This is a genomic window from Bacillus sp. FSL K6-1006 (genome assembly GCF_038593175.1).
Lineage (GTDB): Bacteria > Bacillota > Bacilli > Bacillales > Bacillaceae > Bacillus > Bacillus safensis.
Genome location: NZ_CP151970.1, coordinates 3163787 through 3221457 on the forward strand (window position 1 = coordinate 3163787; position 57671 = coordinate 3221457).

Genomic DNA, 57671 nt, shown 5'->3' on the forward strand with positions numbered 1-57671 from the left:
GAATGAGCGTTTTCGGTTTTGTTTGGACATGATCCAATATCGAATTTTCTAATGAATCTGTTGTTCCGAAAAAGAGCGGCCCTTCAATGGAATACATACTGATCCCTTTCTCCTCTGTCTGTTTTTCTAAAGCAGCTGCTGTTTCCATTTGAGGAACAGCGACATTGGTATGAATATTGGTCGTCTGGCTCATTTTTTTGATAAAGGCGATAAACGCTAAAATGAGACCAGCAGTGACGCCAATAATCAAATCACCGATGACTGTGAGCAGGAAGGTCACGACCAGTACAAGCGAATCAGCATTTTTCACTTTCAAAATATTGATAAACTCTTTTCTCTCACTCATATTCCAAGCAACAAACATTAAAATCGGTGCCATTGCAGCAAGTGGAATCATCGACGCATACGGCGCAAATACCATTAAGATCAGCAAGACGACAACGCCATGCACCACACCAGAAATCGGACTTGCCCCGCCATTTTTTATGTTCGTGGCCGTTCGGGCAATAGCTCCCGTCGCTGGAATTCCTCCGAAAAGCGGTGCCGCCATATTGGCAATTCCTTGCCCCACAAGCTCTTTATTGCTGTCATGCTTAGAGCCTTTCATATTATCAGCGACCATTGCGGATAAAATCGATTCCACGCCGCCTAAAAGCGCAATGACAATTGCTGGAGGCAGGAGGTATATCATTTTTTCAATCGTCAATTCAGGAAAAGCGAAGGTTGGCAGCTGACGAGGGATTTCACCATATGCAGAGCCAATCGTTTCAACTTGTCCTTGAAAAAAGAGAACGGCTAGAAACGTAGAAGCCAATAGACCTAATAGAGCACCAGGTATTTTGGGAATGTATTTTTGTGCCGCCAAAATCACGATGAGCCCGATGACGGCTGTGATGATGGCGAGACTGTTTGAGGTCCCAAGATGGACCACGATTTCTCTCATATTGAGGAAAAAGCTTTCATGTTTTTCAACACCCTTTAATCCGAGGAAGTTGGCAATCTGTCCTGAAAAAATAATGACAGCAATGCCAGCAGTAAAACCGATGATAACCGGACGAGGAATAAATTTCATGAGCTTTCCTAGTTTGAATATTCCGAATAATACAAGCATACAGCCTGCCATAAAACCGGCAATGAGCAAGTTTTCAATACCGTACTGGCTGACGATCCCGAATAAAATGGGAACAAACGCCCCGGTCGGCCCGCCGATCTGATACTTTGAACCACCAAACAATGAAATCAAAATGCCGGCAACGATGACTGTATATAATCCATATTCTGGTCCGACACCAGATGCTATGGCAAATGCCATGCCTAAAGGAATTGCCACAACCCCCACGACAAGCCCAGCGATTAAATCGCGTCTAAACTTTGATGAATTGTACCCTTCAAATCTTCCATAAAAACGCATGGTATGTGTTGGCCTCCTTCAAGTATGTGTAGATGATTTAGGTATACTGCGGGTCAATCAGTTTATCTTTCACAACGACATCCAGCTTTCCTGTTGCTGGGTGAATCACCAGTCCATGAACAGCCACATCACTTGGCATCAGTGGATGCTCTTTCACTAATTTCACACTTTGGGCCACGCTCTCTTCAACTGAATCAAAGCCTGTCAGCCAGCCCTTTAAATCAACTCCTGAGTTTTTCACAATGCTTAAGCATTTCTCTTCGATTCCGCGTGCTTTCGCCTTTTCAAGTAAAGGGTCCGCCGCAAGACCTGCCATTCCGCATTCATGATGCCCTACAATGCATACTTCCTCTGCCTTTAGTTCATAGATGGCTAGCAGGATACTCCGCATCACACTGCCGAACGGATGTGTCACGATGGCGCCTGCATTCTTAATGATTTTTGCATCCCCGTTGCGCAGTCCCATAGATTGCGGCAATAATTCCAAAAGACGGGTATCCATGCACGTTAAAATAACCAGTTTTTTCTCAGGAAATTTCCCCGCTTTGTAAGGCTCATAATGTCTCTTATTCACAAACTCTGAATTGTGCCGAAGAATCTGTTCTAATTTTGACTCCATTTTGCCATCTCCCATCTTTTTTTAAGTAACGTAAGCTCGTGCCTGTCCTCCTTTTCTTTCTTGTGTTCTCAAGAATAGAGAAGAAAAATGATAGAAAAAAAAGAAAAAAATGAGAAAACGATGAGAAGAAATATCATCATTTTCTCTATTTTACGCTGCATCCCAACGGCTTCGCGGGTTTGTTTTCAATCTATTGTTCTCATCACACCAAAAGACAATAAAATGGTTTAGTAGAAAATGACCATCCCGTTTAATACATTTCAAATATAATAAATTTTCTACCAAAAAGTCTCGATCTATTTTCCAGTTTGTCAGATAATCTCTCGTAAAATTTTGCAATTTCACATGTCTCATCTACTATCAGCTTATTTTTATATAGATAAAAAATGCATCAGATGGCATAAGAATCTACTTTTTCACTAAGAAAATGTCTTTCTTTACCGTTATTTCAGTATATTAAATATTGAGCTGCTAACATTCAAACGTGTTCTGCCGAAATCGTTGCTATATAATAAAAGGAGTAAGATGACCATGTGAAAGGAGCGAATTGACTGTGACACCACACATTTTTGTCGCCAAACCCTTACCTGCCTCTTTTGAAGAAATGCTAAAGGAACATTGTACATACGAAGTTTGGCAATCCAAAGACCCTATTCCAAGAGACATTTTGTTTGAGAAGCTGCAGCATGCTGATGGTCTTTTAACGTCTGGAACAAAAATCGATCAAGAGCTGTTAGATCACGCACCAAAACTCAAGGTGGTGAGTAATAACTCTGTCGGCTATGACAATTTCGATATAGAAGCGATGAGGCAAAGAGGCGTGATTGGTACGCACACTCCTTATACCCTCGATCATACCGTGGCTGACCTTGCCTTTTCGCTCATTCTCTCTTCTGCGCGAAGAATCGCCGAGCTTGATCGTTTTATCCGTGAAGGAAAATGGACGAAATTCGTACAGGAGGAAGAGATCTTTGGCATCGACGTACATCACCAAACGCTCGGTATTATTGGCATGGGACGTATAGGAGAACAAGTGGCCAAACGGGCAGCACATGGTTTTGATATGAACGTTCTTTATCATAACCGAAGCCGGAATGAAAAGGCTGAAACGGCGTATGGCGCTGTCTATTGTGCACTTGATGATCTTTTAAAACAAGCTGATATCATCGTGTTGATTACACCGCTGACCGAGGAAACATATCATATGATAGGGAAACGAGAATTGAAGTTAATGAAGCAAACGGCTTTATTTGTAAACATTTCCCGCGGGAAAACAGTGGATGAAAAAAGCCTCATTCAAGCACTTCAGGAGGGATGGATCAAAGGCGCTGGTCTTGATGTGTATGAGCAGGAACCGCTTCAAGAGGATCATCCTTTCAAAGAGATGAATAATGTCACCTTAGCCCCTCACATCGGTTCCGCTACTGAAACAACAAGGGATCTCATGCTGAAACGAGCCATTCATAATGTGATTCATGGAATAGATGGGAAGGCGCCTGTTGATGTTGTGAAGGAGCTTGCTTCATCTTGAACAGATAAGACGCAGAAACTGCGTCTTTTTATTTATTTCTTTTAGGAGACATCAGGAGAAAAGACTCATTTTAGCAAATATCCTGATTCTTTACATTTCCTTTATGTTCGGGTGCTATAATATGAGCTAGACAAGCATCAAGAGGACGGCATCCGATTTCCTTAATAGGAGGATGAAGATGAAAAGATTAAGTTCGATTTTTACTATGTTCGCTCTGATCGCTGCTATTCTGTTTTCTGGATTTGTCCCGCAGCAAGCTCATGCAGAAACACCTCTTACACCAACAGCCACAACTGAAACTGCTTCTATTCAGCTCACGCCGGATGTGCGTACCCTTGCCGTCATTAATACGTTTGATGGTGTAGCAGATTATTTAATTCGCTACAAACGACTGCCTGATAACTACATTACAAAATCACAAGCAAGTGCTCTCGGATGGGTGGCATCTAAGGGAAATCTAGCCGAGGTGGCGCCAGGTAAAAGCATTGGTGGAGATATTTTCTCAAACCGGGAGGGACGTCTTCCTTCAGCAAGCGGCCGAACATGGCGTGAGGCAGACATCAACTACGTTTCAGGCTTCCGCAATGCAGACCGTCTTGTGTATTCAAGCGACTGGCTCATTTACAAAACAACAGACCATTATGCGACTTTCACCCGTATTCGATAATCAAAAAAGACAGCCCTATTTGATCTGGGGCTGTCTTTTCGTATGGTGGTTTACGGTATCAGGTTTTTCACGTAATCCTCAAAAGGAATCGGCAGCGGCTTTTTCGACACTTCTTCGTGTTCATGTGTGGTGACATGATCCTCAGTAACGATCACACGTCCTGTTGGCGTGAGCTTTGACGCAAGCGGTCTTTTGTTAAATGGAGAGGATTCATTTTCATAAATCTCGTGTCTCATTTGGACCAATACAGCCTCGTCCACCTCGTTCAATGTGAAAGCATAGCCTGTTTCAGCGCCATCTCCCTTATCTAATTGGAGCAGATGTGTCCCTTTTTCGGTTTCCTCAGCTTTGACGCGAAACCGCATTGACGCTCCTTCCACCCAATCTCCTGTAAAAGGCACAGGCTGAAGAGGTAAATTCACACCAAATCCCGCATCAATGAGAAAGCGTTCGTTGTGATGCTTCAACATGATGGCTACGTGCGTGCCATCAATTGCCCACGTACCCGCTTCTTTGTTATACACTGTGCCTTGAAGAAGCTGTACAGAAAGCCCTGCCTCTTTTAACACATAGTATAAGAGAGGATTGAGATCGTAACAAAGACCTCCTCTGTTATCTTCAAGAAGATGCTGCTTCAACCCTTCTTGATTCAAAGCGTAGGATTGTTTGTTCAGAACAGCTCTATTTTCAAACGGAAAGGTAAAGGCCATTTTTTTTAATACTACAGGCAAGTCATCAAAGGTGATGGACTGGCCTTCATATTCGATCTTCTGTAAAAAAGCTGATTGAATCATGACATTCCCTCCTAAAAAAACTGAGCCTTTGAAGAGACTCAGTTTTCTTGATTGATAAAATCCGTTAACGCCTCAATGGCTTCTTGTTCATCTGCACCATCTGCAATCAGTGTGACAGTAACCCCAGAGCTGATCGCAAGACTCATGAGACCCATAATGCTTTTCGCATTGACTTTTTTCCCATCTTTCTCTAGAAAAATATCAGCACCAAAGCGATTGGCTTCTTGTACGAACAAAGCAGCTGGACGTGCCTGCAGGCCTGTTTTCAGCTGGATGGTGACCGTTTTTTCCACCATATGATCTGCCTCCCTTTTTCATTCTCCTATTTGAGTGTAACAGCTTGTCCGTTTCGTAATTGTTCTGCGATTTGATCTAGCTTTCTTAAACGGTGGTTAATCCCTGACTTGCTGATCTTGCCGCTTTCTACCATTTCTCCAAGTTCCTTCAGCGTGACCTCTTGATAGTCGACTCGCAGTTTGGCAATTTCACGAAGCTTTTCCGGCAGGGCATCAAGTCCAATTTTTTCATCAATGAATTGAATGTTCTCGACCTGACGCAGTGATGCACCAATCGTTTTATTCAAGTTTGCTGTTTCACAATTGACGAGCCGGTTGACGGAGTTCCTCATATCTCGGACGATCCGCACATCTTCAAAGCGAAGCAGTGAGTTATGAGCGCCCACGACACTTAAGAATTCCGTGATTTTTTCTGCTTCCTTCATGTACGTAATGTACCCTTTTTTGCGCTCAAGTGTTTTACTATTAAGATGAAATTGATTCATCAGTTCACAAAGGGCATCATTATGTTCTTTATATAGTGAAAAAATTTCAAGGTGATAGGAGGACGTTTCTGGGTTATTCACAGAACCGCCTGCTAAAAAAGCACCTCTCATATAGGAGCGCTTGCAGCATCTTTTCTTCACAAGCTCTTCTGAAATATTGCGCTCAAATACAAATTGCTCACCTAATATTTTTAAATCCTCTAAAATGGTTCTCGCTCGTTCTACCAGTCTGACAATATACACGTTATTCTTTTTCAATCTCATTTTTTTACGGACGAGCAGTTCGACTGTCACATCGTATTTCTTCTTGAGCAGCGTATAAATCCGTCTTGCAATGGCTGCGTTCTCTGTCTGTATATCTAAAATCAATTTTCGATTAGAGAAAGATAATGAACCGTTCATACGGATGAGGGCAGAAAGCTCTGCTTTTGTGCAGCAGTCCTTCACGTCCAGATTAGTCAGCTCTTTTTTTGTTTCGGATGCAAATGACATCCTTGCCACCCCCATTCCTATTTTTTCTGATGCAGCAGGTCGACAAGCAGCGAGGCTACTTTCAGCGTGTCATGACGAATGACATGCTGGTCATATGTAATGATTTCTCCAGGAATCACTTCTAGTCCCATTGCTTTCAGTGCATCTGTGTCGAATTGGACAGGCTGTGCCTGTTCTTCTGCATATTTTGCTTTGATTTCTTCCGGAATTTCTTTATTGTTCACAAAAATCGTATCGATAAATGGACGATCCATATGATCATTTAATGCCTGAACATGATCAGCTGCACTGTAGGAAAGCGTTTCCCCCGGCTGCGTCATGACATTGCAAATATATACTTTTTTCGCCTTAGAGCGAATCACTTCTTCTCCAATATGCGGGACAAGCAAGTTAGGCAAAATACTCGTATACAGGCTGCCGGGCCCAATGACGATCAAATCCGCCTCACGAATGACTTGGATGGATTCTGGCAGCGGTTCAATCGTATCGGGAGTGAGGAACACGCGTTTGATTCGCTCACCATAGGTGGGAATTTTCGATTCTCCTGTCACCATTTGCCCATTTTCTAATTCAGCATGAAGAACAACACTTGAATTTGCTGCTGGCAATACTTTTCCTCTCACATTTAAAACCTTACTCATTTCAGTGACGGCATGAAAAAAATCACCGGTTATATTTGTCATGGCCGCAAGAATGAGGTTGCCGAGTGAGTGGCCTGTTAAGTCATTCCCTTTGTTAAAACGGTGCTGAAATAGATCTTCTACTAGCGGTTCCACATCAGAGAGAGCCGCAAGGACGTTTCGAATATCTCCTGGAGGGGGAATATTCAAATCATGCCGCAGTCTGCCTGAGCTGCCTCCGTCGTCAGCAACCGTTACAATAGCGGTAATGTCCACTGGCTTCGTTTTAAGCCCTCTGAGCAAAACAGATAAGCCAGTGCCGCCGCCAAGAATGACCACCTTTGGTAGTGTCGTCATCTATTTTCTGCTTCTCTTTTCAATGTCCCGGTGAGTGACATGTGTATAGTAGTCGTTTTTAAAATACTCCGATAAATAGTTGGCCAGCGTCACAGATCGATGCTGTCCGCCTGTACAGCCGATGGCGATCACAAGCTGGCTTTTTCCTTCCCGTTTATAGGACGGAAGCATAAAGCTGAGGAGATCGATTAATTTCTCTGTGAATTTTTGCGTTTCACTCCATTTCATCACATAGGAGCGCACTTCTTCATCGTTTCCAGTCTGTGGACGCATGCTCTCAATATAGTAAGGATTCGGCAGGAATCTCACGTCAAAGACAAGATCAGCATCTATCGGCAGGCCGTATTTAAAACCAAAGGACATCACATTTACTGTAAACACCTGTCCTTGATTGGTGGCAAAATGCGTGACAATTTTTTCTCGCAGCTGTTTCGGTTTTAAATCCGATGTATCAAAAATCATTTGAGACCGGCCTTTTAACTCCTCTAACAGCTCGCGCTCCATTTCAATTCCTTCGAGCGGCAAACCTGTTGTCGCAAGGGGATGCGAACGTCTCGTTTCTTTGTATCTTGAGACAAGCACCTTATCATTTGCATCTAAAAATAGAATTCTTGGCGTGATCCAGTCAAGATCACTCATTTCATCTAAGGCGGCAATTAAGCTGTCAAAAAATTCGCGTCCGCGCAAATCCATCACAAGAGCGACCTTGCTCATCTTGGAATTCGATTCCTTCATGAGCTCTAAGAACTTCGGTAAAAGTGATGGCGGCAGGTTATCAACACAAAAGTAGCCTAAATCTTCAAAGCTTTGAATGGCGACGGTTTTCCCCGCACCTGACATTCCTGTAATAATCACAAGCTGAATATCTTCTTGTTTGTGTGTATTCATGCCTGCTTCCTCTCCTTCTTTATGAAAACGGTTCATGTATTATTCTCCCTGAGGATCTAACCGATAAGCAATCAGCTCAAAGTCGGGTGTATACGTAAAAGTGCCGTGCAGTAGTCCTTTTCCTTTAAGCATGAAATCAAGAATATGGGAATCTCCTGGGGCCATCGGCAAATCAGGCACATCCTTTACGTCATGCCATTTTAAAACGCCTTCCTCTGACTCTGTTACGTTTTTTCCGGTAAATGAATCTGCCATGAAGGTGAACATCATCCACTCTTGAACGATTTGATCGCCTTCTTTTATGATAAAGGTAAAAACACCTTTCAGCTGCGGATTTAAAATATAAATACCTGTTTCTTCTCTATATTCTCGAACGACCGAATCCTTGACCGATTCTCCGCTTTCCATTTTGCCGCCCGGTGCTACCCACCAGCCCCGTCTTGGCTTTTGCAGCAAGAGAACTTGATCTTCGTGATGCAGCACACAATTGGTTACTCGTTGCATCAGCTGTCACCTACTCTTTTATGTCTTTAACTTATTATACAGGTTCAACCTGACTCCCACAATGAACATGCCCGTTCTTCCCCGAAAACAGACCGGTTTTCGTTTGAATCGTGTAACGGGCAATTTCTCTACTCTTTATTTTACAGCATCTAATGGTTCTCCATGCGTCATTTGTGAACATCTCGTGAATTTCTGATTTCAGGCAAAAAAAAGGACACGGATTCACATCCGTGCCAAACATGTATTCCTTATAAAAGGGGGTCAATTACTAGTTTCATCATAACGGAAAATTATTTCACCCGTGTTACATTCCAGTTAAAAGCCCATGACGCTATATTAAGGATTTACGACAGCCTTTTATTTCGTTGCTTTGAGTTTTTCAGCAAGCTCTTCTACATAATGCTGTGCGCTTTGTGCTGCAATACTTCCGTCACCTGTTGCTGTCACAATTTGACGAAGTGTTTTTTCACGAATGTCACCAGCTGCGAAAATACCTTCCACTCTTGTTTCCATTCTTTCGTTTGTCTCGATGTAGCCTTCTTTATTTGTAATGCCGAGATTTTCAAATGGTTTAGACAGCGGCAGCATTCCGATATAGATGAAGGCACCGTCTGTTTTAAACTCTTCCTCTTCACCAGTCACCGTATCAACCAATGTCACACTGCCGACTTTCCCGTTTTCTTCATTGATCTGTTTGACGGTTTTGTTCCACTTGAAGTCAATTTTTTCATTATCAAAGGCACGCGCTTGTAAAATGCTTTGTGCACGAAGTTTATCGCGTCTATGGATAATCGTTACTTTAGAAGCGAAGCGTGTGAGATACACACCCTCTTCTACCGCAGAATCACCGCCGCCAATGACGACAAGCTCTTTGTTTTTAAAGAAAGCCCCGTCACATACTGCACAATATGATACGCCGCGGCCGCCAAGTTCTTTTTCACCTGGTGCCCCGATTTTTTTGTATTCAGCCCCTGCCGCGATAATGACAGAGCGTCCTTTGTATTCTTTTGAGCCGGCTTTGACGATTTTGTATTCTTCACCGTTCACGATTTCTTTAATATCGCCATATGCATACTCTGCACCGAATTTCTTCGCATGCTCAAACATTTTATTTGAAAGTTCCGGCCCCAAAATGCTTTCAAAGCCAGGATAGTTCTCGACATCTTCCGTATTCGCCATTTGTCCGCCTGGAATTCCTCTTTCAATCATTAATGTTGAAAGATTTCCCCGTGATGTATAAACAGCGGCTGTCATTCCGGCAGGACCCGCTCCAATGATGATCGTATCGTAGATTTTTTCTTCTGACACAACTGTCACTCCCTCTTCAATTGCTGCTCGCATTTCTTATTAGAATGCCCTTGGGTGATGCTTCCATTCATGACAGAGAGCATCATTTCCACTCTTAGCTTTTATTCCTTACCCATATCCTATTAAATCTGCGGGGAATAAGCGAATCATTTGCTCATATCTTCAAAAAAAGAAAAAGCTTCCTTAAACTGCTGTTTAAGGAAGCCTGTTTACGGTTATATAAAAAGTAATGATTTATTCAACGACTCTTCTTACAACGCCATTGAAAGCTTTTTTCCAGTATACGTTGTTCATTGAGTCAACTGAAACACCGCGAGAGCTGTTATCGTTCAAGAATGAACCGTTTCCTAAGTAAATACCAACGTGTCCATTTACTTTATACGTATCAAAGAACACAAGGTCTCCGCGTTTCATGTCAGATGCACTTACAGCTCTTCCTTTACCTACAAGCGTATCTGTTGTTGTACCGCCAACTGGTCCAAGGTTGATGCCTGCTGATGCAAATGCCCAGCGAACGAATGAAGAACAGTCAAATCGACGTGCGTCAATATCGGCTTGTGATCTGCCGCCGCCCCATTTATATGGAGATTGTCCAACAATCGTAGAACCTGTGCTGATCGCACCTTCAATTCCGCCTACGTTACTGCTGACAGGTGATCCACCGCCAGAAGATGGCTTCTTGCTTGGTGAACTGCTGTTGTTATTATTGTTGTTGTCATTAGATGATCCACTGTTACTTGAAGACGGGCTGCTATCGTTATTTGAGCTGTTGTCTTCCGCTTGGACACTAGCTTGACGCTGCTGCTGTTGTCTTTGCGCTTTTTCTTCTTTTGCTTTTTGAGCTGCTTCTCTTGCTTCTTTTTCAGCTTGTTTTTGTGCAGCTACTGTTGCGTCTTTTTCAGATGCGATGCTGTTAGCCTCACTGTTTAACTCACTGATTTCAGAAAAAGCACTTCCTTTTTGCTTTTTCACTTGCTTGAATAGCTTGTCTTTTTCATCAAGCTGTTTATTCAAGTCTGATTGAAGCGTTTCAAGCTTGGCAAGTGTGTTTTGCACATTTTCAAGCTTTGTGTTTAATTCGTTTTCAGACTTTTGAAGTTCTGCTTTGTCTTTTTCCTGCTCTTTAATGATTTCACTGTCTGCGTTGATCAATGTAGATACTGCACCTGCACGACTGATGAAATCGCTAAAGCTTTTTGCTCCTAGTAATACATCTATGTATTTCGTAGAACCGCCGCTCTCTTGAAGGGCACGTACACGCTTTTTCAAGAACTCGTTTCTTTCTTCAATACGTTTTTCTGTATCAGCAATTTCTTTTTTCAGTGCTTTGATTTCTTTTTTTGTTTTTTCATTTTCTTTTTGTTTTTCTTCGATTTGATCACTTGTTTTTAAAGCTTTCTCATCAATATCTTTAAGCTTTTGAGCAAGTGCCTCTTGTTTTGCTTCAAGCTTTGAAAGCTCTTCTTTTTTCTTTTGAAGATTCTTGTTTACCTCAGATTGCTTGCTGTCTAGTTCTTGTTTCTTTTGTTCAAAGTTCTGTGCGTTTGCTTCATGCGTAAATGGAATAAATAAACCGCTCGCTCCGATCACCGAAGCTAAACCGAAAGTAATAAACTTTTTCACGAATAGTTCCTCCTTTGACAATTTCCCAAGCGACATTAGAAAGCAGCAAATTCTCTGCGATCAATCTGTGCTCTCTATGTCTTTCTTCCTGATTGTTCAGTCAGTTGTTGACCAGATTGTTTCTATCACTAGGTGTTTCATTATGTATAGTAAAATATTTAAATATCTATCTTTATTTTAATCCACGAGTTTCATTATACATGAGACATCGACAAAATGAGCTAATATTTTTATTACATTTATGTTTCAAAAACATGTCGTGATTGTCATACTTCGCCAATTCCTTGCAAATCCCACCTTTTTATCCAAGAAAAAAGCATGACCTTTTCGGCCATGCTCGGATGTTCTGAATCTATTTACCTATTTAATCGATTAACGTACAGATCTCTCGTTCGTATTTAGACAGTGTTTGAACACTGATCTGAAAAGCGGACGCAACATCTTTTTTGCTGACAGCTGCTTCTTGTTCATTCATCCATAGATAATAAGATGCTGCTGCCCAGGCAGGTGCATTTTTCTTATCAATACCAGAAGCACGTGCCTGCTGAATAATATGGAATAACCAAAAATAAGGCATATGGCTGTCAGGCTGAACCGCTTCCTCCAGACTAGATGCCGCCTGTTTTGCAAAAACTGCATCTTCTGAAAAAGACTTTTCTTTCATTTCATCTTCATATAAAAGCAGTTCTATGAATTGCTGTTCAAAGGCCGTTTTCGCTGCGCGTGCATCAAGGACAGACTGCAGAACGTCACGTTCCCCTTTTTGTTTACTGACATAGTACGCAGTCAGCCGTTCCTCAATCGAGACCATTGGCTCAGTCACCTCAGGTTTATCCTGCCACGGCTTGATTTCATCTGCATCGATATCTTCTTCGACCATCTTATCCCAAACCGTTTGGGCGAGCGTCTTGTGGCCTGTATGATAGGCTGCGCTTGCAAGCCAGTATAAAAATGTACTATCTCCTTGAAAACCTGTTTTGTACAAAGAATAAAGCCATTTAAAGGCCCATTCAAATTCTCCCACAAGGGCAAATGTTGCACCAAGCTTATAACGCTGTTCACTTAGTATTGGATACACGTGCGTTAATTGCTTTGCTAACACATTGACCTTTTCTTCTTCTTTTTCATAATGGTAGAAGACTAGCTGATTGCAAAGGGCATGCAGATTACCGGGATTTTCAAGAAGGACCCGGTTCAACATTTCTTTCGCCTGATGGATTCGGCCAGAATAAAAATAGGCCAAAGCAAGATTATTATACGCTGACCAAAATTCTGGATACTCAACAATCATCTGTTCCAGCATCTCAATGGCTTCATCGAGTCTGCCGCTTTCTAGCAAATGGTTTGCTTGATCCTGCTTCACAATCAGGTCATCCTGATCATAAGGAAAATCTTCGTCCTCTTCGTCGCTCATATCGAGCAGGTCAAGAAGGTCTTCATTTTCATCCGCAAATTCCCCGTTCTCTTCCAGCGCGGCATAAGCAGTAGCTGATTTATATGCCTCTTGAAACAGTCCGAGATTCGCATAATTATTGGCTTTAAAATAGTGGCACTCAGACATGTTTTCATCGATGTGTTCAAGGATAAAATCAAGCAGTTCGTTTGATTGCTGGTAATGACCCATTTCAGTATAAATAATGGCAAGCTGTGACAGCATTTCTACATTTTCAGGCTCAAGTACGATGGCCCGCTGTATCAGCTTACTTGCTCTGGACAGATTTCTTTCTCTATATGCTTTAAGACCTTTATGAAAAAAGTAATGCCCATCTTGAAATAGCTGGACGACTTGTGTGTGATTATTTTGAGAAGTGTATTTACTCACCGATACCCTCCATTTCGAACAGTGTACCGTGTGTAGTATAACATACTTCACCAGTCGTCACATAGAACAAAAAGAAAGGAAGGATTTGTTTTTCATTTAAAATAAAAAAGCCAGGGATATCCCCCGGCTTTTCATTCACCTTGATGACGTTTTTTTAATACCTTTAATACATCATCAAGCGGCAATTGCTGTTCGCGTAATAATACAAGAAGATGATAGAGGAGGTCAGCAGTTTCCCATTTCAATTCTTCTTGATCCCGGTTTTTCGCTGCAATGATCACCTCAGACGCCTCTTCCCCTACCTTTTTCAGGATTTTATCGACCCCTTTTTCAAATAGATAGGTTGTATAAGCCCCTTCTGGCATTTCCGCCTGACGCTTTGCAATGACCTGTTCAAGTTCATTTAATATCGCAAAACGATCCTGCTCTTCGCTTTGGCGCTTCACGCCTTCTTCCGAAAAACAGCTATAGCTGCCAGTATGGCAGGCTGGGCCGCTTGGCGCGACAAGGACAAGCAGAGCGTCCTTGTCACAGTCATATCGAATAGAAATCACTTGCTGGGTATGTCCAGAGGTGGCGCCTTTGTGCCAAAGCTCGTTTCTCGACCGGCTATAAAACCATGTTTCACCTGTCTCCAGCGTTTTTTCATAGGATTCTTGATTCATATACGCAAGCGTCAATACTTCCTTACTTTGAGCATCCTGTACAATCGCAGGAATCAGGCCTGCCTCATTAAAGGTTAATTCATTTGCCTGTTTCATCTGACCTTCACCCCGTGTTCTCTCAAATATGTCTTCACCTCATGAATGGAGGTTTCTTTATAATGGAAAATAGATGCTGCTAATGCTGCATCAGCTTCTCCTTTTGTAAAGGCCTCGAGCATATGCTGGGCATTGCCAGCGCCGCCAGAAGCAATAACTGGCACATTGACTGCCTCTGATACAAGCTTTGTCAATCGATGGTCAAAGCCTGTCTTTTCACCATCGGCATCCATACTTGTCAGCAAAATCTCTCCTGCCCCTCTCTGCACAGCTTCCTTCGCCCAGTCGCTGACCTCTAAATCTGTTTGACGGCGTCCTCCGTGTGTATAGACCATGTATGCTTTTTTCTCTTCATCGTATTTTGCATCAATTGCAACAACGATACACTGGGAGCCAAAAAAGTCAGCACCTTCTGAAATCAGTTCCGGCCTTAACACAGCTGCTGTGTTGACAGATACTTTGTCTGCACCCGCTCTTAATATACGCTTCATGTCATCAAGGTGGTTAATCCCGCCTCCCACCGTAAATGGTATCGCAAGAGTGGACGCGACTTGTTTGACCACATCCACCATCGTTTTCCGGCCTTCATGAGAAGCGGAAATATCAAGGAAGACAAGTTCATCCGCCCCTTCCTCATCATAGATCTGCGCTAATTCGACCGGATCACCAGCATCCTTTAAGCCTAGGAATTGCACCCCTTTGACAACACGCCCTTCCTTCACATCAAGACATGGGATGATTCGTTTTGTCATCATATGCGGTCAAGCCCTTCAAATGCTTCTGCTAAAGTAAACTGCTTTGTGTAAAGTGCTTTTCCAACGATCGCACCAGACACACCAGACTGTTTTTGCGCTGACAGCTTTTGAAGATCAGCTACTGCGCTGACACCACCTGAAGCAATCACTTGTTTGCCGGTTGCTTCTGCTAAGCGAACCGTGCTTTCTACATTGGGACCAGACAGCATGCCATCCATTTGAATATCGGTAAAAATAAAGACCTCTGCGCCTTCCTTTGCCAATTCCCTGCCGAGTTCCTCTGCCTTCACTTTAGACGTTTCAAGCCATCCTTCAGTTGATACAAAACCATTTCGCGCATCAATCCCAATTGCGATTTTCTCTCCATATTGCGCCAGCATTTTTTTCACAAAGACTGGGTTCGAAACAGCTGAGCTGCCGAGAATCACTCTATCTACGCCGCTCTTTAAATAAAAGGCAACGTCTTCTTCCGTCCGAATACCGCCGCCGATTTGTACCTTCACATCTAAGGAGGAAGCAATCGCCAGCACATGCTCATGATTGACACGTTTCCCTGCTTTTGCACCATCTAGATCCACAAGATGAATCCATGCTGCTCCATCCTTCGCAAATTGCGCGGCCATGTCGAGCGGTGAATCTCCATAAATGGTTTCTTGATCATAATCTCCTTGCACAAGACGTACACATTTGCCATTTCTCATATCAATCGCTGGATATAATATAAACTCGCTCATTTGCTCACCCTCTGTTCGTTTGCTAATTGAATAAATTGTTTGAGCAGCGCCATTCCCGTTGTACTGCTTTTTTCAGGGTGAAACTGTGCACCAAGCACATTTCCCTTGCCAACAACAGCTGGTACTTGAACACCATAGTCCGCGCTTGCTAATTGCTCATCTGGATTCATATCGCTCACATAATACGAGTGAACAAAGTACGCAAATCCTTCTGGTACACCGTCAAACAATGGGGAGGGCTGATGAAATGTGAGCTCATTCCACCCCATATGAGGTACCTTCAATCTTTGCCCGTCCTGATCATGATCCTTTAAAAGAACGACACGCCCTTTTAACAGCCCCAATCCTTTTGTGAGGCCTGCCTCTTCACTTTCTTCAAATAACAGCTGCATGCCAAGGCAAATGCCGAATAACAGCTTTCCTTCCTGCACGACTTGGTGAATAAACGCCTCAAGTCCAGTCTCTTTTAACAGCTGCATTGCATCACGAAACGAACCTACTCCGGGCAATATATAAGCATCTGCTTTTTTCAGCTCCTCCACATCAGAGGAGACGATATAGCGGGCACCTGCTCGTTCCAGTGCTTTTGATACGCTGAACAAATTTCCCATTCCGTAATCAATAACTCCGATCATTAGAGCATCCCCTTTGTTGAAGGAATTCCTTTCACACGTGGATCAATGGTTGTTGCTTCATCTAAGGCACGTGCCATCGCTTTAAAAATGGCTTCAATCATATGGTGTGTATTGGTTCCGTAGTGAACAATGACATGAAGGTTGATCCGGGCTTCAAGTGCAAATTTCCACAGAAACTCATGTACTAGCTCTGTATCAAAGGTACCAACCTTTTGACTCGGAAAGGCCGCTCTCATTTCCAAATGAGGACGGTTGCTTAAGTCGACCACGACCTGGGCAAGTGTTTCATCCATCGGAACAAAGCTGGAGCCATACCGCTTAATCCCTTTTTTATCGCCTAACGCTTCCTTAAACATTTGCCCAAGTACAATGCCGATATCTTCTGTTGTGTGGTGATCATCAACATCCGTATCTCCTTTCGCATCGACGGTCAAATTAAAGTGTCCATGCTTCGTAAATAAATCAAGCATGTGCGTCATGAAAGGGACATCTGTTTGAATATCCGCTTTTCCTTCTCCATCAATTTCTAGCGCTAATGAAATGTTCGTTTCATTTGTTTTTCTCGCTGTTTTCGCCTGTCTCATTACGATTCCTCCCGCTTTCTCGCTTCAATCGACCTTGCATGTGCTTCAAGCCCTTCTAATCTGGCAAAAGCTGCAATGCTTTCCCGGTGTGTTTCAAAGGCTTCTTGACTATATGAAATAATGCTCGTTTTCTTTTGAAAATCAGTCACACCAAGCGGGCTGGAGAATCGAGCTGTTCCGTTTGTTGGCAGCACATGATTCGGCCCTGCAAAATAATCGCCCACCGGCTCTGGACTATAGCGTCCCAAGAAAATTGCGCCAGCATGCTTGATTTGACCAAGAAGTGATTCTGGGTATGCTGTCAGCACCTCTAAGTGCTCTGGTGCTAATTGATTGATGACGTCTACTGCACGATCGATTGATTCTGTCACGTAAATACGGCCATGATCTTGTATAGATTTTGCTGCGATTGATTTTCTCGGCAAAGTATCCAGCTGCTTTCGAACTTCAGCCTGCACACTTTCAGCAAGTGTCTTAGACGGTGTTACCAAAATACTAGATGCCAGCGCATCATGCTCTGCCTGTGAAAGTAAATCCGCCGCTACCTCATGCGCGACTGCTGTTTCGTCTGCTAGAACTGCAATTTCACTTGGACCTGCGATCATATCAATGTCTACCTGACCAAATACCTCCCGCTTTGCCAGCGCGACATAAATGTTGCCTGGACCTGTGATTTTATCAACAGGCTTGATGCTTTCCGTTCCATAGGCAAGTGCAGCAACCGCCTGTGCTCCGCCCATTTTATACATTTCTGAAATACCAAGCTCCTTCGCCGCAGCCAGTACAGCGTCTGAGAGACGGCCATCTTTCCCAGGGGGTGTCACAAGAACGATTCGTTCAACGCCAGCGACTAGCGCAGGAATCACATTCATTAATACAGATGATGGATAGGCAGCTGTTCCACCGGGGACATACACACCTACCGCATCAAGCGGTGTCACCTTTTGACCAAGCATTGAACCGTCCTTTTGGTGATAAAACCAAGAGGACGTGAGCTGCCGCTCGTGGTATGTGCGAATATGCTTGATAGCCGTTTGGATAATCTGAACCATCTCTTTGTCCAAGCGGTCACAGGCTTTTGCCATTTCATCCTCTGTGACAAGCGGATCCTCAATCAACACACCGTCAAATTGCTTTGTAAAAGACCGTACAGCTTCATCACCATTTGTTCTCACTTCTTGTATAATGCGCTGAACAGCCTGACGCTGCTCTTCTGTTCCTGTATCTAAGGACCGTTTGAGTGAGAGAATATCTGTCTCACCTTCTTGTATGCAGGTGATGTTCATGATGTTTCCTCCCCTTCTCCTTCAATGATTCTTGCAAGACGCTGCGCCATTTCATCGATCACGTTATCCTTCATCCTATAGCTCACAGGATTGACAATAAAACGTGACGTGATATCACAAATATGCTCCGTTTCCACAAGGCCATTTTCCTTTAGTGTTTGACCTGTGGAGACAATGTCCACAATGCGATCGGCAAGCCCAATGAGCGGTGCTAATTCAATGGAACCATTCAGCTTAATGATCTCCACCTGCTCCCCTTGCTCTCTAAAATAGGACGATGCAACATTTGGGTACTTTGTCGCCACACGCGGTGCGACACCCCCCCAGCTCGCTCCTGGCAAGCCAGCAACAGCTAAATGACATTTACTGATGTTTAAATCGAGCACTTCGTACACATCACGAGCTTCTTCAAGCATGACATCCTTCCCTGCAATGCCAACATCCGCCACGCCGTGCTCTACGTAGGTGGTCACATCCATTGGCTTGGCTAAAATAAAGCGGAGGTTTTCTTCTGGTACATCAATGATTAATTTTCTTGAATCCTCGAATTCCTCTGGCAGCTGGTACCCCGCCTGTCTTAACAGCCCTGCTGCTTCTTCAAATATCCGGCCCTTTGGCATCGCCATCGTCAACACTTTACCCATTTTGCTCTTCCTTTCTAGCGCCGATAAAATAAGTCACCTGCTCAAATACCTTGGTCATCGCGTCAATATTTTCAATCCCCGCTAAGTCTTGCAGGACGATCTTTTTCCCTTTTGACCGCTCCTTTTCTGCAAAAGCAAAAGCTTCCAGTCTTTGTTCTTTGCTAAAAATCACAGCCTCCTGCGGCTCAACAATTTCTTTTGCATCGAGCGCTTCAAGAAGACGGTCTAGTCGAAGTCCGAACCCTGTAGCTGGTGCAGGTGCATCAAAATGAGCAAGCAATTGATCATATCTCCCGCCGCTTCCGATGACCGACCCAACATGATCTGCAAATACTTCAAACAAAATACCCGTATAATAGCTCATATGACTCACCATGCTTAAATCTAAACGGATATATTCTGTACAGCCGTAATCTTCAAGTGTCTCCCAAAGCGACTTTAACTGTGCGAGCACTTCTTTTCCTTCTTGTGAAACGACGATTTCCTCTGCCCGCCCTATAACCTCTTGGCCGCCTCTTAACTCTAAAAGCTGTAACAGCCTCGTTTTATCGATGGAGGAGAGCGGTAATTGTTTCACATGCTGACGGTATCCCACATAATTCTTTTCATATAAGAAGCGGCGAAGGACATTTGCACGCTCTGTATTTCCGAGTACATCGACAAATAACGTCTCTGCTAAAGCGACATGCCCGATCGCGATTTTGAAGGACCTTAGCCCGGCATTTTTTAAGGCAAATACGCCAAGCGCGATGACTTCAGCATCTGCACTAATCGAACCATCACCAATCAATTCAATTCCGACCTGCTCAAATTCTGACGGCCTTCCGCCTTCTCTTTCCTGCGCCCGGAACACGTTGGCTGCATACCCAACACGAAGCGGATACGCCTGCTGGTGAAGCTTGGAAGCCGCCACTCTTGCAATCGGACCCGTCATATCAGGTCTCAGTACAAGGGTTTGCCCGTTTTGATCAAGCAGCTTAAAGAGCTGTGTATCTGTAATCGCCGATTGAACACCGACTGTATCGTAAAATTCAAGCGTTGGTGTCTCCATCAAACGGAAACCCCAACCAGTCATGACCTCTGTTAAAGAATGTCTCACTTTTTTCTTCGTCTCATACAATCCAGGTAATGAATCTCGCATACCATATGGTTTCTCAAACATAAACATGTTCTTCCGCACCTCCAACACATTAAAACAAAAAATTCCGAATCCTTTAGTTCGCTAATATGATAATATGCTAACAAAATAAAGCGATTAAATCAATCATTTTTATTTCCCCTATTTTCATCAACTTATTCTGGAATTATTACATTCAAGTGACACCTGTGCCTTTTCTGTATGTTCGAAGAAAGAACGTGCTATAATACTTAAAAATATTGAATAACACAGGAGATTAACAGTGAAGTTCATCCAGACATTCATCTTAACTTTGTTGTGCGCATGTCTTGTTTATTTCGGCTTTATATACGTTTCGCAAATCGATCAAGTCAAGAAAACAGCTTCGCCGCAAAAAGCAGCAAAAGAAAACGATACGGCACTTGCAGCTGAAGAAACTCGTTCAACGAAAAAAGCAGAAACCACACATCATTCATTAAAAGGAAGCAAAAAAGCCATGGACGTCACCCTCTACAATCAAATGGATGCGCCAAGACTTTATAACGGATGCGAAGTCACGAGCTTAGCGATGCTGCTTCATTACAGCGGCTATGAGCATGTAACGAAAAACAAGTTGGCAAATGAAGTAAAACGTGTTCCGCTCAATTATGAAAATGGCTTAAAAGGAGACCCTCATGACGGGTTTGTAGGCGATATGGAGAATGGGCCGGGTCTTGGTGTTTACCACGAACCGATTTATCAGCTTGCGAAAAAATACGCGGGCGATCAAGTAGTCGACTTAACCGGAAAGCCTGTTAAAAAGGCCATCTATCAATCACTTGAAAAGGGCTATCCTGTCTGGGTGATTACGACATCCACCTTTGACAAAACAGATAACATCGAAACTTGGAATACACCGAATGGCAAAATAAATGTAAGCTTTAATATGCATAGCGTGGTCATCACAGGCTATGACAAGGAGCATGTCTACTTGAATAACCCCTATGGAGAAAAGAATCAAAAAGTCGACCGTGATCAGTTTGAAGATTCTTGGGAACAGATGGGCAGTCAGGCGATTATCATTAAAGCGTAAAAAAACAACCTCTATCCGCATAGAGGTTGTTTTTGAATGATTTATTTTTCTAATAATTCCTTCAGGCGGTCTTCAAGCTTTTCAGCTGTCATCGCACCTCCACCCAGGCTAAAGTATTCATCCCCTCTTTTTAATAAAAGTGTAGGATAGCCGTTCACATGAAGTTGATGAACCTTCGCAAAGTCGGCATACGCATCATTCATCGCTTCTTTTGTTTTCATGCGTTCAATGACTGCGTCAGGATCAAGATGATGCGCCAAAGCGATCTCCCGATACGTTTCTTCATCACTCAGGCTTTTTCCGTCTTGATAAAAAGCCTTTTGCATCGATGAAGCCAAGTGCAATGCGCGCTCAGGTGCGATGGATCTTAATGCAGAAAAACCAATGGCCGCAGCCTCAGAGTCTAAAAGAAACGTTCCGTTTGCTAGCAGCTCCTGATAACGTTCACCAAACTCGACACCAGTCAGCTGACTAATACGCTGATTTGCTTCTGAAATGTGTGGATAATCCTTTATTGGAAGACTTCTTTCCCCTACAAATAAACCACCCGACACAAGTGTTAATGATATCTCCGGATGATTTTCATGCAAAGTGCGGATACTGTTTGAAAATCCATAACACCAGCCACAATATGCATCCCATACATAGATGAAAGACAATTCTTGCTCATTCATACGTTAGACTCCCCATTTATCATTTTTAGGCGGTCATGAAACTGCTTATTCAGCTTCAGATACAACGGTAAAACGTTCTCCAACATGGGCTGCCTGCTCCACCTCATCAACCAGCGCAATGGCGTAGTCAGCATAGCTCACATAGCTGTCACCTTTAGAATTGACAATCAGATGGTCTTTCCCTTTCACGTAAGAACCTGTACGTTTGCCAGCTGGATTAAAGAATGCAGCTGGACTGAGGAAGGTCCATTTTAATCCCTCTGTCTGTTGAAGATCTTTTAGGTTTTCTCCTTGCTGTGAAGCCGTAGCAGCATATTCTTTAGGAAACTCTGGTGTGTCCACTAGTCTTGTTGTTTTCGCCTCATCTACAAATAGACTTCCTGCTCCGCCCACAACGATCAAACGAGTCTCAGGTGCCTCTTTTAAAATATCGATCAGCTTTTTCCCAGCTTCTACGTGAAGGTGCTCTTTTCCAGCAGGTGCGCCAAATGCATTTACAATCACGTCAAAGCCTTTGATGTCTTCTGCTTGCAAGTGAAACACATCCTTCTCAAGAACAGCTAGTGATGAATCTGTCACCTTTTGTGCATCTCGGACGATCGCCGTTACTTCATGTCCTCTTGATTGAGCCTCTTTCACAATTTCTTGTCCTGCTTTACCTGTTGCGCCAATAATTCCAATTTTCATGTTAACTCCTCCTGCAATATGGTTTTATGTTGATAAAGAAAGGTGTAACTAATATGGTTACAACAGAGGTAAAAAAAATTGAATAGATCATCCAATTTTTTTGATTAGCACATGCGTTAGTTCACTTAATTTGATCTCAGCAAGTACTTGCTCCATCGCACTTTGAGCGCGGCATAAAATTAATTCAAGCACCGCTTGAATATTTGCACCGATCGGACAGTCAGGATTTGGGCTTTCATGAATTTGAAATAATTCTCCCTCATCCACGACTTCAACCGCTTTATACACATCGAGCAGTGTGATGTCGTCTTCACTGCGGTTCAGCTGAGAACCACCTTTGCCAAGACTCGTTGAGATTAGGCCTGCTTTTTTTAATTTACTCATAATGCGGCGGATGACCACTGGGTTTGTATTCACACTTCCTGCGATATCCTCCGATGTCTGTAATGATCCTTTTTCAAGTGATAGCAAGGCCAGAATATGGACAGCGACAGTAAATCTGCTGCTGATTTTCATGTTTTCTCACCTCTGTTGTAATCATTATAGTTACACCATGTCACATTGTCAACAAAAAAGTCTGCCGAGCTACTCAGCAGACGTAGATTGACGTGCTTCCATTTCTTCTTTCGTATAAATCATGCGCATTGGATTTCCTCCAACAAATGAGCCTGCTGGCACATCCTTATGAACAAGTGTACCAGCCGATACGATCGCACCATCCCCAATGGTCACACCAGGTAAAATAGTTGAATTAGCTCCAATTAAAACTTCATCACCAATATAGACTTCCCCAAGTCTGTACTCTTTAATCAAATACTCATGGGACAAGATGGTCGTATTATAGCCGATCACACTATTTCGACCGACAGTGATTTTCTCAGGAAACATCAGATCAACCATCACCATTAAGGCGAACGCCGTATCCTCGCCGACCTTCATACGAAGAAAGGTTCGGTATATCCAATTTTTCATTCCCATAAAAGGCGTGTACCTTGCCATTTGAATAAAAATGAAGTTTTTCACCACTTTGAAAAAGGGAACTGTCCGATAGACTTGCCGCAGTGAATTGACCCCTTTTACAGGATAACGATCTGTTTTTCTCAACTTAATCAGCTCCAACAATCGCCAGGAGATCACTCATTTTCTTCAGCATGAAATCAGGGCGATGCTTTAAAAGCGCCTCTTCTCCCTTAATAGACCAAGCAACACCTGCCGTTTTTGTCCCTGCCGCTTGACCAGACAAAATATCGTGATAATTATCACCGACCATCACCGCTTCATGCGGATCACTGCCAAGCTTTGATAATGCCAGCTGAACAGGCTCCGGATGCGGCTTCTCATTTTGCACATCATCGAGCGTCACAATGACCTCAAAGAACGGCTCTAAACCGGTCAGCTTCAATCCCATTAAAACCGTATCCCGTATCTTCGTTGTGACAATACCGAGCTTAAATCCTCGATCCTGCAGGACTTTCAATGTGTCTATAACGGTCTCATATTCAGTCACAAGCAGATCATGCTGCTTATGATTAAACGTGCGGTACATCTGAATCATATCATCCGTCAAATCAGGGTCCATCGCAGAGAATGTATCAAACAAGGACGGACCAATGAAATGAAGAATATCCTCACGGCTGTACTGACCAGGGTAATAATGATCCAGCGTATGCTGAAATGAAGCAATAATTAATTCATTTGTATTGATTAATGTGCCATCTAAATCAAATAGCACTGTGTTGATCGTCGATTCGTTCATATGGCTTCCTTTCTAACAGCTGCAAGTTCCCGCTTCCGCCAAATATAGCTAATAGCAGCTGTCAATAAAATTGCAGAAATCAGGCGGATGACAAGAAGCGGCCATACTGGAATACCAAGTGGTATAAAAATCAGCGTATCTTCGACCACCGCATGGCAGGCAACGAGGAAAATAAAGGCAAGAGTTAAGTCCTTTTTACTCACACCGTCCTCTTCCACTGCCTTCATCATCACGCCGGCTCCGTACGCCAGACCAATCGTTAATCCAGCCACCATCGTCATAGATGTATTTTCTTTCATTCCAAGCATTCTAGTAAAAGGTGACAGCCACTTAGACAGTGTATGAAGCCACCCTAAATCTCTCATGAATTGAATGATGATCATGAGAGGGATGACGATACAGGCGAGCTGGAGCACACCGAGTACAGCTTTTTGTAAAGCAAGAAGGACGATCATGTACCAGCTGGAAGGCACATCAGCCGCCTGAGCTGCCGTCAGTAGTCCATATTGCGCCGGCTCCTCGCCTCCCTGCCAAACGAGATGAATGACAATAGCCGAAATAACAGCAAGACTGATTCTGACCAACAAAATCACAGACACTCTCAGTCCAACCTTTGCTGCCACTGTCGATTCGATGATCAGGTTATGGCAAAAGGACAGCATCACTGCCAAAATAAACACTTCCTTCACAGGAAGCTCTAATGTCAAAATGGCTGCAATCCCCGCATACAAGTTCAGCATATTTCCTAATACAAGCGGAATAGCCGCTTCTCCCGAAAGACCAAACACCCCCATAAATGGCCGAATGAATTGTATGATCCAACCCATTACAGGCGTATGCTGCAAGATACTGACGAGAATGGTAACTGGAAAGATGACTTTGCCAAGTGTCCAAGTTGTCGATAGCCCTGCCTTCAAGCCGTTTTTCCATGTCTCTCCCATCTCTTATGATCCCCCCTGCTTAATTCGATGAGTTGTTCTCTTTATACGGAATCGATGCGTATCCTTTCATTCTTCTAAAGAAAATCAGTAGAACAGCCACTACGAATATCGCAATCGAAATCATCTGTGCGATTCGAAGATGCTCTGTCAGCATTAAACTGTCTGTTCTCATCCCTTCTATGAAGAAACGGCCGATTGAATACCAAATTAAATAAGACAAGAAGATTTCGCCTCTGCGCAGCGATGTTCTGCGTAGTAAAATCAATATGACAACACCGGCAAGATTCCATAATGATTCGTATAAGAACGTCGGGTGATAATAGGTCCCATCAATATACATTTGATTAATGATAAACTCAGGCAGATGCAAATTTTCTAAAAAGGTTCTTGAAACCGCCTCACCGTGCGCTTCTTGGTTAATAAAGTTCCCCCAGCGCCCAATTGCCTGCGCTAGTAAAATACTAGGTGCTGCGACGTCAGCTATTTTCCAAAAGGATACCTTTCTCACTTTTGTAAAAACGATGGCTGTCAGCACGGCACCGATCAGCCCGCCGTGAATCGCAATTCCACCATTCCAAATTTTAATGATTTCGTTTGGGTGCTGCTGATAGTAATCCCATTCGAAGGATACATAATAAATTCGTGCACAAATAATCGCTATTGGAATGGCAAATAAGATTAAGTCAATAAACATATCTTTATCGATTCCTCTTTTTTCACATTCTCTCAGTGCGAGCCAGAGTCCAAGCAAGGCCCCGACCCCAATAATCACACCATACCAATGAACCGAAATAGGTCCAAGCTGAAAAGCAATCGGATCAATTGGCTGAATTGCTTCGTTCATATAGTCAACTCCTATTCATCCTGGCCATTGTCTTCAATGACATCGGCAAGTTTACTTGTAAATTGTTCTGCTGCATTATGTCCCATACGTTTCAGCCTGAAGTTCATCGCAGCCACCTCAATGATGACAGCTAAGTTTCGACCTGGCCGTACAGGGATCGTCAGCTTCGGCACATCTGTATCGATGATGCGCATTTTCTCTTCTTCAAGTCCTAAACGATCATACTGTTTGCCTTGTTCCCAAAGCTCAAGGTTCATTACAATCGTAATTCTCTTATAGCTTCTAACAGCGCCTGCTCCAAATAAGGTCATCACATTAATAATACCTAACCCGCGGATTTCCAAAAGATGTTCAATCAGCTCTGGTGCGCTCCCGACTAATGTATCCTGATCCTCTTGACGGATTTCCACGCAATCGTCTGCGACCAGCCGATGTCCCCTCTTCACTAATTCTAAGGCTGTTTCACTTTTTCCAACTCCGCTTTTCCCAATTAATAATACACCTACACCATATACATCTACGAGCACACCATGAATAGCAGTCGTTGGTGCAAGCTTACTTTCTAAAAAGTTGGTCAATCGACTCGAAAGTCTTGTCGTTTTTAGGCTAGATCGTAAAACGGGCACGCCATTTTCATTTGATGCTTCGATTAATTCCTTCGGGACATCACGATCTCGTGACAAAATAATGGCAGGGGTAATATCTGTACAAAGAGACATCATTCTCTGCTTTCGTTCGCGTTCTGGGAGCTGTTCAAAAAAAGAAAGCTCTGTTTTCCCTAAAAGTTGAACTCTTTCTTTTGGGTAATATGTAAAATAACCAGCCATTTCAATACCTGGTCTGGAAAGATCACTGATTGTAATGGGACGATTAATCCCTTCTTCCCCACTTACCAGTTCAAGATGAAATTGTTCCATTATGTCCTTCGTACGAACTTTCGGCACGCTTCTTCCTCCTTTTATCACAGGCGATTCAGAAATACAGCTCTATTTTATCACTTTCAATGATGAACCCAAAACAGTATTTTATCCTGTTCCTGTTTGACCGCCCTAACTGGTATAGACAACTATACTTAAAAAGAGTAAACTTAAAGTAAAGATAACGAATAAGGGGGCTCAAACATGAGCGGTTCTTTATTGCTCTCCAATATTCATATTGTGACAAAGACAAAGATCATTGAAAACGGTTTTGTCGGTTTACGCGATGGCAAGATTGACTATATTTCAACATCTCCACCGACAGGAAATTATGAAAAAGTATATATTTCCCGGGAAAACTTTTATTTACTCCCTGGAATGATTGATATTCACATCCATGGCGGATATGGTGCAGACATGATGGATGCGACAGCAGAAGCAATGAATACACTCGCTGACAACCTTCCGTCCGAAGGAACGACAAGTTTTTTAGCGACAACCATCACACAAAACCATCATGAGATTGAGCAGGCACTTAAAAATGTCGCTCAGTGGAAACAAAGTAATGAAGAACAAGCAGGAAGTCAGGCACAATGTATAGGAATCCACCTAGAAGGTCCATTTATTTCTAAAGATAAGGCAGGGGCACAGCCTGTTCAATGGATTAAACAGCCCGATATTCCGCTTTTTAAAAAATGGCTGGATGCTTCTGAACAGCTCATTCGAATTGTCACGTTTGCGCCTGAGGAAGACACAGATTTTGCTTTCCTTTCCATGTTACAGGAAATGAACATGATTCCTTCTATTGGACATACGAATGCCCATCATGACATGATGAATTTAGCAGCTAAGCATGGTGCACGCCATGTAACACACCTTTATAATGCACTGAGTTCGTTTCAGCATCGTGAACCGAATGCTGTAGGTGCTGCTCTTACGAATGAGAACCTTTATACCGAGCTGATCACAGATGGGATTCACTCCCACCCTCTTTCCATCAAGCTTGCGTATTTGGCAAAAGGAAGTGATCGTTTGATCATGATCACAGACTCAATGCGTGCAAAAGGTCTTGGGAATGGAACATACGAATTTGGCGGTCAGACGGTCACAGTCAGCGGCGAAAAAGCATTGCTGGACGATGGGACACTTGCAGGATCAATTTTGCGAATGAAAGATGGCGTCAAACGGATGAAACAGCTCACAAATTGTGAATGGACAGAGATTGCGAAGATGACCTCAACCAATGCAGCCGCTCAACTGGGTCTTGACCAACAGCTCGGTTCCATCGAAATTGGAAAAATAGCAGATTTGGTGATTTGGGATGAATCTGGTGAACTGATGATGACGATCTGCCGTGGACAAATCGTCTTTGAAAAAAAGGAGGCCAACCACTCATGAACATCATCGAATTTGAAAGCAAAGATCAATTAGGAAAAGAAGCAGCTGCCATTATTGCAAGAACAATAGCTGCTAAACCCGATGCCGTACTCGGTCTAGCAACGGGCGGTACACCTATTGAAACTTACAAAGAGTTAATTCAACTTCATCAAGCGAATCAACTGTCTTTCAAGCAAACAAAAACAATCAATTTAGATGAATATGCAGGACTCAATCCAGAACACGAAAATAGTTATATGACCTACATGAAACGTCATTTATTTGACCATATTGATCTCCCTCAGGATCAGTATTTTCTTCCAAATGGCAAAGCAGCTCATTTAGAAAAGGAATGCTTAAGATATGACCAGCTCATTGAGGATGTAGGCGGCATCGATCTTCAGCTCCTTGGAATCGGTCAAAATGGGCATATCGGTTTTAACGAACCAGGTACCCCTTTCAACTCAAAGACTCATGTCGTGCAGTTAGATGAAAACACGAGACAGGCTAACGCAAGATACTTTTCTTCTATTGATGAGGTACCTACACATGCCATCACAATGGGAATCGCGAGCATTCTTTCAAGTAAAAAGATTCTCCTTCTTGCTTCGGGAAAATCAAAAGCGAAAGTGATACAATATTTAGAACGGGCAGAGATTCATCCGGACTTCCCAGCGTCTGCACTGAAACTTCATGAAGATGTAACGGTTATGATTGATCGAGAAGCTGGATCACTACGCTAAAAACGAGAGGATTTTCACATGTTTATTGATAAGCAGTCACCTATTCCGATGTACCATCAGATTATGGAGAACTTGAAAAAGCAGATTGAGGATGGAACATTAGCACCTGATACACTCATTCCTTCTGAAAGAGAATATGCCGAACGCTTTGGTATTAGTCGAATGACTGTCAGACAAGCCTTATCGAATCTTGTGAACGAAGGATATTTGTATCGTCAAAAAGGAAAAGGCACCTTTGTTAGCCGGAAAAAATTTGAACAGCCGCTTCAAGGCTTAACAAGCTTTTCAGAGGATATGCGCCAGCGTGGGCTCAAAGCATCAAGCCAGCTGATTGACTTTAAAAAAACCGCATGTCCAGAGCACTTGCTGCCCGTCTTACAGCTGACTAATAGTGATGCTGTATTTGAACTAAAACGGATACGCCTTGCAAATGATGAACCGATGGCGATTGAAACGAGCTATATACCTGAAAGATTTGCAGGAGATTTAACAAAGGAACATTTAACTGGCTCTTTATATGAATATATTGAAACTCACACTGGCCATGTCATTGCTCATGCCAAACAGGAGCTTGAAGCCAATGTTGCCTCAAAGGAAGAAGCACACTTGCTGTCTATTCTAGCAGGAGACCCTGTGCTGTCCATAACAAGAACGACTTTTTTTCAACAAGACATTCCATTTGAGTATGTTGTTTCCGTTTATAGAGGGGATCGTTACAAGCTCATTCATACAATGGAAAGATAAACAGTGCCCCTGACACGGAGCACTGTTTTTTTATTTCCTAAGAAATTTTATTTCGTCATCATCTTTTGTATGAATTTTCCATATTGGAGAAATGGCTTTTCCTTGAAAACGATCTTTTGCTACAGTGTACCAATAATAATCTTCATTTGGCTTTAAGCCCTTCCACTCAAAGCTCGCTTTTTTGCCGCTTTTTATGCCTCGAGCCTCTCCTAGAAGAACATTCGTATACACATTGAGTTCAAAATAATTGGTTTTGACAGATTTCATTTTCGGTGTCAAATCCACATCGATTGAAAATTCATCTTGATCTCCATACGTTTTAGGATCATAAAAATGCTCTTGATTCAAGTAAGGTGAGTATGTCGTAAAGTGAAGCTGATTTTTTTCTTGATCGGCTGTTATCACCCTCATAAACCCTTGACCACCTTCAGGTCCTGACTGATAATCGGCGAGTATTTGATATACTTTCCTGTCTACTTTTCCATCATGGTCATCATCAAGCTCATCTACTTTCCTGCTTGCTCCATGATAATGGCCGCTAAATACGGCCACAATATTAGGATGACGTTTCACCACTTGGTGGAAGATGAGGTCGCCAATCGGGCTTCGGTTGCCGCTCACTAACAAATACTCATGGAAATTTAAAATGACGATACGATCTGGATGCTCAGAAATGACACGGTTTAACCAATCAATTTCATCTTGCTTAATCCCCCAGCCCATGTACACCATCATATAATCATTGCCGCCGGCAGAGATGAGATCATAATGACCTTTATTGTTTCGATAGGATTCACCATAGTAAGGCTTATCCGCAAAGCGTTTTTCCCCGAAATATTTTCCGTATTCCGCATATAAACCATCCTTGTGTCTAACATCATGATTTCCTGCTAAAACACCATAGGGAATGTGATTCTCATCTAATACACGCATAAACATATCAGCACGGTGCCATTGCTTATCCTTTGAATCATCCACAATATCGCCTGTATGGAACACATATTGAATGTTTAATTTTTCCCTTTGATCTCTGATCCATTCGACCATTTGTTTAAAGATATGAGGATAGCTCTTTGCATAATATTGAGTATCAGACATCCATATCATCTTATATGGCTTTTGCGATTTGCTGATTTCATCCTGTACTAGCAAATCAAACGTTTGATTCTTCATGTACTGTCTGACTGACAGCAGCCCTTTCAGGTAAAATTCCTTTTGATCCTTGGCAAAGTGATGAGTGATTTTATCCCACTTTTCCTGCTGGTGATTCCACGCGTACATTGTCACCTTTCTCCCTGACAAGGAACTCCCTTTCCATACAGCTTCGACGACATCCTTTTCACGTACATCATGATGGACCTTAATTTGAAAACGATGATAAGGAAAGCGCTGTAAATCCTTCGTTTCAACTGCCTTCCCATCAACAAATGCAATGCGGTTCCTTTCTTGATCAGAAAAAATCATTTCTCCTTTTTGGAGATAACTCTTAGGCGGTTCTGTCTCTGCTGCATACTTAAAAATCTTCATTGATGGATGCAACGATGTATATTGATAGGCACGATAAAAAGAGTAATCTAACTTATCATTCGTTGGATCCTTGGTTAGCACAGTTTGTTTTGATGATTTCATTTTCGTCTTATCTGCCACCCGCTCTGGTGTTTCAGGATGCTCATGTACCGTCTTGAACTCTTTTTTCAACGTCGACATGTTCCCGGCAGCGTCTTTTGCTTTTATTGTAAACGTGTGCTTTCCAGGCTTTAATTCACTAGAGGACGTCTGATATGGTAAAGAAACTGGTTTGCCATCTACATATGCCTTCAACTCCTCTATGTCACTCCAGCGATCCGTTACTTTTGCTTTTAATGTAAAGGCGCCTTTATATTGATCCTTTGCTTGTACGTTGGTCTTAATTTTCGGCCCAGTGTTATCAACTTTCACACGTACTGAAGCGTGCTCGTCTGAGGTTTTGGCCTCAATCAGGTGCGGCCCTTCTTTCAGCCTTTTTGTGTCCCACTTTATATAGGTTGAAATATACGCCTCTTTTGGAATCTCAAATTGAAACGTTCTCACCTTTTTTGCGTTCCCGCTGTCTCCCATTCTCCATTCTTTTTTCGGCTTCGCATTGATTGGCGGAATTTGTGTTCCATTCGATAAGATCATCCTGACGTTTTTCAATTCAAAATCATCATGATTCTCTCCAGGCAGCCGGTCCACCGGAGAAGACTTTGTGCCAGCGTGAAAAGAGATCGTTTGGAGACCTGCCTTTTTTATCTCTTCTTCGGGTATTGGCATTGTATAGGTACGGTACACTTTTGTCGAATCATCAAAAATAGAAAGTAAACGCCTACCTATAGACACACCATTTTTAAAATATAAATTTGTTCCTTTGACATCAAATGCGATATATGGATCTGCTTCAAGGGCAGAGGATACTTGCTGATTCCGTTTTCCATCTATCCGTAATTCGATGCTTTTTTTCTGATCAGACGTTGCCTTTAATGAAAATAAACCTGATACCGTATCTCCCTCTTCTACATTGAATCGCAGACCGTGGGCTTTACTGACCTGCTCCACATCAATCGTTTTTTTCAACGTCTTGGCTTCATTTTCGCCGTCTGACGCTTCAAGCTGATATTCCAATTGTTCTTTCCCAATCAACTCAGGTGAATAAATAATATGATGAAATAGCCGGTCATTATGGTCTTTTTGCAGCAGGATTTCCTTAAACGGATCTTTTCGATTCGTTCGATAGCGCAGCTTGACGGTTTTTACAGCCTGATCATCTTGGACATCTGCTTTAATCTCTACACTTTCAGTTGGTTTCACCGGTTTCCTTACCGTCATATCTTCAATCACAGGTTTATGGATATCTTGAGAAATTTCCTTTTTTTCCGATGGAATTTGTGCTTTTAGCACTTTACCTGGAGTGGGTTCTTCCTCAATTTTCGAAATCAGCTTCGTCTGCGTCGTACCATCCATTGGATACTTGAACAGCAAGGATTTATGCTCGCTAAACCATGATGGCTTCAAACGAAAAGCGGCAGAAGAAATTTCTTCACCTATATTTGTTGTGATCGAAACAAGACGAGATTTAGAGTTGGACAGCCCTTTGCTCTCGATAATAGATAGATGCTCGCCCTCTTTTAATTGGCTTTTGTACATGGCATTAAAGTCCGCTGCCGTTAAATGCTCCTGCCCTTTTTTTCTCAGCCAGAATACATAAGGTTTTCCAGGTGAAATGGTGACTGGATTTGTGTGAAAGGAATATACATCATCCATTTCAATGCCCTGTGCAGGATTGCGGTAGCGGAGCTGATAATGTTTAAGAGAGATAGGCGCATGTGTCGTGTTATACACTTCGATAAACTCAAAAGCATCTTTGCCTTTTCGGTTTTTTGAATTGACGACAATTTCTGTGATGAATAAATCCGGAATATGTGAAAGATCTTCTTCAAATCCATTTAAATGAACCGATTTCTCTGCCGTTTTGATTACTGATTTTTGCGTAAGGAACTCTGTATAGTAACGAACGGTTGGATTCCATAATTGATCTGGCGGAATTTTCGCGGTAAATTCTGGCTTCATCCCTGGCAGCCGTTCCATTGGAATCAAGCGGTACCCCAGTTCATCACTTTGTTTATAATACAAGTTCGCAGACAAAATCTGTTCTTGGTCACTAATGGACGCACGAAACTGTAGATCATGGCTTTTTCCTAGAACCGGGCGGACGTCCACATGAAATTGGTCAAAGATAAAAGGCGAAAAAGGCTTGTCCGGTACATTCACTTCTGTTTGAAGAAAAGGTCCTGCTGAAGCAGGCTGACTGAAACAAAAAAGAATGATAAAAAAACATAAAAGCATGATTTGTCTGCTCACGTTCACCATCTTGCACCGCCTCCCTTCGGATATTGTGTCTCCTGAAGGTCGTTTTTATGTCAGATGGAAGAGAGAAACGATGCAAATTTGCACAAAAAAACCGTTAGCTTTTTTTCGCTAACGGCTCTACAATTCCTTTTTGTATCAACAGATGGAAAATGGATAAAATGACAGCCATCCAAATGGCCGTTCCGAATCCATCAATGTTAAAGCTATCTCCCATAAAGCTCGATGTCATCATGAGTGTAATCGCATTGATGACAAATAAGAACAATCCTAGTGAAAGAACGGTCACTGGAAGCGTTAAAATGATCAAAAACGGCTTCACTAAAATATTGAGCAAGGACAAAATGATACTTGCCACAATGGCTGCACCAAAACCTTCAATATACACGCTCCCGAGCCCAGGCAGAATGCCCGAATCAAAATATCCAGCAATGACGATTAAAAGTAATGCATTTACTAAAATACTGACAATCCATCTAAGCATTTATTTAGTGCCTTCTTCCGGAACAACAAAATACCAGATGAAGTAGATCAGGAAGATCGGCATAAATGCTGTCAAAAATCCGATGATGACGGTTAAAATGCGAAGCAGCGATGCATCCACACTTAAATATTCCGCAAGTCCACCAACAACACCCGCTATTTTTTTATCTGTTGCTGAACGATAAAGCTTCTTCATGTAGAATCACTCCTTGTCTGATTGGTGCTTTACTTGTATTGAGCCTGTTTTTGTTTCTGCAAAAATGGATATACTGTGCACCGCTTGTTGATTGGCTTTGATCATTTTCTCTTTTTGTAATGTTTCATTTTTTTCTTTAATCATCTCTGCATCAAGTAAATCGTGAGAGATAGACCCAAGATTGCTTTTCAGCTCAGCGGTCACTGCACATGCACGCGGAATCTGAACGTCCACACTGCCTGTTGTCGTTTTCGCATAGATGGAACGGCACTTTTCATCTGACAGCTGAACAGCAATATTTCCATTAAAGCTTTGAGCATCAATTGATTCACTTTTCCCGCGCAGGTCTATGAGCCCATTGATGGTTTCTACTTCAATCATACCACACTCATGATCTGCCAGTTTGATTTGTCCGTTTGCTGTTTCTATTCCGACTTTTTCTGCTTGTAACGAAGCAAAAGAGACAACACCATTAGTCGTTTTCGCGGCAAGTTCTTTTGTCTTTAGCTTTTCCCCGCGAATCGGTCCATTAAACAGCTTGACCTTGATCTTATCGTATTGGATACGCGGTACGTATAATGTAACATTGACTTTCATCGTCTTCTTTTCGGTTCGAATAAAAAATTTATCTCCTTCAAGCCCGCAGTCCAATTGATTGAGAAATTGCTGTCTTGCCTGCTCTCCATCCTCTGCACGGTAAATTTTTGCATGACACTCTGCTCGAATATCTCGATCGTCCCAAGGCATCACGTTGAGGCTGCCGTTCGCCAATTGAATATCTAAATGGGAAAGCGATGCGTCCTTGAACTGAAAAATGTGCTCAACATCAACGGACTGTCCAAAGTTCAAATCAAGATCCACGTCTTTTACCTTTTTCACCGCAGAGTCTAACCAGCCAAACAGCTTTGCCCCAAGATTTTCGGTGCCGTTTCCTTTGCTCTCTGCTCCAGCTTTTTCTTCATGAAAGGTGTGATCAGCCGTAGACTTTTCTAATGAGACTGACTGACCTTCTTCTAGTTTTTCCAGCAGCGTAATTGCTTCTTTTGCTGATAATACTCCGTCTTCTACTAATTTTAAAATTCGTTCTTTTTCATTCATACAAAGCCCTCCTAAGATTTGATGGATTGAAGTACTTTAATACCTTGAATGATATTCCAAATGACAGAGATCAAAAAGCCAATAACTACTAAAAAAGACAAGATGAACACCGTCATGACTGGAATGAGCGAGTCGCCTGCCTGTGTCGCCAATAAAAATGGGATAGACCCAAAAACCAACAGAATGCACGCTGCGACTGGCAAAAGATGTGACCATAATGCCCGCATCGCGTGCCGCTTCGTTTCCTTTTGATCTACTACAAAAAACGCCACGATCGGTACGATAAACGGCATAAACAATACACTAAAATAACAAATAGAAGCAATAATCGACTGATCTCTATTCATATATATTCGCTCCTTCATAACGAAAATTCCTTTCTAACTCATACGTTTATTGCGTATAAAAAGTTTCAAAATCATTCGATTTACATATGACCTTAGACACAAATTATTTCTTTTTGCACCTAAGAGTAGATTCTTCACAGATTACCCTTTAAAATATGTTGAAAAGATGGTGATTATCATTATAGGGGGTAATTATTTTGACAGATCATCATAATTCAAACCACACGGCTCAAACGCTTTTAGACCTTATACAGAAACAAAAAAGCATGAACAGCGATATGATCAAGGAGCTTGAGACCATTCATCCGTCTCATCCAAAGTATGGTGATATCCGTTATTTAAAGGTACTGCTCGACAGCAGCAGCACCCATATTTTAAAGGATTTAACGCACCTCAGTAATTTAATGCCGAAGGAAGATGTGCAATAAAAAGAAAACCCCTCTTATCGAGGGGTTTTCTTTATGAAGAAGTCACACTTTCCGTTTCTTTAACCAGTTGTTTCATGCGTTTACGGTCACGCTCTAAAATAGGCTTCAAGTATTTTCCTGTGTAAGATGCTTCTTCTTTTGCAATGTGCTCAGGAGTGCCAGAGGCAATGATCGTTCCGCCGCCTGCACCGCCTTCTGGTCCGAGATCAACAAGGTAATCAGCAGCCTTGATAATATCAAGGTTGTGCTCAATGACCAACACCGTATCTCCATTTTCAACCAAACGCTGAAGCACTTTTAATAAACGGGCAATATCATCCACATGCAAACCTGTTGTCGGCTCGTCCAAAATATAAAGAGACCTTCCGTTTGAACGGCGGTGAAGCTCAGATGCCAATTTCACGCGCTGCGCCTCTCCTCCGGACAATGTCGTTGCAGGCTGTCCAAGTGTAATGTATCCTAGCCCCACATCATAAATCGTTTGAAGCTTCCGCTTAATTTTCGGGATATTCTCGAAAAATTGGAGTGCATCCTCTACGGTCATTTCAAGCACATCAGCAATGTTTTTTCCTTTATATGTGACCTCGAGTGTTTCGCGGTTATAACGTTTCCCGTGACACACTTCACAAGGCACATACACATCTGGCAAAAAGTGCATCTCAATTTTAATGATGCCATCCCCGCGGCACGCCTCACAGCGCCCTCCTTTGACGTTAAAACTGAATCTGCCCTTTTTATAGCCTCGTACCTTTGCTTCGTTGGTTTGTGCAAACACATCCCGCACATCATCAAAGACACCTGTATACGTGGCAGGGTTGGATCTTGGTGTACGGCCAATTGGAGATTGATCAATATCAATGACCTTATCTAAATGATCCATTCCTTTGATTTCTTTGTGCTGCCCTGGCTTCGCTTTCGCTCTGTGCAATTTTTGCGAAAGTGATTTTAATAGAATTTCATTCACAAGCGTACTTTTCCCTGAGCCGGATACTCCGGTCACAGCTGTAAAGACGCCCAGAGGAAACTTCGCATTCACGTTTTTCAGGTTGTTTTCTTTTGCACCTTTTATCTCAATATAGCGGCCGTCAGGCTTTCTTCTCTCAATTGGCAGCGGGATAAATTTCTCACCAGATAAATATTGTCCTGTTAAGGATTTCGGGTCCTTCATGACTTCTTCTGGCGTTCCAGCTGAAATCACTTCTCCCCCATGAACTCCTGCTCCAGGTCCAATATCTATTAAATAATCAGCGGCTAGCATAGTATCTTCATCATGCTCCACGACAATTAGTGTGTTCCCGATGTCGCGCATGTTTTTCAACGTCCCGATCAACCGGTCATTATCGCGTTGATGCAGACCAATGGATGGTTCATCTAATATATAAAGAACACCTGTCAGCCTTGACCCGATTTGAGTCGCCAGGCGAATCCGCTGCGCCTCTCCGCCTGATAGTGTGCCAGCGGACCGGCTCAAATTCAGATAATCTAATCCCACATTATTTAAGAAGGACAAACGCTCTTTGATTTCACGTAAAATGAGCTGGGCAATCTGCAAATCTTTCTCAGACAACTCAATTTTTTCATAGAAATCAAGGGCATCAGAGACAGACAAATCGGTGATTTCTCCGATATGCTTGCCATTGATGAGAACCGCCAGCGTTTCTTTTTTCAGACGATATCCTTTACATGTCGGACATGGCTGATTGGCCATATATTTTTCCATTTGTTCACGAATATAATCAGAGCTGGTTTCCTTATAACGCCGTTCAATATTACGAAGAACGCCTTCAAACTCAATTTCATTTTCACGTACCTGACCAAAATCATTTTCATATTTAAAATAAATCCGTTCAGATCCGCTTCCATATAAAATTTTATCAAATAAATGCGATGGGATATCTTTCACTGGAATGTCCATGTCGATGCCATAATGTGTACAAACAGCCTCAAGAAGCTGCGGATAGTATTGCGAGCTTTGCGGCTCCCATGGTGCAATGGCATGCTGCCGTAAAGTCAGATCCTTATTAGGAATGACAAGCTCAGGGTCGACTTCCAGTTTTGAACCGAGCCCATCACAGCTCGGGCAGGCACCAAAAGGACTATTAAATGAAAACATTCTCGGCTCAAGCTCACCAATAGAGAACCCGCAATGCGGACAAGCATGATGTTCGCTGAATAACAGCTCTTCTTGTCCAATCACATCAATCATCACTCGGCCTTCGCCCAGCCGCAGAGCCGTTTCAAGGGAGTCAGACAGCCGAGCAGCAACGCCTTCCTTCACGACAATTCGATCAATGACTACTTCAATGGAATGCTTCTTGTTCTTTTCAAGCTCGATATCTTCTGAAAGGTCTTCCATCTCTCCATCGACTCTCACTCGTACATAGCCCTGCTTCCGAATTTGATCAAGCACTTTCACATGTGTTCCTTTGCGGCCGGATACAACTGGCGCAAGCACTTGTAATTTCGTTCTTTCAGGATACTCTAAAATACGATCTGTCATCTGCTCAATCGTTTGTGACGTAATTTCAATCCCATGTATAGGACAAATAGGTTTTCCGACTCGAGCATACAAAAGACGCAAGTAATCATAAATTTCAGTAACAGTACCAACTGTTGATCTAGGGTTTCGGCTCGTCGTTTTCTGGTCAATACTAATCGCCGGAGAAAGACCTTCAATGGCATCTACATCCGGTTTATCCATCTGCCCAAGAAATTGGCGTGCATACGCTGAAAGAGATTCAACGTACCTGCGCTGACCTTCTGCATAAATCGTATCAAAGGCAAGCGACGATTTTCCTGAACCAGATAATCCCGTAATGACCACTAGCTGGTCACGCGGGATATTGACATCAATATTTTTAAGGTTGTGGGCTCTAGCACCTTTCACCTCTATTCGTTCCATAGCCATCAGGCAATCATCCTTCCGCTTTTAGCTCTAGCAGTAGATCTCTTAATTCTGCTGCTTTTTCAAAATCAAGCGCTTTTGCTGCATCTTTCATTTCCATCTCGACTTTTTCGATCACTTTTTCTCGTTCTTTTTTGCTCATTTTCGAAAGTTTTGGTGCTGCTTTTGTTTCATATTCTTCTGAATCCTCATGTATCTTTGTCGCCTTAATGACATCTCGAATTTTCTTATGGATCGTTTGCGGTGTAATCCCGAATTTCTCGTTATATGCTTCTTGCTGTTCTCGTCTTCGCTTCGTTTCTTGAATCGCAATGTCCATCGATTTCGTCATATTGTCTGCATACATAATGACCCGGCCTTCTGCATTTCTCGCTGCACGGCCAATCGTCTGGATGAGGGATCTTTCAGAGCGTAAAAAGCCTTCTTTATCCGCATCTAAAATGGCCACGAGCGACACTTCTGGAATATCCAGTCCTTCACGAAGAAGGTTGATTCCAACAAGCACATCATATTTACCGAGACGCAGATCACGGATAATCTCAATCCGCTCAAGGGTCTTAATCTCTGAATGCAGGTAATTCACCTTGATTCCGATTTCTTTTAAGTAATCTGTGAGATCCTCAGACATTTTCTTCGTCAGTGTTGTCACGAGCACACGCTCATTTTTCTCAACTCGTGCATGAATTTCTCCAATTAAGTCATCAATTTGTCCTTCAATCGGACGAACTTCAATAATTGGATCAAGTAATCCTGTTGGACGGATAATTTGTTCCACAACCTCTGGTGTTTTCTCAAGCTCGTATGGACCAGGCGTTGCTGATACATGCACAATATGATTGATATGCTTTTCAAACTCATCAAAGGTGAGCGGTCTGTTATCAAGTGCTGATGGCAGGCGGAATCCGTGATCAACCAACACTTGCTTTCTAGCTTGGTCCCCGTTGTACATGGCGCGGATTTGCGGAATCGTCACATGCGACTCATCGACAACAATCATAAAATCATCTGGGAAATAATCAAGCAGTGTGTAAGGTGTTGAACCAGGAGGACGCAAGGTCAGATGTCTTGAATAGTTCTCAATTCCTGAACAAAAGCCCATCTCTCTCATCATCTCAAGGTCATATCTTGTCCGCTGCTCAAGGCGCTGCGCTTCAAGCAATTTTCCATTTTCACGAAGCTTTTCAAGCTGTTCTTCTAGCTCTTGTTCAATATTAATAATGGCTTTTTCCATTTTTTCTTCTCTTGTGACGAAGTGAGATGCTGGGAAAATCGCCACATGATCACGATCACCAAGTATTTCTCCAGTCAGCGCATCCACTTCACGAATACGTTCAATTTCATCACCGAAAAACTCCACTCTGATACAATGCTCATCTCGTGAAGCAGGAAAAATCTCAACGACGTCTCCTCGGACTCGGAAGGTTCCGCGCTGAAAATCTATATCATTACGAGAATACTGAATATCCACCAGCTTACGAAGAAGCTGATTGCGTTCAATCTCCATTTCAGTACGCAAAGACAGCACAAGCTCTCTGTATTCCTCTGGCGAACCTAAGCCATAAATACAGGACACACTGGCAATGATGATGACATCTCTTCTCTCAAATAACGAGGACGTAGCCGAGTGTCTCAGCTTATCAATCTCATCATTGATGCTGGCATCCTTCTCAATAAATGTATCGGTCTGAGGCACATATGCCTCTGGCTGATAATAATCATAGTAACTCACAAAATATTCAACAGCGTTATTCGGAAAAAATTCCTTAAATTCGCTGTATAACTGACCGGCAAGTGTCTTATTATGCGCAATGACAAGTGTCGGTTTGTTCACTTCTTTAATCAGGTTGGAGACAGTAAAGGTCTTTCCCGTACCTGTAGCACCTAACAGCGTTTGATGCTGTTTCCCCTGATGGATCCCCTCAACAAGCTTTTCAATCGCCTTTGGCTGATCTCCTTGGGGCTGATAGTTAGAAACTAATTCAAAGCGGTCACTCACATCAAAGCCTCCGTTTCGTTTACGAAATCTATCTAATGAATATATTATCATAAAAGAACACAAAAATACGAACTAAAGTTCGGCTCTTACTTGATTTTTATTTCCAATACAGTCATACCCTCTCTCCCATGGCAAATAACCCTCTTAAGAAAACCTTCCTTTCAGTATGGAACATTTTGGAGTGAGATATTCGATGGGCAGAAAAAGAAAGCTGCGCTTACTAGAAATCGTAAGCACAGCTCTTGTTTAAAACATGTCAATTTTCAGCCATCATGCTCTTGATGGCGATGACATCATTGATTTTTTTCAGCTTTCTCTCTTTTTTCGATTTCTTTCTTAGCCATAAACAAAGCCCCAGCTACTAAAGAAATAATATCTAATCCCACAATAAAGTAGGTTTCTGTATATCCCTTCATGTACGAAGCAAATAAAAGCGCTGCTGTTAACGCAATGCCCACGTAATGATTGTAAGTAACCTTTGAAAATAAAATAACGAGCAGGAAAGGAAAAACTAGTGCAAATATGGCTTTTGTAATCACAAAAACCCTCCCTCTTCATGGTCTACTTCCTTGATTATAGTAAAGATTGGCATAATGAACAATTCACAGTTTTCAATTTCGCCTTTTTTCTTCATGTTCGGAGACTTTTGTTGTAGAAGAAGAAGGAAATTAGTGAGATTGTCCCCTTTGTAAAGATAGGTCTTTCCGTCTTTGACAATAACATCCAATCAATTCTATGATTAAAATGATAGTGCGCACTATCATTTTGAAAAATAGAGAGACATACAAACCATTGGCTATTTGGATAAGGGGGCATTCCCATGTATTCAGTTTTATTTCATGCGGCTGAAGAATCCGCATCACTCGCAGGGGCAAAAGGCCTGAATTTAATCAAATTAAACAATCACGGCCTGCCAGTCCCAGATGGATTTATTATCAAAACCAACAGCTTTGCAAGCTTTCTTTCATATCACAATCTGCAGCCAGCAGAACAAAACCTTTCTCAAAAAATCAAAGAAGCATCGTTTCCTTTACAAATGGAAGCAGAGCTGCTTTCGTCCTTTCAATCCTTGCGGAAGACTTACCCCTCAGTTGCAGTCAGATCCTCTTCTGTTGCTGAAGATCTCGAAGGCGCCTCATTTGCAGGACAGTACGAGACCTATTTAAATATCAAAACAAATGAAGAGTTTTTACAGGCAGTCAAAGAATGCTGGTCTTCTTATTTTGCAGCGAGGGTCACAGAATATAAGGAAGAGATGAATGAAAACGAGGAAGAGATGCCGCTCATGGCCGTTGTCGTTCAAGGATTGATCCATTCTGACGTCTCCGGTGTCATCTTTAGTGAGAATCCCGTATCGGGGAAAACAAATGAAATGATGCTGACCGCAAGCTACGGATTGGGAGAAGCAATTGTCTCCGGTCTTGTGACACCAGACACGTTTATTGTAGATAAAGAGAACTTTTCGATTGAAAAAACACTTGGGGCGAAAGAGCTGCAAATTGTTCCTTTCCAAGAGGGTGTCATCGAGGAGCCGGTATCGGAGGAAATGGCTGGCCAGTTTTGCCTGAACGATGATCAATTGAAAGAAATCACACAAATCACGAAACAAGTAGAAGAACTTTACGGACATGGAGTCGATATCGAATTCGGAATTGCAGGTGGGTCGTTTTATTTACTTCAAGCAAGGCCGATTACTACAGCTCTTCCAAAAGCAGTAAATGAAACAGCAGGTGCTTCTTTTCAAATGAAACCAGAAGAGCTTCAGGATTTCTGGATTTCAATGGATGATCATATGCCTGGTCCAACGAGCCCTCTTTTCTCAAGTCTGATCATACCAGCCTTAAAAAGCGGGATGAAGAAAAATGGAGAAAAGTATCAAGTACCTGATATGAACATCAAAGATATTAAGCTTTACAGAGGCCACCTATACTCAGCACCGGATCTGCCACAAGCGGAAGAGGGAGCTGCTCCCGTTTTTGATGAAAGTATATTTGAGTTATTTCCACATTTAAGTGAACGGATGTATGAGATTCTAGAGAAAAATTTCTTTCCATTTTACGAAAAACTCGATCGCCAAATGAATGAACCTATGACCATTGAAAAAGCCATCATTGGCTTTGAAGAATTAAAGGATTTTTATATCCAAGCATATGATGATCATTTTGATATCGTCATACCACAAGTCATTCTATCAGCCATCATTGAAGACATGCTTGTCACGTATACTGGTGACCAAACCCAAGTCGTCTTGCTTCATGAAATGATGATAGGTGTGATGAACAAATCTCTTGAAACAGACAAGGTGCTATCTGATATCGCAAAGGATGTCCTTCAAGATCCAGAACTTCACCAAGCATTTATTCATCATGAAAAGAACTCGGAGCTGTTACATGCGCTCAATCACTCGGAAAAAGGAAGGCATTTCATTTCGAAATTGGAGGGTTTTCTCCAAGTTTACGGCTGGCGATCTCTTAAAAGTCATGACCTTACAGATGAGACTTGGGCAGAAAACCCAGAGTTTATATTAGATATCATCAGAAATAATATCCATTGCCATTGTGATTTTGATGAAGAATTTGCAAAAGCAGTTATCAAAAGACAAGAGACGTATAAACATTTTATCAATCAAGTGAAGGATGAATCGTTTAAAACAAAATTTGAGACGCTGTATCAATTTGCCCTTCAAGCAGCGAATATCCGAGATGACCACCACTTCTACATTGATGCCATGTTAGATGCAAAGGCCCGGGTATATCTATTAAAAATTGGTGAACTTCTTGTACAAAAAGGAGCCATTCCTCATCAAGAAGATCTTTGGTATCTCTACGATGAAGAGGTACAAAAAGCGCTCACAACGTCTATCTCATTTAATTCGGTTATCCAGCAAAGAAAGATAGAAATGAAGGAAAATGAAGACATTCAACCACCGGCTTACATTGGCACACCAACTGAAGCTGAACTGCAGCAAGTAGAAAGAATGCTTGGTTCATTAAGAGAAAATGAAAACAACACACACGATGTGATCCATGGAATTGGCGCATCCAGCGGTATTGTTTCTGGAAGAGTAAAAGTCATTACATGTGCTGACGAATTCTCACAATTTCAAAAGGATGATATTTTAGTTTGTAAAACGACCACACCTTTATGGACGAGCTTATTTAGAGATGCAAAAGCAGTCATCACCGATGCTGGAGGCATTTTATCTCATTCAGCTATTATCGCAAGAGAGTATATGATACCAGCTGTCTTAGGTACTAGAATAGCAACTGAAACACTTCAATCCGGTGACCTTGTGACAGTAGATGGCAGCAATGGACGCATTCAGATTTTAAAGCAGCATTCGCGTGTATAAACTTATCATTTTGGATGATATTGGCGGCCATAGGTTTTATCGGTATACTTACTTTGTTGCAAACACATTCATAACCTGAGGTGAGTATGCTTGTTAAAATCTACAAATCAACGAATCATTCGCGCAACAATGGATTTATTAACTGAAAAGGGCTATCAAAAAACAACAACCAAAGAAATAGCGACAAAAGCGAATGTGAGTGAAGCAACTATTTTTCGCAACTTTAAAAACAAACGCGGCGTCATTGCTGCCATTATGAAAATGAAATCAACACCGACAAAAATCCTAGAAGCAGAATTCAAAGGCGATTTATACACCGATTTGAAGTTTCTCGGTACCTATTTCCTTGAAGATTTGACTTCCAAAAAAGAATTTATTTATATCAGCATGCGAGAACCGGCTATGTTTAAGGATTTAACCAGTCATGAAAAGATTTACCCTCAAGAACTGAGAGAAATGCTCATACAATATTTCAAAAAGATGGGTGCCGAGCATCATGTATTAAAAGGAAATGAAGACATTTATGCAGACATCTTCATTAGTACGTATTTCGGATTTTTCATTCAGCAGCTAGAGCAAGATTTTCAACTCGTTCTCACACAAAAAGAAGATTTTATTGAAATATGCACACACATTTTCATGAGAGGAATTTCTCCCGCTTAAAGGGTGGAATTCTTCTTTTTTACAAAAGGTGGTATACACATTGAGGTTAAAAAAAGAGAGTTTCGTCATCTATTCTTTGTTGCTTGGAGCTATACTAGTTCCCGTCAATTCAACGATGATCGCTGTCGCTCTATCATCCATATCAACTTATTATGATCAATCTCTTGCAAACATCACTTGGGTTGTCACGATTTACCTTATTGTCATGGCAGTCACTCAACCTATCGCTGGTAAGTTAGGAGATATATACGGACACAGGCGAATGTATTTAATTGGGGTCATGCTCTTTTTAATTGGCTCAATTGGATGTGCTTTAGCTCCTAATCTAGCTTTTCTCATCACTTTTCGTTCCATTCAAGCAGCTGGCGGTGCTATTTTAACACCGAATAGCATTGCATTGATTCGTGCAACAGTATCCCCCGAAAAACTGTCTAAAACAATGGGGTATTTTGGATTTGGAGCCGGTATTGGTGCCGCACTTGGACCTTTTATTGGTTCGATTCTTATTCAGAGTTTTGATTGGCACTCTATATTCTTTGTCAATATCCCATTCTTGTTCCTTACACTTGTTACCGGCGTATTACTCATTCCGAAAACAAAGCATACCCGCTTACAAGCAAATGTAGACATCACTGGTTCAATATACTTAACCATCGGGATTGCCACACTCATTCTATGCACTAAAAGCCAATTGCTAAATGAATACTTGATCTATGGAATTCTAGCGTTGATCGTGATTCCTTTATTCTTTAAACATGTACGGAAAGTAAAAAATCCGATCATCGATTTGTCACTTTTTAAAAACAGTTCATTTACAAATGCGAACCTGTCAATCATGCTAAGTAATTTTGTGATGTATGCCATCCTTCTGATTATGCCGCTGTTTATGGAGCAACAACTTGCACTTTCTCATACACAAAGCGGTATTATTCTATCAGTATTTTCTCTTTGCATGTCTATTAGCGGCTTGTTAGGGGCAAGACTCCATCCGAAAAAAGGCGCGAAAAAAATGATTGGCTTTTCATTTCTCTGCCTCACTTTATCAGGCATCATGTTAATCACACTGAGTCAGTACCCTACCTTACCTCTGCTTATCGTGACACTTGTCGCAGGTGGAATTTCATCAGGTATTGGGATGACCAGTATGCAGATGGCTTCTTTAACGTCTGTTGATCAAAGCTTATCTGGTTCAGCATCTGGTATTTTCTCTACCTTTCGATATTTTGGCAGTATCATTTCGTCTACATTGATTGGGATCATGAGTGGTTTTCAATCTTTATTTATTGTATTAATGGGTGCAGGCATTCTTGGTTTCTTTTTATCTCAACGTGTAAGAACCAAATCCACCTCCCCATCATCCGAACATTCCGCCTAATGACTCCCTTGCTCTATGTTTCTTTAGAGCGGGGAGTTTTCGTCATTTGTATCACTGTAAACTATAGCGAGTGCATCCATCAAATCCTGAAAATCATCTTTTAAGAAAGAAAAAATGGCATATGATCCAGACAAAAAAGGAACTTCAGGTACAAATGGTCTCCCTCACTTACCTAAAAGCTTTTTTTCATTCTTTCAGCATAGATAACTTCAATTTTTTTTCACAATTTTTGTGGTATGATTTTGAAAATAGAGAAAGCAAAGGAGCGGAAGAATGGAACGTGTGAAATATGTTTTGATCTGTTTATCAGCTCTACTTTTATTCGTTACAGGCTGTGGAAAAGAACAGCAATTTACGCCGCCAGGCAGCTCTCAATCCATCGCTGTCATCTCTCAATTAAAAAAAGCCTCCTTTTCAATAGTTGATATACAAAAAAATAAAATGCTCTCTTCTGTGGATTTAAAACACCCACTCACTGATCTTATTCAAATCAATAAAGACGTCATCATCGCTACTAGTAAAGAGGGAGAATCCCTTATCGAAATTAATCTAAAACACGGGACAGCAGCAGATTATATGAATGTGGATAAAGGACTGACTTCCCTTACATATGATGCAGCTTCTCATACATTAATCGCTGCCAACTCACAGAAAAATGTCGTTTATTTTATTGATACGGAGCGCAAAAAAATAAAATCGACTGTAAAAACTGGAAAATCACCTTCTTCTATGACTCTTTCTTCGTCAGGTATTTTATTTGTTTTAAATGCAGAAAGTCATACTGTCTCCGTCATAGATATTGAAAAGGAAAAAAATATACGTACGTTTTCTGTACTTGAACGGCCTTCTGGGATTCATTTTGATGGACAGTCCATTTGGATCGGCGGTCATGGTAAACAAGGCACCTTAAATAAGAGTATTTTTGCTTATGACCCTAAAACAGGCAAGAAACAGCGAGAAATAAAGCTAGGCGTTATGCCTGTTGCATTTTTTCCAGAGAAAAATTCTTCTACTTTATATGTACTATGTCATGGAGATCATACGCTATACAAAGTAGATACCAAAACAAATAAACAGCTTGCTTCTGTTGAAACTGGTCAAAATCCGAATTATATCACTGCTGATACGTCATCAATTTATGTGAGTAACTTGGATGACAATTCAGTATCCATCATCGATAAACACTCATTTATCATGAAAAATCAACTGAATGTCCCATCAGGACCTTACGCTATCGTGTTGGAGGAAAAGAAATGAAGGAACAAATGCGTATTTTAATCGTAGATGATGAGCTTGATATGCTTGAGTTAATCGGGTCTTTTTTAAAGAGACATGGCTTTCACATTATCACTGCGAATAATGGAAAAGATGCCTTGCATCAGCTTGAAAAGGAATCTGTTGATCTTGTTGTATTAGATATCATGATGCCCGACATGGATGGATTTGAAGTCTGTCAGCGTATTCGACAAACATCTCAAATACCGATTTTATTTTTAACAGCGAGGAGTTATGAAGAGGACCGAATTAGAGGACTTGAAATTGGAGCGGATGACTACATCATGAAGCCTTTCAGTCTGCGTGAGCTTGCAGCAAGAATCGAAACCACTCTGAGACGAATTAGAGGTCTTTCGCTAAAGCGCAGCCGAATACAGATTGGTGACATGGAGATTGATCAAGATGGCAGACAAGTTTACCTCCATCAACAGCCCGTTAATTTAACAAGAAGAGAATTTGATTTACTCATGTTTCTTTTGCTCAACCAAGGACAAGTGTTTTCACGAGAACACCTTTATCAAAAATTGTGGGAATCACATTCAACGAGCGGCTCTTTAAGAACTGTCGATACACATATCAAAACGCTGCGACTGAAATTAAAGGAAGCAGAACGATATATTAAAACCGTTTGGGGTGTCGGCTATAAGTTTGAGGAAGAAGAATGAAGCCATTATCGATTAAAAAGAAAGTACTGTTCTTAATCCTTGCAGTGATCGGAATCGTTGCAGCCTCAGCGCTTGCCCTTACCTTTTACTTATACCAGCATTTATATATTGATAAACAGATCGATTCCTTAAGTTTGCAAGGTAAGAAGCTGGCAGAAATCTATCACACACACGGGAAAGACAAGTATTTTACCGACAGAATGAAATGGGCAAATGACTCAAGTCAGGCAAGCATTATTTTTACAGATGATCCAATGGAGCTTTCAAGTGGACTTCCTTTTGATACGGACACAAATGATAATCTCATTACGTTCAAGGAACGCCAAAAGCTCCTTCAAGGTGAAACCGTCGTGTTAATTAGAGAACACCCAAAGTTTCACCAAGATATTCTTGGCATCGCCATCCCTGTTTTCTCAAGCAATGATGATCTATCGGGAACTATTTTCCTCTCCATGCCCTTATCAGATGTATATGAACCCTTTGTCCAAATTAGATTGACGCTTGGCATATCCATCTTAATGATTCTGCTCCTGATATTCGTGATCGGATATAAGAGCTCCAATAAAGTAGTGCAGACAATTAATAAAATGAAAGAAATTGCAATGGAAATGGAATCTGGTGATTTCTCAAAACGAATGGTCGTAACCAAAAAAGGAGATGAGTTAAACCAGCTCAGCCGCTCCTTTAATAAACTATCTTCAACCCTCGAAAAAGTTGAACAGCACCGCAGGGAATTTCTTGCGAATGTCTCTCACGAACTTAGAACGCCTTTAAGTTATATGAAAGGCTATGCAGAAGGAATTGAAGAAGGGATCATTGATCAAAAAAAGGGAATGCAAATCATCCAAGATGAGGCCACACGTTTAAGCCGGCTTGTGCACGACCTTTTAGATCTTGCACAGTTAGAAGGTGACTCTTATCCACTTACGATGGAGCCAATCGTCTTTGCACAGCTCATCCACGATGTTCTTGATCAAATGGCATTCATCGCTGACAAAAAAAGCATTACTTTCAAACGAACGCTTGAAGAGGATTGTATTGTTTATGGTGATAGCGACCGTCTCCAACAAGTAATACGTAATTTACTCGATAATGCCATTCATTACACGCCATCTGGAAAATCAATATCGATTGAATTACAAGTTCACCAAGGTGTTGCTGAATTGAAAGTGACCGACGAAGGCAGCGGTATTCCGAAAGAAGATCTCCCACATGTTTCCGAGCGATTTTATCGTGTAAATAAAGCACGAACAAGAAAGGATGGCGGCTCTGGCCTTGGACTAGCCATTGTCTATCAAATCATTAAAAAACATCATGGAACATTCGACATTCAATCTGAACCTGGCTTTGGTACGACAGCCATCATTCAGTTGCCAAATACTCCTTTCACTGAAGACGTGCCAACCAAATAACAAATGAGATGAAGACTATCTATGAGAATCAGCTGTCTACATTTGAACAGTCTTCTTAACAACCACTATTTTTAATCCCTTTTTCATCACATATTCTATTTTTCAAAAGGGAGAGCTGAATGCTTCATTCACGAAATACTATCACAAAAAAAGCGTGCAAGACCTTCTTGAGAACGTCCTGCACGCTTTTAAATCAAACAGCTGTTTCAAACCGCTTTCTGTTGATGAAGAAAGAAAGAGTAATAATCAGATAAATGCCCATTGTGACCATCGTTTGGACAATTGGAGTTGTTGACACAACGCCGATGAAAATGGCAATGATCGCAATCACAGAAAACCATGTTGTGAAAGGATACAGCTTCACACGATATCCTCCTGGTTCTGCTACACTTCGAGATTTCAAATGCCCGACAGCAATAATAAACCAAATGAATAAGACCGTATAGCTTAAAGATCCCATTAAATAATTAAAGGTTTGACTTCCTACAAAAAGAGAAATCAACACAGCGGCATACAATGTAGATGTACACACTAGGATCGCTCTGACAGGCACCTGCTGTTTTGATAGCTTTGAGAAGCCCTTCCATACACGCCCATCCATCGCTTGCGTATAAAGTACCCTTGAGGATGCGTACAGCCCAGAGTTCATAGAAGACAAGATCGCTAATAAAATGATACCGTTCATGATGTCACTTGCGTATGGCACGCCAATCGTTGCAAACACGGTGACGAATGGACTCACTTGCTCATTGTTTACTTGATTCCAGGGAATCAAGCTGACGATGATGAAGAACGGCAGTACATAGAAACCGATGATTCGTACAAATGTACTTTGAATGGCCTTTGGGATGACTTTTTCAGGGTTTTTTGTTTCTGCTAATGTGACCCCGATCATTTCAGTCCCGCCATATGAATACACCACCACAAGCATGGCCGCAATTAAGCCGCCTGTTCCATTCGGGAAAAATCCTCCGTGGTCGGTTAAGTTGGATAATCCCGGTGCAGCATGCTGACCAAATGAGACAAACAGCATGGTTAACCCAATGATAATAAATAAAATAATGACAGCAATTTTAATAGAAGCTAACCAGTACTCCGTCTCAGCAAACATTTTAACAGAACAAACATTGATCAATGTCACAACAAGTGAAATGATTAACACAAGTATCCAAATCGGCACCTGTGGGAACCAGTACTGAATAAAGATCGCAGATACGATTGCTTCTGCTGCAATGTTCAGCACCCACATTTTCCAGTATATCCAGTCTAAGAAATAAGCCGGATATTTCCCTAACACCGGTTCAATTAAATCACGGAATGTTCTTGCGCCAGGTCGTGCAACCGTCATTTCGGCAAGTCCTTGCATAATAAATAATAAAATAAGACCACCAATCATATATGCCAAAATGACAGCAGGACCTGCGATATCAATAGCGGAGCTGCTTCCTTTAAACAGACCAGCACCTATTGCACCACCAAGTGCGAGCATCATAATATGCCTTGACGTCATTGTTCGTTTTAACTGCACATGTTCCTTTTCCATTTTCTATAGCTCCTTTAAATTTGAATCTTCAGACAAATATAGGATAAAAACATATAAAAAGGCCAGTCATCTCCTTGAAGAGACGACTGACCTTGCAACCGCGTTACCACTCTAATTGATTCAGCCATAGCTGAATCCAACTTAAAACCCGTTAACGGAGGTCACACGTAAAGACTTACTATTCATTCAGTCTTACCGCTCTTTGAGCGAGTTCAATGATTCGTTTTACTGCGTTGCACCAACCCGCAGCTCTCTTAAAAAAACGGATGTTCATCTACTATTCTCAAGTCAAAGCGTTTATAGTCAATTTATATATTCATCAAAGATTTTATTTTTTAAATATACTGACTAACCACGCAATTGTCAACATCCTTTTTCAGACATTCTCTTTTAACGAATCCAAACAGCTACTTCATCCATCGGACGGCGCGTTTTGCCGCGCTTTGGCTCGGTGACACGATACCCAAAGGCTGCCATGACAGAAATATCATACTGGCCATCCTCAAGCAGCCCTTCTTCATCTAGAATGCGATGAATCTCATCGTAGCTGAATCCCTCGACTGGGCATGAATCAATGCCAATTTGTGCAGCAGCTGTCATCATGTTTCCAAGGGCAATATACGTTTGTTTTGAAGCCCAATCAAAGAGCGTACGTTCATTTTCTAACAAATGAAGATCATTCTCTTGGAATTCTTGGTAGCGTCCCTTCACCATCTCGAACGTTTCGTCTGACATTCCTTTGATTTGCTTGTTGATGTATTCTGCATATGCTGAATCATAACGGGCGTCTGTTCTTGCCAAGATGATCACAAAATGGCTGGCAGTAGGAAGCTGCTTTTGCGCTCCCCATGTATACTCTTTTAATTTTTCTCTAAATGCTTCATTTTGAACAACGAGGAACTTCCAAGGCTCAAACCCTACAGAGCTTGGGGAAAGTCTTCCTGTTTCTAAAATAAATGCAAAATCATCCTCTGGTATTTTTTTCGTTGGATCAAACTCTTTTGTCGCATGGCGGAACTCATACGCCTCAATGATTTCTTTTTTTAATTGCTCTTTGTCTCGCATTGTATTCATCCTTTCTATTAACCAATTAGGGCGTTAGTTTCATCAATCCAATTTCTTTCCATTCTCATTTAGAAATTGTTATGATAAAAAAACAACAGCCCGAATGTGTGATGTGATATCTCTATGGTATAAGAAAAGCTTCGAGTGATTCAAGTACGCACATTTTTGTTCGTTAGTTACCATCTTGTTCGTGTATCACCAAATTTGTCTTAGAAAGGAGTGTTAAGATGAGTGCACCATCCAATCCAGTCAGTATTGTCAATCATGGCTGTCCCGTTTCAGTGACGACAAGTGTCATCGGAGGGAAATGGAAAGGAGTGATCCTTTATCATTTGACTTGCGGACCAAAACGCTACAATGAATTGCGCCGGCTGCTGCCAAGAATTTCTCAGCGTGTCCTCACACTGCAATTGCGTGAGCTTGAACAAGACGGCGTTGTCCATAGAGAAGTCTATGAGGAGGTCCCCCCTCGTGTCGAATATTCACTCACTTCTCTCGGAAATACATTAAAGCCTATCATCTTCGCCATGCGTGAATGGGGCGAATCCTACGGGAAAGAAGCGCGCCCAAAAGAAAAAAGCTGCCATCTCTAGCAGCTTTTTTTAAGATGAAATTGCCGTTGGTTCTTGCTGTGGATCATCCTTCACAAACAGGATGCCAAGCTGATGATGCTCCCCTTCGTAAGAAGCACGTTTCTCAAATCTTGTCTGACCATTTAAGCCAATGATCTCGAGCTTTGTTAGAGCACGATTGGTTTGAAGGGCTTCATAAAATTCCGAAACGGTTTTGACTTCAATTCCATTCACTTTTGTGATGACTTCTCCGATCTCAAGCTTTAAATCAGCCGCTGGTGTATTTGGAATAATCCCCAGCACCATCAGCCCTTGATTACGCTTAGAGAAGTAGAACGGAGCAGCATTGTCATTGACCCTCTGTTTCCATGAGAGAAAGGCTCTTCCTATCACCGCAATCAATACAGCTCCCCAAGCAATCGGTTCAAACCAAATACTTGCAGCACCTAATAAGGCGACAGCGAGTCCGAGCATGAGAATACGCCGCGCTGTAATTTGAATACTAACAATTGGCAGTGAGCCTTGAATTCTCTGACCGAATCCGATGATATATGGAATCAAAATAAATGAAAAGCTTTGATCATGTACTTGAAGCACCGGCCACCATGGCAGAGAAGAAGTGAATTCACCTGCCGGCATCAGCAAAACAAGCGGTAAAAGCCACAGACGGTTTGCCCGCTGCTGACCAATTAAAAGTCCTCTCGCACTCATCACCATAGCAGGCGATGTACGTAAATGCGCCGTTCGATAGGCTAGAATCCCCTCCGTCATTAATAGAAGTCCTAGCAGAATGACAACGGCTGATGCATTCATCATTGAGAGCTGCGGCAGCCAAGAATGACTCACTTGGAAATGCATCAGTCCAAGTGCCGCAATAAAACTGAAACCGAGTGTGTATGCAGACGAAAGCGCACTCGCCTTAAAGAATAAAGAGAAAACGATGGTCATCGCTGCAATCAGCACGATGAATCCAGGGGGGAGGGCAATCCCTAAGCCTACTGAAATAACGGATAGGCAAATCCCTAGAATCCATCCCTTTGAATATGTAAATTTAAGTTCATCGTATACATCTTCTATTCTTGTTTGAAACGCTTTTCTCTCCCGCTTTACGCGGATGTAGCCATGCAATAGGCTGATTAATATCATGAAATAAAAAAGAGGATGGATTAAAAACAGACCGACCGCTTTTAATCCAGCTCCCATCCACTCCGAGCTCATTATCGTTCACCGCCCAAGTCAAGCATTTTCTCTTATTCTATCAAATAAATCGATGCTTGACATCAGGTTTATTTCTCCTGATTCATCCAAAGTGTGACATTCGACAGTGAAAAATCTTTTAAGTAGTGATTGACATCTACATCTAGTATGCCGCCGAGCAGCTGCATCGACCTCTTGATGTCGGTTAAGTTTATACCAAGTCTCTTATGATTATCCATTAAATAATTGAAGTATATCTCAGCACAGTCTTCATCGATTTCGTCGACTGATTCTACCGTTGTGTAATTGACCAAGTACCTGCTTAACAGCATGAGCAGACTTAATGCCTTTGTAGCGGAAAACGTCACATCTTTCGTACGACTCTTAAGTTCCTCTACCAACTCGTAATATTTTTTCTCTCTCACAATACTTGCCCTTTTCAATTGTGTACCCCCATTTACTAGTTCTTTTAAGAAAAGCGCAAACCTCGGTACAGCTTCATGCTCAAGCTGAATATCCGCAAAAAATAAAATATTTAAAATGAGTGCTACTTTTTATTGTAAGAATTATTTATGTAACATACAACTTTCAAAAGTTTCATTTTCATGACATGTTTAAATCAACAGAAAGTCTCTTATATACATATGTTATCGGGTAAAATTGAAGGAATGTTATGTTTTTTGTAAAATAAATGAATATATTTCTCGATATAATTTATTTTTAATCATAAATTATTACATGTTCATGACACTTATGAACCAAAAAAAAGAGGCTATTATTCGCCTCTTTATTTTTTAAGATATAGTGCTTTTAGTGCAGTCTGTAATTGAAGGTCATTTTTTTCGTATGATTTCACTTCATCCACCATTCTGTTCATCATTTCCGCTGTTTTCAAATCAATGACACCTGATTTATCGAGATTGTATGTGCTTTGGAAGGCAAGTACGGCCTTTTTCGTTTCTTCATCAAAGTATCCATCTACTCTGCCAGGGTCAAATGACAATCCCTTTAACAGCGTCTGCGCTTGTCTCACTTCTTCATTGTTCATATCAAGCTGAAGCGGTTCTTTTAGCTGAAGCGGACCTGCGGTAAAGTAATCCGGCTGATGAATCGCAATTGTCGGTACGACGCCTTTTTTGTGAATCCAATTGCCTTTTGGCGTGAGCCATTTATACAGCGTTAATTTAATATTACTTCCATCTCCCATCGGAACCGCCTGCTGCACAGTTCCTTTTCCAAAGGAGACATCACCGACGACTTCATACTTTCCAGCTTCTTTCATGGCCCCAGCAAGTATTTCCGAAGCGGAAGCACTGCCTTTATCAATTAAGACATTGACTGGATAAGGCTTTTGTTCTTTCAGTTTTGAAAAATACCGTTTCCGGTCGCCATTCCGTTCTGCGATTTGAATATATGGCTGATCCTTCGTAATAAAATGCTTCAAAATATCTTCCACACTTTGCAGATAGCCGCCAGGGTTTCCTCTCACATCCAGTACAAGGCCTTCTATGCCCTTTTTCTCGAGCTGTTTCAAGCTTGAAGTGAAATCCTTCGCCGTATCTTCAGAGAAGCTGGAGATCGCAATGTAGCCTGTTTTATGACCATTTACCTCTTTTACAGAGGAAGTCACTGTTTCAAGCGGGATTTCTTCTCGTTTGATATGGAACGTTAGCTCTTTTTCAATCCCGTTTCGTTTGATTGTTAAGGCGACAGACGTTCCTTTTTTTCCTCTTATTTTCAGTACAGCATCGTTTAAGCTTTTTTCTTTCATCGGCTCACCGTCTATGCTGATGACTTCATCTTTCGGCTTTAGACCTGCTTTTGCCGCAGGGGATTTTTTAAAGGCGGAGACAATAATGATCTTTCCTTCATCCATCCCCACTTCTGCCCCAATTCCCTCAAAGGAAGAATCAAGCGAATCAGAAAATTGCTTTGCGGTTTGCTTGTCCATGTATACTGAATACGGATCGTTTAAAGTCGAAAGCATTCCTTGGATCGCGCCTTCAAGCAGCTTTTGCCGATCCACTTCCTCTACATATTCATTTGAAATAAGGTCATAGGCTTTCTCGATCTTTTCCATCCCATTCTCTTTCGCCTTATCACTTGATTGAGCTTGTCCAGCCATTGCAGCTGCTGCTTGCGGTGACTCCGCATGAGTTCCCTCTTTATGCGTCATCACACCTGCACTTATTAAGAGAACGACACTTGCCATAATAGATGCGATTTGTTTTTTCATATTTGGCCTCCTTCTTCAACTCTTCCTGATGACCTGAGTTATTATATGCCAGAAGAAGGGATTTCATGTAAAGACATTCTCTCGTGAAGGCTTGACGAATCATTTTATTAGGTGTAATTTTTATTTTGTTATGATTGAGAAGGAGTCTTCGCTATGTATATTATCTTGACGATGCTTTTATTAGGAATTTTATTAGGTTTTGTAGGAGCAGGCGGGGCAGGATTTGTCATCGCATTGCTTACGTTAATTTTTGATATCCCTATTCATACCGCACTCGGGACGTCATTAGCCGCTATGGCATTTACGACACTATCAGGTGCATACAGCCACTACCGGGAAGGGAACATTCAGCTGAAATCTGGTTTGATTGTCGGGGCACTTGCTTGTATCGCTTCTTTTGCTGGGGCTAAGGTTGCTCCTTTTATTCCAGAAGAGAGTCTGCACTATTTAACAGCAGGGATGCTTTTTTTATCCGCTGTTTTTATGATGATCAAACTATTTGTTCTTAATGAAGAGGCTGAGCAGCAGCCGCTTTCTTCTCGTCAGCTGATGACAAGAGGCATTATTTTAGGCCTTGTGTCTGGGATGCTGTCAGGCATGTTTGGTATCGGGTCTGCACCATTCATTCAAGTAGGACTTTTGATTTTACTGAAGCTGTCGATAAGGCAAGCCGTTGGCACGACCATGCTTGTCATTATTCCGATTTCCATCGGCGGTGGAATTGGATATATTTCAGAGGGCTATGTTGATTTTATCTTGCTGATCCAAATATTAATTGGCACCGTATTAGGCGCATTTATCGGCGCGAAATTCACACGCCTTGCACCGAAGCTCTTATTGAAATCAGCTGTTCTGTTAACACCTATTATTGCCGGATTACTGCTGTTATTTTAATTCTATCTAGGTCAAAAAAGCCGATAACATCATGTTATCGGCTTTTTGATTAGCGGATATATTGCGCTGGATTGACTGCATTTGATTTTGCGCCATTCCATAATCCTTTATGAATTTCAAAGTGAAGATGCTGACCATGCGATTGGCCGGTATTTCCCATATATCCAAGGAATTGTCCTTGTTCGACTCTCTGTCCAGTTGACACACTTCTTGTAGACAGGTGGGCGTATACAGTTTGATATGTCTGTCCATTGATATTGTGCGTAATGAACACAACATTTCCGTAGCTCGATGAGTAGCTGGAGTTCGTGACTGTTCCAGATGCTGCTGCATAGACAGGAACTGTGCCTTTTGCTGCAATATCTAATCCGAAGTGGTTTCCGCCAGAACGTCCGCCAA

General features: G+C 41.9%; 56 protein-coding genes and 1 other annotated feature (2 of these 57 running past the window's edge). Of the genes, 15 read left to right on the forward strand and 41 right to left on the reverse strand.

The annotated features are described in order from the left end of the window. On the reverse strand, window positions 1-1411 hold the 5' portion of the coding sequence (locus NSS65_RS16550; protein WP_034281022.1) for a SulP family inorganic anion transporter. 212 nt of this gene lie to the left of the window's left edge; the window shows 1411 of its 1623 coding nt (coding positions 1-1411); it begins with the start codon at window positions 1409-1411; its stop codon lies beyond the left edge, outside the window. A gap of 37 nt (window positions 1412-1448) precedes the next feature. Next, complete coding sequence (locus NSS65_RS16555; protein WP_061110363.1) at window positions 1449-2030, reverse strand: carbonic anhydrase; 582 nt, start codon at window positions 2028-2030, stop codon at window positions 1449-1451. A gap of 553 nt (window positions 2031-2583) precedes the next feature. Here NSS65_RS16555 and NSS65_RS16560 point away from each other — a divergent pair. Further along, a complete protein-coding gene (locus NSS65_RS16560; RefSeq protein WP_144496401.1) occupies window positions 2584-3561 on the forward strand; it encodes a D-glycerate dehydrogenase in 978 nt (325 codons plus the stop codon). A gap of 178 nt (window positions 3562-3739) precedes the next feature. Further along, window positions 3740-4228: a ribonuclease gene (locus NSS65_RS16565; RefSeq protein ID WP_041115611.1), complete on the forward strand. Its 489-nt coding sequence runs from the start codon at window positions 3740-3742 to the stop codon at window positions 4226-4228. A 50-nt stretch (window positions 4229-4278) separates the two neighbouring features. On the opposite strand, the gene NSS65_RS16570 is transcribed toward NSS65_RS16565, so the two are convergent. From NSS65_RS16570 to NSS65_RS16650, 17 genes are all read right to left on the reverse strand, one after another. Beyond that, entirely contained in the window at window positions 4279-5022 is a 744-nt protein-coding gene (locus NSS65_RS16570; protein WP_144496402.1) for an arylamine N-acetyltransferase, read from the reverse strand. A gap of 38 nt (window positions 5023-5060) precedes the next feature. Next, a complete protein-coding gene (locus NSS65_RS16575) occupies window positions 5061-5318 on the reverse strand; it encodes an HPr family phosphocarrier protein (protein WP_024423549.1) in 258 nt (85 codons plus the stop codon). 26 nt (window positions 5319-5344) lie between these two features. Continuing rightward, window positions 5345-6295, reverse strand: a complete 951-nt coding sequence (gene whiA, locus NSS65_RS16580) for a DNA-binding protein WhiA (protein ID WP_034281025.1) — start codon at window positions 6293-6295, stop codon at window positions 5345-5347. Window positions 6296-6312: 17 nt separating this feature from the next. Further along, entirely contained in the window at window positions 6313-7272 is a 960-nt protein-coding gene (locus NSS65_RS16585; protein WP_034281026.1) for a YvcK family protein, read from the reverse strand. After that, entirely contained in the window at window positions 7273-8160 is an 888-nt protein-coding gene (gene rapZ, locus NSS65_RS16590; protein ID WP_034281443.1) for an RNase adapter RapZ, read from the reverse strand. 39 nt (window positions 8161-8199) lie between these two features. Next, window positions 8200-8664, reverse strand: coding sequence for an 8-oxo-dGTP diphosphatase (locus NSS65_RS16595; RefSeq protein WP_034281027.1), 465 nt, complete (start codon window positions 8662-8664; stop codon window positions 8200-8202). A gap of 357 nt (window positions 8665-9021) precedes the next feature. Continuing rightward, entirely contained in the window at window positions 9022-9972 is a 951-nt protein-coding gene (gene trxB, locus NSS65_RS16600) for a thioredoxin-disulfide reductase (protein WP_087976242.1), read from the reverse strand. Window positions 9973-10206: 234 nt separating this feature from the next. Next, the gene (locus NSS65_RS16605; RefSeq protein ID WP_326135264.1) at window positions 10207-11595 is read right to left on the reverse strand and encodes an NlpC/P60 family protein; all 1389 of its coding nucleotides are present in this window, start codon (window positions 11593-11595) and stop codon (window positions 10207-10209) included. 364 nt (window positions 11596-11959) lie between these two features. Then, window positions 11960-13417, reverse strand: coding sequence for a tetratricopeptide repeat protein (locus NSS65_RS16610; protein WP_144496404.1), 1458 nt, complete (start codon window positions 13415-13417; stop codon window positions 11960-11962). Between the two features lie 131 nt (window positions 13418-13548). Then, complete coding sequence (gene hisIE / locus NSS65_RS16615) at window positions 13549-14178, reverse strand: bifunctional phosphoribosyl-AMP cyclohydrolase/phosphoribosyl-ATP diphosphatase HisIE (protein ID WP_041115607.1); 630 nt, start codon at window positions 14176-14178, stop codon at window positions 13549-13551. Continuing rightward, complete coding sequence (hisF, locus tag NSS65_RS16620; protein ID WP_034281034.1) at window positions 14175-14933, reverse strand: imidazole glycerol phosphate synthase subunit HisF; 759 nt, start codon at window positions 14931-14933, stop codon at window positions 14175-14177. The genes hisIE and hisF overlap by 4 nt, the downstream gene beginning before the upstream one ends. Continuing rightward, window positions 14930-15667 (reverse strand): 1-(5-phosphoribosyl)-5-[(5-phosphoribosylamino)methylideneamino]imidazole-4-carboxamide isomerase, encoded by a 738-nt coding sequence (gene hisA, locus NSS65_RS16625; RefSeq protein WP_144496405.1) that lies wholly within the window; start codon window positions 15665-15667, stop codon window positions 14930-14932. Before hisA ends, hisF begins: the two co-directional genes overlap by 4 nt. Further along, on the reverse strand, window positions 15664-16302 hold the full coding sequence (gene hisH, locus NSS65_RS16630) for an imidazole glycerol phosphate synthase subunit HisH (RefSeq protein WP_024427670.1): 639 nt from the start codon (window positions 16300-16302) through the stop codon (window positions 15664-15666). The genes hisA and hisH overlap by 4 nt, the downstream gene beginning before the upstream one ends. Beyond that, a complete protein-coding gene (gene hisB / locus NSS65_RS16635; protein ID WP_024423560.1) occupies window positions 16302-16886 on the reverse strand; it encodes an imidazoleglycerol-phosphate dehydratase HisB in 585 nt (194 codons plus the stop codon). The genes hisH and hisB overlap by 1 nt, the downstream gene beginning before the upstream one ends. Beyond that, a complete protein-coding gene (gene hisD / locus NSS65_RS16640; RefSeq protein ID WP_125585999.1) occupies window positions 16886-18172 on the reverse strand; it encodes a histidinol dehydrogenase in 1287 nt (428 codons plus the stop codon). Before hisD ends, hisB begins: the two co-directional genes overlap by 1 nt. Beyond that, window positions 18169-18816, reverse strand: coding sequence for an ATP phosphoribosyltransferase (gene hisG / locus NSS65_RS16645; RefSeq protein WP_144496406.1), 648 nt, complete (start codon window positions 18814-18816; stop codon window positions 18169-18171). The genes hisD and hisG overlap by 4 nt, the downstream gene beginning before the upstream one ends. Beyond that, entirely contained in the window at window positions 18809-19984 is a 1176-nt protein-coding gene (locus NSS65_RS16650; protein ID WP_065214811.1) for an ATP phosphoribosyltransferase regulatory subunit, read from the reverse strand. Before NSS65_RS16650 ends, hisG begins: the two co-directional genes overlap by 8 nt. A 232-nt stretch (window positions 19985-20216) precedes the next feature. Between NSS65_RS16650 and NSS65_RS16655 the strand changes: the two genes are divergently transcribed. Beyond that, the gene (locus NSS65_RS16655) at window positions 20217-21005 is read left to right on the forward strand and encodes a C39 family peptidase (RefSeq protein WP_065214812.1); all 789 of its coding nucleotides are present in this window, start codon (window positions 20217-20219) and stop codon (window positions 21003-21005) included. Window positions 21006-21046: 41 nt separating this feature from the next. Here NSS65_RS16655 and NSS65_RS16660 read toward each other — a convergent pair whose 3' ends face one another. From NSS65_RS16660 to hprK, 8 genes are all read right to left on the reverse strand, one after another. Continuing rightward, window positions 21047-21679: a DsbA family protein gene (locus NSS65_RS16660; protein ID WP_061110126.1), complete on the reverse strand. Its 633-nt coding sequence runs from the start codon at window positions 21677-21679 to the stop codon at window positions 21047-21049. A gap of 45 nt (window positions 21680-21724) precedes the next feature. Then, entirely contained in the window at window positions 21725-22366 is a 642-nt protein-coding gene (locus tag NSS65_RS16665) for an NAD(P)-dependent oxidoreductase (RefSeq protein ID WP_061110127.1), read from the reverse strand. Between the two features lie 87 nt (window positions 22367-22453). Then, window positions 22454-22882, reverse strand: a complete 429-nt coding sequence (locus tag NSS65_RS16670; protein ID WP_024423567.1) for an Rrf2 family transcriptional regulator — start codon at window positions 22880-22882, stop codon at window positions 22454-22456. Window positions 22883-22951: 69 nt separating this feature from the next. Then, entirely contained in the window at window positions 22952-23470 is a 519-nt protein-coding gene (locus NSS65_RS16675; protein WP_024423568.1) for an acyltransferase, read from the reverse strand. Window position 23471: 1 nt separating this feature from the next. Continuing rightward, entirely contained in the window at window positions 23472-24122 is a 651-nt protein-coding gene (gene ppaX / locus NSS65_RS16680) for a pyrophosphatase PpaX (RefSeq protein WP_024423569.1), read from the reverse strand. Next, the gene (locus NSS65_RS16685) at window positions 24119-25063 is read right to left on the reverse strand and encodes a nucleoside recognition domain-containing protein (RefSeq protein ID WP_070326061.1); all 945 of its coding nucleotides are present in this window, start codon (window positions 25061-25063) and stop codon (window positions 24119-24121) included. Before NSS65_RS16685 ends, ppaX begins: the two co-directional genes overlap by 4 nt. A gap of 19 nt (window positions 25064-25082) precedes the next feature. Further along, window positions 25083-25907 carry a prolipoprotein diacylglyceryl transferase gene (gene lgt / locus NSS65_RS16690; RefSeq protein WP_061110129.1) on the reverse strand — a complete coding sequence of 275 codons (825 nt, stop codon included), beginning with the start codon at window positions 25905-25907 and terminating at the stop codon, window positions 25083-25085. An 11-nt stretch (window positions 25908-25918) separates the two neighbouring features. Then, entirely contained in the window at window positions 25919-26851 is a 933-nt protein-coding gene (gene hprK, locus NSS65_RS16695; protein ID WP_024423572.1) for an HPr(Ser) kinase/phosphatase, read from the reverse strand. A 177-nt stretch (window positions 26852-27028) separates the two neighbouring features. Between hprK and nagA the strand changes: the two genes are divergently transcribed. From nagA to NSS65_RS16710, 3 genes are read left to right on the forward strand one after another with little or no spacing between them, the layout of a single operon-like run. Then, the gene (gene nagA / locus NSS65_RS16700) at window positions 27029-28222 is read left to right on the forward strand and encodes an N-acetylglucosamine-6-phosphate deacetylase (protein ID WP_034281051.1); all 1194 of its coding nucleotides are present in this window, start codon (window positions 27029-27031) and stop codon (window positions 28220-28222) included. Then, window positions 28219-28944 carry a glucosamine-6-phosphate deaminase gene (nagB, locus tag NSS65_RS16705; protein ID WP_034281053.1) on the forward strand — a complete coding sequence of 242 codons (726 nt, stop codon included), beginning with the start codon at window positions 28219-28221 and terminating at the stop codon, window positions 28942-28944. Before nagA ends, nagB begins: the two co-directional genes overlap by 4 nt. A gap of 18 nt (window positions 28945-28962) precedes the next feature. After that, window positions 28963-29688 carry a GntR family transcriptional regulator gene (locus NSS65_RS16710; RefSeq protein WP_061110132.1) on the forward strand — a complete coding sequence of 242 codons (726 nt, stop codon included), beginning with the start codon at window positions 28963-28965 and terminating at the stop codon, window positions 29686-29688. 30 nt (window positions 29689-29718) lie between these two features. On the opposite strand, the gene NSS65_RS16715 is transcribed toward NSS65_RS16710, so the two are convergent. The 5 genes from NSS65_RS16715 to NSS65_RS16735 all read right to left on the reverse strand — a co-directional run bounded on the left by NSS65_RS16715 (window position 29719) and on the right by NSS65_RS16735 (window position 35694). Further along, on the reverse strand, window positions 29719-33573 hold the full coding sequence (locus NSS65_RS16715) for a metallophosphoesterase (RefSeq protein WP_326135260.1): 3855 nt from the start codon (window positions 33571-33573) through the stop codon (window positions 29719-29721). Window positions 33574-33667: 94 nt separating this feature from the next. Continuing rightward, entirely contained in the window at window positions 33668-34054 is a 387-nt protein-coding gene (locus tag NSS65_RS16720) for a phage holin family protein (RefSeq protein ID WP_024423577.1), read from the reverse strand. Then, complete coding sequence (locus NSS65_RS16725; RefSeq protein WP_024423578.1) at window positions 34055-34249, reverse strand: PspC domain-containing protein; 195 nt, start codon at window positions 34247-34249, stop codon at window positions 34055-34057. It abuts the gene before it with no gap. 6 nt (window positions 34250-34255) lie between these two features. Beyond that, window positions 34256-35347, reverse strand: coding sequence for a DUF4097 domain-containing protein (locus NSS65_RS16730; RefSeq protein WP_024423579.1), 1092 nt, complete (start codon window positions 35345-35347; stop codon window positions 34256-34258). Between the two features lie 11 nt (window positions 35348-35358). Further along, window positions 35359-35694 (reverse strand): DUF4870 domain-containing protein, encoded by a 336-nt coding sequence (locus NSS65_RS16735; protein WP_081124890.1) that lies wholly within the window; start codon window positions 35692-35694, stop codon window positions 35359-35361. Window positions 35695-35891: 197 nt separating this feature from the next. On the opposite strand from NSS65_RS16735, the gene NSS65_RS16740 reads away from it, so the two are divergent. Beyond that, window positions 35892-36122, forward strand: coding sequence for a hypothetical protein (locus tag NSS65_RS16740; protein WP_034281058.1), 231 nt, complete (start codon window positions 35892-35894; stop codon window positions 36120-36122). A 31-nt stretch (window positions 36123-36153) separates the two neighbouring features. Here the strand turns inward: NSS65_RS16740 and uvrA are convergent, their stop codons facing one another. The 3 genes from uvrA to NSS65_RS16755 form a co-directional block, all read right to left on the reverse strand. Continuing rightward, the gene (gene uvrA, locus NSS65_RS16745; RefSeq protein WP_025093988.1) at window positions 36154-39030 is read right to left on the reverse strand and encodes an excinuclease ABC subunit UvrA; all 2877 of its coding nucleotides are present in this window, start codon (window positions 39028-39030) and stop codon (window positions 36154-36156) included. Between the two features lie 7 nt (window positions 39031-39037). Beyond that, the gene (gene uvrB / locus NSS65_RS16750; protein WP_024423583.1) at window positions 39038-41023 is read right to left on the reverse strand and encodes an excinuclease ABC subunit UvrB; all 1986 of its coding nucleotides are present in this window, start codon (window positions 41021-41023) and stop codon (window positions 39038-39040) included. 293 nt (window positions 41024-41316) lie between these two features. Further along, window positions 41317-41562, reverse strand: coding sequence for a CsbA family protein (locus NSS65_RS16755; protein ID WP_034281059.1), 246 nt, complete (start codon window positions 41560-41562; stop codon window positions 41317-41319). 281 nt (window positions 41563-41843) lie between these two features. Here NSS65_RS16755 and NSS65_RS16760 point away from each other — a divergent pair, with 281 nt between their 5' ends. From NSS65_RS16760 to NSS65_RS16785, 6 genes are all read left to right on the forward strand, one after another. After that, window positions 41844-44375, forward strand: coding sequence for a PEP/pyruvate-binding domain-containing protein (locus NSS65_RS16760; RefSeq protein ID WP_111926796.1), 2532 nt, complete (start codon window positions 41844-41846; stop codon window positions 44373-44375). A gap of 90 nt (window positions 44376-44465) precedes the next feature. After that, window positions 44466-45038 carry a TetR/AcrR family transcriptional regulator gene (locus NSS65_RS16765; protein WP_034281062.1) on the forward strand — a complete coding sequence of 191 codons (573 nt, stop codon included), beginning with the start codon at window positions 44466-44468 and terminating at the stop codon, window positions 45036-45038. A 40-nt stretch (window positions 45039-45078) separates the two neighbouring features. Then, window positions 45079-46413: an MFS transporter gene (locus NSS65_RS16770; RefSeq protein ID WP_101676515.1), complete on the forward strand. Its 1335-nt coding sequence runs from the start codon at window positions 45079-45081 to the stop codon at window positions 46411-46413. Between the two features lie 273 nt (window positions 46414-46686). Further along, entirely contained in the window at window positions 46687-47670 is a 984-nt protein-coding gene (locus NSS65_RS16775; protein ID WP_144496408.1) for a YncE family protein, read from the forward strand. Next, the gene (locus NSS65_RS16780) at window positions 47667-48353 is read left to right on the forward strand and encodes a response regulator transcription factor (protein WP_087977077.1); all 687 of its coding nucleotides are present in this window, start codon (window positions 47667-47669) and stop codon (window positions 48351-48353) included. Before NSS65_RS16775 ends, NSS65_RS16780 begins: the two co-directional genes overlap by 4 nt. Continuing rightward, window positions 48350-49765 (forward strand): ATP-binding protein, encoded by a 1416-nt coding sequence (locus NSS65_RS16785; RefSeq protein WP_326135258.1) that lies wholly within the window; start codon window positions 48350-48352, stop codon window positions 49763-49765. The genes NSS65_RS16780 and NSS65_RS16785 overlap by 4 nt, the downstream gene beginning before the upstream one ends. A gap of 193 nt (window positions 49766-49958) precedes the next feature. On the opposite strand, the gene NSS65_RS16790 is transcribed toward NSS65_RS16785, so the two are convergent. Both NSS65_RS16790 and NSS65_RS16795 read right to left on the reverse strand, forming a co-directional pair. Then, window positions 49959-51308 carry an amino acid permease gene (locus NSS65_RS16790; protein WP_034281072.1) on the reverse strand — a complete coding sequence of 450 codons (1350 nt, stop codon included), beginning with the start codon at window positions 51306-51308 and terminating at the stop codon, window positions 49959-49961. Window positions 51309-51383: 75 nt separating this feature from the next. Beyond that, window positions 51384-51609: a binding site (T-box leader), on the reverse strand. 89 nt (window positions 51610-51698) lie between these two features. Further along, on the reverse strand, window positions 51699-52373 hold the full coding sequence (locus NSS65_RS16795; RefSeq protein ID WP_024423594.1) for an NAD(P)H-dependent oxidoreductase: 675 nt from the start codon (window positions 52371-52373) through the stop codon (window positions 51699-51701). Between the two features lie 227 nt (window positions 52374-52600). Here NSS65_RS16795 and NSS65_RS16800 point away from each other — a divergent pair, with 227 nt between their 5' ends. Beyond that, window positions 52601-52966, forward strand: a complete 366-nt coding sequence (locus tag NSS65_RS16800; RefSeq protein WP_024423595.1) for a winged helix-turn-helix transcriptional regulator — start codon at window positions 52601-52603, stop codon at window positions 52964-52966. 9 nt (window positions 52967-52975) lie between these two features. On the opposite strand, the gene NSS65_RS16805 is transcribed toward NSS65_RS16800, so the two are convergent. The 3 genes from NSS65_RS16805 to NSS65_RS16815 form a co-directional block, all read right to left on the reverse strand. Beyond that, window positions 52976-54163: a PDZ domain-containing protein gene (locus tag NSS65_RS16805; protein ID WP_024426241.1), complete on the reverse strand. Its 1188-nt coding sequence runs from the start codon at window positions 54161-54163 to the stop codon at window positions 52976-52978. A 68-nt stretch (window positions 54164-54231) separates the two neighbouring features. After that, window positions 54232-54585, reverse strand: coding sequence for a swarming motility protein SwrAA (locus NSS65_RS16810; RefSeq protein ID WP_007500014.1), 354 nt, complete (start codon window positions 54583-54585; stop codon window positions 54232-54234). A gap of 344 nt (window positions 54586-54929) precedes the next feature. Further along, the gene (locus NSS65_RS16815; protein WP_081124898.1) at window positions 54930-56378 is read right to left on the reverse strand and encodes a S41 family peptidase; all 1449 of its coding nucleotides are present in this window, start codon (window positions 56376-56378) and stop codon (window positions 54930-54932) included. A gap of 153 nt (window positions 56379-56531) precedes the next feature. Between NSS65_RS16815 and NSS65_RS16820 the strand changes: the two genes are divergently transcribed. Continuing rightward, on the forward strand, window positions 56532-57272 hold the full coding sequence (locus NSS65_RS16820) for a sulfite exporter TauE/SafE family protein (RefSeq protein WP_024423598.1): 741 nt from the start codon (window positions 56532-56534) through the stop codon (window positions 57270-57272). A gap of 49 nt (window positions 57273-57321) precedes the next feature. Here NSS65_RS16820 and NSS65_RS16825 read toward each other — a convergent pair whose 3' ends face one another. Continuing rightward, window positions 57322-57671 carry the end of a M23 family metallopeptidase gene (locus NSS65_RS16825; RefSeq protein ID WP_034281077.1) on the reverse strand. Its footprint extends 913 nt past the window's final position, so only the last 350 of its 1263 coding nucleotides appear in the window; its start codon lies off the right edge, out of view; it ends in the stop codon at window positions 57322-57324.

Excerpts from the sequence above, each read along its gene's own strand:
- NSS65_RS16670 (WP_024423567.1), bottom strand. The coding sequence starts at position 22,882 with ATGAAAATCAGCAGCAGATTTACTGTCGCTGTCCATATTCTGGCCTTG.
- NSS65_RS16565 (WP_041115611.1), top strand. The coding sequence starts at position 3,740 with ATGAAAAGATTAAGTTCGATTTTTACTATGTTCGCTCTGATCGCTGCT.
- NSS65_RS16685 (WP_070326061.1), bottom strand. The coding sequence starts at position 25,063 with ATGGGAGAGACATGGAAAAACGGCTTGAAGGCAGGGCTATCGACAACT.
- whiA (WP_034281025.1), bottom strand. The coding sequence starts at position 6,295 with ATGTCATTTGCATCCGAAACAAAAAAAGAGCTGACTAATCTGGACGTG.
- NSS65_RS16805 (WP_024426241.1), bottom strand. The coding sequence starts at position 54,163 with ATGAGCTCGGAGTGGATGGGAGCTGGATTAAAAGCGGTCGGTCTGTTT.
- NSS65_RS16555 (WP_061110363.1), bottom strand. The coding sequence starts at position 2,030 with ATGGAGTCAAAATTAGAACAGATTCTTCGGCACAATTCAGAGTTTGTG.
- hisA (WP_144496405.1), bottom strand. The coding sequence starts at position 15,667 with ATGAGCGAGTTTATATTATATCCAGCGATTGATATGAGAAATGGCAAA.
- NSS65_RS16815 (WP_081124898.1), bottom strand. The coding sequence starts at position 56,378 with ATGAAAAAACAAATCGCATCTATTATGGCAAGTGTCGTTCTCTTAATA.
- nagA (WP_034281051.1), top strand. The coding sequence starts at position 27,029 with ATGAGCGGTTCTTTATTGCTCTCCAATATTCATATTGTGACAAAGACA.
- hisB (WP_024423560.1), bottom strand. The coding sequence starts at position 16,886 with ATGAGACAGGCGAAAACAGCGAGAAAAACAAATGAAACGAACATTTCA.
- NSS65_RS16725 (WP_024423578.1), bottom strand. The coding sequence starts at position 34,249 with ATGAAGAAGCTTTATCGTTCAGCAACAGATAAAAAAATAGCGGGTGTT.
- NSS65_RS16575 (WP_024423549.1), bottom strand. The coding sequence starts at position 5,318 with ATGGTGGAAAAAACGGTCACCATCCAGCTGAAAACAGGCCTGCAGGCA.
- NSS65_RS16795 (WP_024423594.1), bottom strand. The coding sequence starts at position 52,373 with ATGCGAGACAAAGAGCAATTAAAAAAAGAAATCATTGAGGCGTATGAG.
- NSS65_RS16780 (WP_087977077.1), top strand. The coding sequence starts at position 47,667 with ATGAAGGAACAAATGCGTATTTTAATCGTAGATGATGAGCTTGATATG.
- hisH (WP_024427670.1), bottom strand. The coding sequence starts at position 16,302 with ATGATCGGAGTTATTGATTACGGAATGGGAAATTTGTTCAGCGTATCA.
- rapZ (WP_034281443.1), bottom strand. The coding sequence starts at position 8,160 with ATGAATACACACAAACAAGAAGATATTCAGCTTGTGATTATTACAGGA.
- NSS65_RS16715 (WP_326135260.1), bottom strand. The coding sequence starts at position 33,573 with ATGGTGAACGTGAGCAGACAAATCATGCTTTTATGTTTTTTTATCATT.
- NSS65_RS16650 (WP_065214811.1), bottom strand. The coding sequence starts at position 19,984 with ATGTTTATGTTTGAGAAACCATATGGTATGCGAGATTCATTACCTGGA.
- NSS65_RS16660 (WP_061110126.1), bottom strand. The coding sequence starts at position 21,679 with ATGAATGAGCAAGAATTGTCTTTCATCTATGTATGGGATGCATATTGT.
- hisIE (WP_041115607.1), bottom strand. The coding sequence starts at position 14,178 with ATGAAACAGGCAAATGAATTAACCTTTAATGAGGCAGGCCTGATTCCT.
- lgt (WP_061110129.1), bottom strand. The coding sequence starts at position 25,907 with ATGAACGAAGCAATTCAGCCAATTGATCCGATTGCTTTTCAGCTTGGA.
- hisF (WP_034281034.1), bottom strand. The coding sequence starts at position 14,933 with ATGATGACAAAACGAATCATCCCATGTCTTGATGTGAAGGAAGGGCGT.
- NSS65_RS16595 (WP_034281027.1), bottom strand. The coding sequence starts at position 8,664 with ATGCAACGAGTAACCAATTGTGTGCTGCATCACGAAGATCAAGTTCTC.
- NSS65_RS16570 (WP_144496402.1), bottom strand. The coding sequence starts at position 5,022 with ATGATTCAATCAGCTTTTTTACAGAAGATCGAATATGAAGGCCAGTCC.
- NSS65_RS16785 (WP_326135258.1), top strand. The coding sequence starts at position 48,350 with ATGAAGCCATTATCGATTAAAAAGAAAGTACTGTTCTTAATCCTTGCA.
- NSS65_RS16820 (WP_024423598.1), top strand. The coding sequence starts at position 56,532 with ATGTATATTATCTTGACGATGCTTTTATTAGGAATTTTATTAGGTTTT.
- uvrA (WP_025093988.1), bottom strand. The coding sequence starts at position 39,030 with ATGGCTATGGAACGAATAGAGGTGAAAGGTGCTAGAGCCCACAACCTT.
- NSS65_RS16800 (WP_024423595.1), top strand. The coding sequence starts at position 52,601 with ATGAGTGCACCATCCAATCCAGTCAGTATTGTCAATCATGGCTGTCCC.
- NSS65_RS16775 (WP_144496408.1), top strand. The coding sequence starts at position 46,687 with ATGGAACGTGTGAAATATGTTTTGATCTGTTTATCAGCTCTACTTTTA.
- NSS65_RS16710 (WP_061110132.1), top strand. The coding sequence starts at position 28,963 with ATGTTTATTGATAAGCAGTCACCTATTCCGATGTACCATCAGATTATG.
- NSS65_RS16760 (WP_111926796.1), top strand. The coding sequence starts at position 41,844 with ATGTATTCAGTTTTATTTCATGCGGCTGAAGAATCCGCATCACTCGCA.
- NSS65_RS16730 (WP_024423579.1), bottom strand. The coding sequence starts at position 35,347 with ATGAATGAAAAAGAACGAATTTTAAAATTAGTAGAAGACGGAGTATTA.
- NSS65_RS16585 (WP_034281026.1), bottom strand. The coding sequence starts at position 7,272 with ATGACGACACTACCAAAGGTGGTCATTCTTGGCGGCGGCACTGGCTTA.
- NSS65_RS16790 (WP_034281072.1), bottom strand. The coding sequence starts at position 51,308 with ATGGAAAAGGAACATGTGCAGTTAAAACGAACAATGACGTCAAGGCAT.
- hisD (WP_125585999.1), bottom strand. The coding sequence starts at position 18,172 with ATGAACATCACCTGCATACAAGAAGGTGAGACAGATATTCTCTCACTC.
- nagB (WP_034281053.1), top strand. The coding sequence starts at position 28,219 with ATGAACATCATCGAATTTGAAAGCAAAGATCAATTAGGAAAAGAAGCA.
- hisG (WP_144496406.1), bottom strand. The coding sequence starts at position 18,816 with ATGGGTAAAGTGTTGACGATGGCGATGCCAAAGGGCCGGATATTTGAA.
- NSS65_RS16735 (WP_081124890.1), bottom strand. The coding sequence starts at position 35,694 with ATGAATAGAGATCAGTCGATTATTGCTTCTATTTGTTATTTTAGTGTA.
- NSS65_RS16665 (WP_061110127.1), bottom strand. The coding sequence starts at position 22,366 with ATGAAAATTGGAATTATTGGCGCAACAGGTAAAGCAGGACAAGAAATT.
- NSS65_RS16720 (WP_024423577.1), bottom strand. The coding sequence starts at position 34,054 with ATGCTTAGATGGATTGTCAGTATTTTAGTAAATGCATTACTTTTAATC.
- ppaX (WP_024423569.1), bottom strand. The coding sequence starts at position 24,122 with ATGAACGAATCGACGATCAACACAGTGCTATTTGATTTAGATGGCACA.